The organism is Microbacterium luteum (genome assembly GCF_015277875.1).
In the GTDB taxonomy this organism is placed as follows: Bacteria; Actinomycetota; Actinomycetes; order Actinomycetales; family Microbacteriaceae; genus Microbacterium; species Microbacterium luteum.
Genome location: NZ_CP063814.1, coordinates 56,797 through 112,992, shown reverse-complemented (window position 1 = coordinate 112,992; position 56,196 = coordinate 56,797). Strand labels below are relative to the sequence as shown.

Annotated in this window: 56 protein-coding genes, 4 pseudogenes and 1 other annotated feature (1 of these 61 only partly in view); of the genes and pseudogenes, 22 read left to right on the top strand and 38 right to left on the bottom strand. The window is 67.9% G+C overall.

The genetic code is table 11. The features are described 5' to 3' along the window. Positions 1-200: 200 nt before the first annotated feature. Both IM777_RS00570 and IM777_RS00565 read left to right on the top strand, forming a co-directional pair. The gene (locus IM777_RS00570) at positions 201-1,583 is read left to right on the top strand and encodes an Nramp family divalent metal transporter (RefSeq protein ID WP_194385379.1); all 1,383 of its coding nucleotides are present in this window, start codon (positions 201-203) and stop codon (positions 1,581-1,583) included. A 25-nt stretch (positions 1,584-1,608) separates the two neighbouring features. Then, positions 1,609-2,265, top strand: a complete 657-nt coding sequence (locus IM777_RS00565; RefSeq protein ID WP_194384210.1) for a metal-dependent transcriptional regulator — start codon at positions 1,609-1,611, stop codon at positions 2,263-2,265. An 89-nt stretch (positions 2,266-2,354) separates the two neighbouring features. Here IM777_RS00565 and IM777_RS00560 read toward each other — a convergent pair whose 3' ends face one another. Beyond that, positions 2,355-4,388 carry a heavy metal translocating P-type ATPase gene (locus IM777_RS00560; RefSeq protein WP_194384209.1) on the bottom strand — a complete coding sequence of 678 codons (2,034 nt, stop codon included), beginning with the start codon at positions 4,386-4,388 and terminating at the stop codon, positions 2,355-2,357. Between the two features lie 78 nt (positions 4,389-4,466). Here IM777_RS00560 and IM777_RS00555 point away from each other — a divergent pair, with 78 nt between their 5' ends. The 6 genes and pseudogenes from IM777_RS00555 to IM777_RS17095 form a co-directional block, all read left to right on the top strand. After that, complete coding sequence (locus IM777_RS00555; RefSeq protein WP_228480879.1) at positions 4,467-4,799, top strand: ArsR/SmtB family transcription factor; 333 nt, start codon at positions 4,467-4,469, stop codon at positions 4,797-4,799. 68 nt (positions 4,800-4,867) lie between these two features. Beyond that, positions 4,868-5,227 (top strand): Cd(II)/Pb(II)-sensing metalloregulatory transcriptional regulator CmtR, encoded by a 360-nt coding sequence (gene cmtR, locus IM777_RS00550; protein WP_194384208.1) that lies wholly within the window; start codon positions 4,868-4,870, stop codon positions 5,225-5,227. Further along, the gene (locus IM777_RS00545) at positions 5,224-7,128 is read left to right on the top strand and encodes a heavy metal translocating P-type ATPase (protein WP_194384207.1); all 1,905 of its coding nucleotides are present in this window, start codon (positions 5,224-5,226) and stop codon (positions 7,126-7,128) included. The genes cmtR (IM777_RS00550) and IM777_RS00545 overlap by 4 nt, the downstream gene beginning before the upstream one ends. Next, positions 7,125-7,667: a signal peptidase II gene (lspA, locus tag IM777_RS00540; RefSeq protein ID WP_194384206.1), complete on the top strand. Its 543-nt coding sequence runs from the start codon at positions 7,125-7,127 to the stop codon at positions 7,665-7,667. The genes IM777_RS00545 and lspA overlap by 4 nt, the downstream gene beginning before the upstream one ends. Positions 7,668-7,684: 17 nt before the next feature. Then, positions 7,685-7,987: a hypothetical protein gene (locus tag IM777_RS00535; protein WP_194384205.1), complete on the top strand. Its 303-nt coding sequence runs from the start codon at positions 7,685-7,687 to the stop codon at positions 7,985-7,987. 113 nt (positions 7,988-8,100) lie between these two features. Continuing rightward, positions 8,101-8,428 (top strand): annotated as a pseudogene (locus IM777_RS17095) (heavy metal translocating P-type ATPase); the annotation flags it as partial. 112 nt (positions 8,429-8,540) lie between these two features. Here the strand turns inward: IM777_RS17095 and IM777_RS00525 are convergent. Next, positions 8,541-8,792: pseudogene (locus IM777_RS00525) on the bottom strand (ArsR/SmtB family transcription factor); the annotation flags it as partial. 682 nt (positions 8,793-9,474) lie between these two features. Then, entirely contained in the window at positions 9,475-9,816 is a 342-nt protein-coding gene (locus IM777_RS00520; protein WP_194384202.1) for an ArsR/SmtB family transcription factor, read from the bottom strand. 78 nt (positions 9,817-9,894) lie between these two features. On the opposite strand from IM777_RS00520, the gene IM777_RS00515 reads away from it, so the two are divergent. After that, positions 9,895-11,928, top strand: coding sequence for a heavy metal translocating P-type ATPase (locus IM777_RS00515; protein ID WP_194384201.1), 2,034 nt, complete (start codon positions 9,895-9,897; stop codon positions 11,926-11,928). Positions 11,929-11,974: 46 nt separating this feature from the next. Here IM777_RS00515 and IM777_RS00510 read toward each other — a convergent pair whose 3' ends face one another. From IM777_RS00510 to IM777_RS17090, 25 genes and pseudogenes are all read right to left on the bottom strand, one after another. After that, a complete protein-coding gene (locus IM777_RS00510; protein ID WP_194384200.1) occupies positions 11,975-12,370 on the bottom strand; it encodes a DUF4307 domain-containing protein in 396 nt (131 codons plus the stop codon). Positions 12,371-12,404: 34 nt separating this feature from the next. Then, positions 12,405-12,695, bottom strand: a pseudogene (locus IM777_RS00505) (cytochrome c oxidase assembly protein); the annotation flags it as partial. A gap of 36 nt (positions 12,696-12,731) precedes the next feature. Next, on the bottom strand, positions 12,732-13,739 hold the full coding sequence (ccsB, locus tag IM777_RS00500; RefSeq protein WP_194384199.1) for a c-type cytochrome biogenesis protein CcsB: 1,008 nt from the start codon (positions 13,737-13,739) through the stop codon (positions 12,732-12,734). 36 nt (positions 13,740-13,775) lie between these two features. Beyond that, positions 13,776-14,492, bottom strand: a complete 717-nt coding sequence (locus tag IM777_RS00495; protein ID WP_228481168.1) for a M23 family metallopeptidase — start codon at positions 14,490-14,492, stop codon at positions 13,776-13,778. A 171-nt stretch (positions 14,493-14,663) separates the two neighbouring features. Continuing rightward, entirely contained in the window at positions 14,664-15,935 is a 1,272-nt protein-coding gene (locus IM777_RS00490; RefSeq protein ID WP_194384197.1) for a M23 family metallopeptidase, read from the bottom strand. 98 nt (positions 15,936-16,033) lie between these two features. Beyond that, positions 16,034-17,647, bottom strand: a complete 1,614-nt coding sequence (lnt, locus tag IM777_RS00485) for an apolipoprotein N-acyltransferase (RefSeq protein WP_194384196.1) — start codon at positions 17,645-17,647, stop codon at positions 16,034-16,036. Next, the gene (locus IM777_RS00480; protein WP_228480878.1) at positions 17,647-18,588 is read right to left on the bottom strand and encodes a cytochrome c oxidase assembly protein; all 942 of its coding nucleotides are present in this window, start codon (positions 18,586-18,588) and stop codon (positions 17,647-17,649) included. The genes lnt and IM777_RS00480 overlap by 1 nt, the downstream gene beginning before the upstream one ends. 21 nt (positions 18,589-18,609) lie before the next feature. Next, entirely contained in the window at positions 18,610-18,870 is a 261-nt protein-coding gene (locus IM777_RS00475) for a TFIIB-type zinc ribbon-containing protein (protein WP_194384195.1), read from the bottom strand. Then, positions 18,867-20,558 carry a cytochrome c biogenesis protein ResB gene (gene resB, locus IM777_RS00470; RefSeq protein WP_194384194.1) on the bottom strand — a complete coding sequence of 564 codons (1,692 nt, stop codon included), beginning with the start codon at positions 20,556-20,558 and terminating at the stop codon, positions 18,867-18,869. The genes IM777_RS00475 and resB overlap by 4 nt, the downstream gene beginning before the upstream one ends. Beyond that, a complete protein-coding gene (locus tag IM777_RS00465) occupies positions 20,539-21,303 on the bottom strand; it encodes a cytochrome c biogenesis CcdA family protein (protein WP_194384193.1) in 765 nt (254 codons plus the stop codon). The genes resB and IM777_RS00465 overlap by 20 nt, the downstream gene beginning before the upstream one ends. After that, entirely contained in the window at positions 21,300-21,905 is a 606-nt protein-coding gene (locus tag IM777_RS00460) for a TlpA family protein disulfide reductase (RefSeq protein ID WP_194384192.1), read from the bottom strand. Before IM777_RS00460 ends, IM777_RS00465 begins: the two co-directional genes overlap by 4 nt. Then, entirely contained in the window at positions 21,902-22,237 is a 336-nt protein-coding gene (locus tag IM777_RS00455) for a DUF6804 family protein (RefSeq protein WP_194384191.1), read from the bottom strand. Before IM777_RS00455 ends, IM777_RS00460 begins: the two co-directional genes overlap by 4 nt. Next, positions 22,234-22,776, bottom strand: coding sequence for a signal peptidase II (locus tag IM777_RS00450; protein WP_194384190.1), 543 nt, complete (start codon positions 22,774-22,776; stop codon positions 22,234-22,236). The genes IM777_RS00455 and IM777_RS00450 overlap by 4 nt, the downstream gene beginning before the upstream one ends. After that, positions 22,766-23,494 carry a copper resistance CopC family protein gene (locus tag IM777_RS00445; protein WP_194384189.1) on the bottom strand — a complete coding sequence of 243 codons (729 nt, stop codon included), beginning with the start codon at positions 23,492-23,494 and terminating at the stop codon, positions 22,766-22,768. Before IM777_RS00445 ends, IM777_RS00450 begins: the two co-directional genes overlap by 11 nt. Before the next feature lie 10 nt (positions 23,495-23,504). After that, on the bottom strand, positions 23,505-24,497 hold the full coding sequence (locus IM777_RS00440) for a flavin-containing monooxygenase (protein WP_237673316.1): 993 nt from the start codon (positions 24,495-24,497) through the stop codon (positions 23,505-23,507). Between the two features lie 26 nt (positions 24,498-24,523). Continuing rightward, entirely contained in the window at positions 24,524-25,192 is a 669-nt protein-coding gene (locus IM777_RS00435) for a DsbA family protein (RefSeq protein ID WP_194384187.1), read from the bottom strand. Between the two features lie 91 nt (positions 25,193-25,283). Next, the gene (locus IM777_RS00430; protein WP_194384186.1) at positions 25,284-25,751 is read right to left on the bottom strand and encodes a hypothetical protein; all 468 of its coding nucleotides are present in this window, start codon (positions 25,749-25,751) and stop codon (positions 25,284-25,286) included. Positions 25,752-25,795: 44 nt separating this feature from the next. After that, on the bottom strand, positions 25,796-27,811 hold the full coding sequence (locus IM777_RS00425) for a heavy metal translocating P-type ATPase (protein ID WP_194385376.1): 2,016 nt from the start codon (positions 27,809-27,811) through the stop codon (positions 25,796-25,798). Positions 27,812-27,930: 119 nt separating this feature from the next. Next, on the bottom strand, positions 27,931-28,314 hold the full coding sequence (gene cmtR / locus IM777_RS00420) for a Cd(II)/Pb(II)-sensing metalloregulatory transcriptional regulator CmtR (RefSeq protein ID WP_194384185.1): 384 nt from the start codon (positions 28,312-28,314) through the stop codon (positions 27,931-27,933). Between the two features lie 414 nt (positions 28,315-28,728). Beyond that, positions 28,729-30,029, bottom strand: a protein-coding gene (locus IM777_RS00415) for an IS3 family transposase (protein ID WP_390178949.1) whose coding sequence is annotated in 2 segments (ribosomal slippage) — positions 28,729-29,750 and positions 29,750-30,029 — 1,302 coding nt in all. Because the reading frame shifts where the segments join, the coding sequence is not laid out codon by codon here. Then, positions 29,599-29,751: a sequence feature (AL1L pseudoknot), on the bottom strand. It overlaps the preceding gene by 153 nt. Then, positions 29,996-30,793 (bottom strand): class I SAM-dependent methyltransferase, encoded by a 798-nt coding sequence (locus IM777_RS00410; RefSeq protein ID WP_194384184.1) that lies wholly within the window; start codon positions 30,791-30,793, stop codon positions 29,996-29,998. The genes IM777_RS00415 and IM777_RS00410 overlap by 34 nt, the downstream gene beginning before the upstream one ends. Next, a protein-coding gene (locus IM777_RS00405; RefSeq protein ID WP_194384183.1) for an IS5 family transposase occupies positions 30,732-31,626 on the bottom strand; the annotation gives its coding sequence in 2 pieces (ribosomal slippage) (positions 30,732-31,274 and positions 31,276-31,626; 894 coding nt in all). Before IM777_RS00405 ends, IM777_RS00410 begins: the two co-directional genes overlap by 62 nt. Before the next feature lie 380 nt (positions 31,627-32,006). Then, positions 32,007-33,196 (bottom strand): annotated as a pseudogene (locus tag IM777_RS00400) (IS3 family transposase); the annotation flags it as partial. A gap of 339 nt (positions 33,197-33,535) precedes the next feature. Then, on the bottom strand, positions 33,536-34,210 hold the full coding sequence (locus tag IM777_RS00395; protein ID WP_194384182.1) for a hypothetical protein: 675 nt from the start codon (positions 34,208-34,210) through the stop codon (positions 33,536-33,538). A 345-nt stretch (positions 34,211-34,555) separates the two neighbouring features. Further along, positions 34,556-35,293 (bottom strand): 5-methylcytosine restriction system specificity protein McrC, encoded by a 738-nt coding sequence (locus tag IM777_RS17090; RefSeq protein WP_237673315.1) that lies wholly within the window; start codon positions 35,291-35,293, stop codon positions 34,556-34,558. Positions 35,294-35,311: 18 nt separating this feature from the next. Here IM777_RS17090 and IM777_RS17085 point away from each other — a divergent pair, with 18 nt between their 5' ends. After that, complete coding sequence (locus tag IM777_RS17085; protein WP_228481226.1) at positions 35,312-36,718, top strand: PD-(D/E)XK nuclease family protein; 1,407 nt, start codon at positions 35,312-35,314, stop codon at positions 36,716-36,718. A 345-nt stretch (positions 36,719-37,063) separates the two neighbouring features. Here the strand turns inward: IM777_RS17085 and IM777_RS00380 are convergent, their stop codons facing one another. Continuing rightward, a complete protein-coding gene (locus tag IM777_RS00380) occupies positions 37,064-37,558 on the bottom strand; it encodes a MarR family winged helix-turn-helix transcriptional regulator (RefSeq protein ID WP_194384179.1) in 495 nt (164 codons plus the stop codon). Positions 37,559-37,655: 97 nt separating this feature from the next. Between IM777_RS00380 and IM777_RS00375 the strand changes: the two genes are divergently transcribed. Both IM777_RS00375 and IM777_RS00370 read left to right on the top strand, forming a co-directional pair. After that, positions 37,656-38,645: an NAD-dependent epimerase/dehydratase family protein gene (locus IM777_RS00375; protein WP_194384178.1), complete on the top strand. Its 990-nt coding sequence runs from the start codon at positions 37,656-37,658 to the stop codon at positions 38,643-38,645. A 102-nt stretch (positions 38,646-38,747) separates the two neighbouring features. Further along, complete coding sequence (locus IM777_RS00370; RefSeq protein WP_194384177.1) at positions 38,748-39,470, top strand: SDR family oxidoreductase; 723 nt, start codon at positions 38,748-38,750, stop codon at positions 39,468-39,470. 33 nt (positions 39,471-39,503) lie between these two features. Here the strand turns inward: IM777_RS00370 and IM777_RS00365 are convergent, their stop codons facing one another. Genes IM777_RS00365 through IM777_RS00350 form a run of 4 tightly spaced genes read right to left on the bottom strand, consistent with a single transcriptional unit; the run spans position 39,504 to position 41,747 of the window. Next, positions 39,504-40,271 (bottom strand): ABC transporter permease, encoded by a 768-nt coding sequence (locus IM777_RS00365; RefSeq protein WP_194384176.1) that lies wholly within the window; start codon positions 40,269-40,271, stop codon positions 39,504-39,506. 2 nt (positions 40,272-40,273) lie between these two features. Next, positions 40,274-41,050, bottom strand: coding sequence for an ABC transporter ATP-binding protein (locus IM777_RS00360; protein WP_194384175.1), 777 nt, complete (start codon positions 41,048-41,050; stop codon positions 40,274-40,276). Next, the gene (locus tag IM777_RS00355) at positions 41,047-41,415 is read right to left on the bottom strand and encodes a DUF1048 domain-containing protein (RefSeq protein ID WP_194384174.1); all 369 of its coding nucleotides are present in this window, start codon (positions 41,413-41,415) and stop codon (positions 41,047-41,049) included. Before IM777_RS00355 ends, IM777_RS00360 begins: the two co-directional genes overlap by 4 nt. 2 nt (positions 41,416-41,417) lie before the next feature. Continuing rightward, positions 41,418-41,747 (bottom strand): PadR family transcriptional regulator, encoded by a 330-nt coding sequence (locus IM777_RS00350; RefSeq protein ID WP_194384173.1) that lies wholly within the window; start codon positions 41,745-41,747, stop codon positions 41,418-41,420. Positions 41,748-41,932: 185 nt separating this feature from the next. On the opposite strand from IM777_RS00350, the gene IM777_RS00345 reads away from it, so the two are divergent. From IM777_RS00345 to IM777_RS00330, 5 genes are all read left to right on the top strand, one after another. After that, a complete protein-coding gene (locus IM777_RS00345; protein ID WP_194384172.1) occupies positions 41,933-42,604 on the top strand; it encodes a GAP family protein in 672 nt (223 codons plus the stop codon). Between the two features lie 105 nt (positions 42,605-42,709). Further along, the gene (gene purL / locus IM777_RS00340) at positions 42,710-45,055 is read left to right on the top strand and encodes a phosphoribosylformylglycinamidine synthase subunit PurL (protein ID WP_194384171.1); all 2,346 of its coding nucleotides are present in this window, start codon (positions 42,710-42,712) and stop codon (positions 45,053-45,055) included. 8 nt (positions 45,056-45,063) lie between these two features. After that, positions 45,064-45,198, top strand: coding sequence for a hypothetical protein (locus tag IM777_RS17380; protein ID WP_272872942.1), 135 nt, complete (start codon positions 45,064-45,066; stop codon positions 45,196-45,198). 56 nt (positions 45,199-45,254) lie between these two features. Continuing rightward, positions 45,255-45,974 carry a hypothetical protein gene (locus IM777_RS00335; RefSeq protein ID WP_194384170.1) on the top strand — a complete coding sequence of 240 codons (720 nt, stop codon included), beginning with the start codon at positions 45,255-45,257 and terminating at the stop codon, positions 45,972-45,974. Positions 45,975-46,005: 31 nt separating this feature from the next. Next, a complete protein-coding gene (locus IM777_RS00330; protein WP_194384169.1) occupies positions 46,006-46,755 on the top strand; it encodes a hypothetical protein in 750 nt (249 codons plus the stop codon). Between the two features lie 91 nt (positions 46,756-46,846). On the opposite strand, the gene IM777_RS00325 is transcribed toward IM777_RS00330, so the two are convergent. From IM777_RS00325 to IM777_RS00315, 3 genes are all read right to left on the bottom strand, one after another. Then, positions 46,847-47,761 (bottom strand): glycine betaine ABC transporter substrate-binding protein, encoded by a 915-nt coding sequence (locus tag IM777_RS00325; RefSeq protein ID WP_194384168.1) that lies wholly within the window; start codon positions 47,759-47,761, stop codon positions 46,847-46,849. A 132-nt stretch (positions 47,762-47,893) separates the two neighbouring features. Then, positions 47,894-48,820 (bottom strand): ABC transporter permease, encoded by a 927-nt coding sequence (locus IM777_RS00320; protein WP_194384167.1) that lies wholly within the window; start codon positions 48,818-48,820, stop codon positions 47,894-47,896. Beyond that, a complete protein-coding gene (locus tag IM777_RS00315; protein WP_228480877.1) occupies positions 48,820-50,130 on the bottom strand; it encodes a quaternary amine ABC transporter ATP-binding protein in 1,311 nt (436 codons plus the stop codon). Before IM777_RS00315 ends, IM777_RS00320 begins: the two co-directional genes overlap by 1 nt. Before the next feature lie 352 nt (positions 50,131-50,482). Here IM777_RS00315 and IM777_RS00310 point away from each other — a divergent pair, with 352 nt between their 5' ends. The 3 genes from IM777_RS00310 to IM777_RS00300 are packed head-to-tail and all read left to right on the top strand — an operon-like array spanning position 50,483 to position 52,427. Further along, on the top strand, positions 50,483-50,893 hold the full coding sequence (locus tag IM777_RS00310) for a GntR family transcriptional regulator (protein WP_071044261.1): 411 nt from the start codon (positions 50,483-50,485) through the stop codon (positions 50,891-50,893). Then, positions 50,890-51,789 carry an ABC transporter ATP-binding protein gene (locus tag IM777_RS00305; RefSeq protein ID WP_194384166.1) on the top strand — a complete coding sequence of 300 codons (900 nt, stop codon included), beginning with the start codon at positions 50,890-50,892 and terminating at the stop codon, positions 51,787-51,789. Before IM777_RS00310 ends, IM777_RS00305 begins: the two co-directional genes overlap by 4 nt. After that, positions 51,786-52,427: a hypothetical protein gene (locus tag IM777_RS00300; protein WP_336510680.1), complete on the top strand. Its 642-nt coding sequence runs from the start codon at positions 51,786-51,788 to the stop codon at positions 52,425-52,427. The genes IM777_RS00305 and IM777_RS00300 overlap by 4 nt, the downstream gene beginning before the upstream one ends. Positions 52,428-52,519: 92 nt before the next feature. On the opposite strand, the gene IM777_RS00295 is transcribed toward IM777_RS00300, so the two are convergent. Both IM777_RS00295 and IM777_RS00290 read right to left on the bottom strand, forming a co-directional pair. Continuing rightward, positions 52,520-53,602, bottom strand: a complete 1,083-nt coding sequence (locus IM777_RS00295; protein WP_194384165.1) for an ATP-binding protein — start codon at positions 53,600-53,602, stop codon at positions 52,520-52,522. A 5-nt stretch (positions 53,603-53,607) separates the two neighbouring features. After that, positions 53,608-53,901, bottom strand: a complete 294-nt coding sequence (locus IM777_RS00290; RefSeq protein ID WP_071044258.1) for a chorismate mutase — start codon at positions 53,899-53,901, stop codon at positions 53,608-53,610. A 43-nt stretch (positions 53,902-53,944) separates the two neighbouring features. On the opposite strand from IM777_RS00290, the gene IM777_RS00285 reads away from it, so the two are divergent. Both IM777_RS00285 and IM777_RS00280 read left to right on the top strand, forming a co-directional pair. Further along, a complete protein-coding gene (locus IM777_RS00285; protein WP_194384164.1) occupies positions 53,945-55,069 on the top strand; it encodes an AI-2E family transporter in 1,125 nt (374 codons plus the stop codon). Between the two features lie 60 nt (positions 55,070-55,129). Continuing rightward, positions 55,130-56,196: the 5' portion of an alkyl/aryl-sulfatase gene (locus tag IM777_RS00280; protein ID WP_194384163.1), read on the top strand. The gene runs 808 nt beyond the window's last position; 1,067 of the gene's 1,875 nt are visible here — the first part of the coding sequence; it begins with the start codon at positions 55,130-55,132; its stop codon lies beyond the right edge, outside the window.

The window sequence follows — 56,196 nt, the reverse complement described above, 5'->3', positions numbered from 1 at the left end:
CAGCACAATTGCGTGTACTGACTTCGCGGCAGAGCTTGAGTCGGCAGCTCTCACGCGCCGCTTTGCGTAGTGGCTCCGTGGTGTGACTTCCAGTCCTACCGCCTCTTTCGGATTGCCGAAATCACTCATATTCTTTCGGTATGCCGAAATCTCTCGATGGTGGTCCAGGTCTTGTCGGCGCGGGAACCGCAGGCGCGATGATGACCGATGATGCCAGGCCCGCGACGGCCGCACCGGACCCCGCGACATTGGCGGCGAACCCCAAGCGCGCCGCATCGGTCGGACGCGTTGCCTGGTTGATCGGGCCTGCACTCGTCGCGGGCGTCGCCTATCTCGACCCCGGCAATGTCGCGAGCAACATGACGGCGGGCGCGAAATACGGGTACCTGCTGGTCTGGGTTGTGGTGCTCGGCAACGTCATGGCATGGCTCATCCAGTACCTCTCGGCGAAGCTGGGCATAGTCACCGGGCGGAGCCTGCCCGAGGTGCTCGGCGGTCGCATCCGGAACCGTTGGGGACGCCGCGCCTATTGGTTGCAGGCCGAGCTCGTGGCCATGGCGACTGACCTGGCCGAGGTCATCGGCGGCGCCGTCGCACTGAACCTGCTCTTCGGCGTGCCGCTCGTCTGGGGCGGCCTCATCACTGGCATCGTCTCGATCGTGCTGCTCGTACTGCAGTCGCGGCGAGGCCCGCGCACGTTCGAGTTCGTGATCATGGGGCTGCTCGTGATCATCGCGGTCGGGTTCACGGTCGGCGTCTTCGTCGCCCCGCCAGATCCGGCCGGCCTCCTCGCGGGCCTCGTCCCACGCTTCGCCGACGCCAACTCGGTGCTGCTGGCAGCGTCGATCCTCGGGGCGACGATCATGCCGCACGCCATCTACGCGCACTCGGCCCTCAGCCGGGATCGCTTCGCAACGCACCGGGGAGAACAGGGCGGCGGCGGCGAGGCGCGCGCATGGCACGGCTTCGGAATCAGGCGGGACGCGGATGCCGCACCAGAGCGCCTCCCCGGCACCGCGACGGCTGTGCCGGCCGACAGGCTCCTCCGCGCCACCCGCTGGGACGTGTCGATCGCGATGGCGATCGCGGGAACCGTCAACCTCTGCATCCTCCTGCTCGCGGCGGTGAACCTCGCGGGCGTCGAGGGCACCGATAGCCTCGAGGGCGCCTATGCCGCGCTCGGAGCAACACTCGGTCCTGTAATCGCGACGCTCTTCGCGGTCGGCCTCCTTGCATCGGGGCTTGCGTCGACCTCGGTGGGCGCCTACGCAGGCGCCGAGATCATGCACGGTCTGTTGCACGTACGCGTCCCACTCATCCTCCGCCGACTCGTCACGCTCATCCCGGCGCTTCTGAGCCTTTGGCTCGGCTTCGACCCGACGCTCTCCCTCGTGCTCAGCCAGGTTGTGCTCTCGTTCGGTATCCCGTTCGCACTCGTACCTCTTGTCGCACTCACGGCGAGGGTGAGCGTGCTCGGACGGTGGAAGAACCATTGGGCGACGACCGCCGCCGGCATCGGGGCATCGGTGTTTCTGATCACGCTGAACGGCGTGCTGCTCTGGCTCGTGTTCACCGGGGCGTGACGCCCCCGTGGGTATCCTGAGGCCGATGCCTGTCACGAGCCCTGCCATTGAGGACTACCTGAAGACGGTGTACGCACACACCGAGTGGCAGCCTGATGCCATCACGCCGTTGGTGCTCGCGACGAGGCTCGGCGTGGCACCGTCGACGGTCACCGAGATGGTCAAGAAGCTGGCCGCTCAGGGCCTCGTGACCCACATCCCCTACAAGGCGATCCGGCTGACGGATGTCGGGCACGCACGCGCGCTTGCAGTGGTGCGCCGGCACCGGCTGATCGAGACCTGGCTCGCACGCGAGATGGGATACGGGTGGGACGAGGTGCACGACGAAGCCGAGATCCTCGAGCACGCCATCTCCGACCGGCTTCTCGAGGCGATCGACGCGCGGCTCGGCAGGCCCGCGCGCGACCCCCACGGCGACGCGATCCCCACCGCCGACGGCACCGTCGAATCGGAACCCGCTGTGCGACTCGATGAGGCATTCACCGGGCAGCAGGGCCGCGTCATCCGGATCAGCGACCGTGATCCCGCCGTGCTGCGCGAGCTCGACCGGGCGCACATTCGCCCCGGCAGTGCACTTAGGGTCGCCGAGGTCGCGGGCGAGGCGTCCGTCGTCGTGACCCTCGCCGGAGAGCCGCATGCTCTCCCACGCGCGGCTGCGGCGGCGATCTGGATCTCCGCCTGAGTGATCCCCCACTACCCCGCTCGTGACCAGCTGCCGATGCCGCAACTAGAGAAGACGATCCTGGCGGGCGTTCGAGTGAGAGGAAAGTGTCACGGGGTGGGCTTGTCCTCATGATCGATACCGTGGTGCTCCTTGCCTCGCTCGAAGTTGAGCAGACGGAGTGCGTTGGCGACGACGATCAGGGTAGAGCCTTCGTGGATGAGAACAACGGCGCCGATATTCAGCCCCAGGAAAGTGGCAAGGATGAGGAATGCAACGATCGCGAGGCTGGCGATGAGGTTCTGTCGGATGATCCGGCTTGTCGCGCGGCTGAGCCGCACCGCGAACGGGACACGTCCGAGGTCGTCGCTCATCAGGGCGATGTCGCAGGTTTCCAGGGCGACGGTGGATCCGGCGGCGCCCATCGCGATGCCGACGTCAGCGCGGGCCATCGCGGGGGCGTCGTTGACGCCGTCGCCGACCATTGCGATGGGTCGGTGGGTTTCGGCGAGGCGGGTGATCTGGGCGACCTTGTCCTCGGGGAGTAGCTCGCCGATTGCCGTGTCGACGCCGACTTCCCGGCCGACTGCGTCGGCGACGCGCTGGTTGTCGCCGGAGATCATCACGAGTTGCCCCACGTTCGCAGCCCTGAGGGCGTTGAGTACTTGAGCGGATTCCGCGCGGGAGGCATCCATGACTCCCACGATGCCGAGGAATCGGTCACCGCGGCGGACGATCATCAGCGTTTGACCGGAGTCTCGCGCCTGCGCGTAGGCATCGGCCAGTGTGCCGGTAAGCGCGAGCTGCTGCTCGTCGAACATGCGAAGGTTGCCGACGTCGACGCGTTCCCCGTCGATCGTCGCCGTGACGCCGCGGCCGACGACCGCCTTCAGGTCTGTCGCTGTGAGGCGCTCGGTCTGGGGGACGCGGGGCTCGAGGTCGCGGACGATCGCCTCGGCAAGAGGGTGGTCGCTGAGCGCCTCGACTGCGACGAGAGTGCGGATCAGGTCGGACTCGGGACCGTCGCCAGCAGGCGTGACGGACGTCACCCGGGGGGCACCCCAGGTCAGGGTGCCGGTCTTGTCGAACGCCATCGCCCTGACCCGTCCAAGGGTCTCGAGCGGGGCGCCGCCCTTGACGAGCACGCCGGCCCGGGCGGCACGGGCCACGCCCGCGAGGACCGCGGCCGGGGTGGCGATCGCGAGAGCGCAGGGGCTGGCAGCGACGAGCACCGTCATGGCGAGGTAGAACGCGTCGGGGAACCGCTGCGCGAACGCCAGCCAGGAGATCAGGAGGGTGACGGTGACGCCGAGGATCACCGCGGGCACGTACCAACGCTGGAACCGGTCGATGAACTGCTGTGTGGGGGACGCGGCCTGGTCGGCGGTGCGGACCAGCTCGACGACCTTGCTGAGCGTCGAGTCCGCAGCGGTAGCGGTGACCTCGATCTCGAGCACTCCGGACCCGTTGACGGTGCCGGCGAAGACCCGGTTGGCGGCGGGGAGGGTGTCGACGGTGCGCATCGCCCGCTCCGGGTCGGCCACCGGCTCCTTCTCCACCGGGATCGACTCCCCGGTTACCGCGGACTGATCCACTGCGGACAGTCCCGAGATTACAAAGCCATCTGAGGGGATGCGGGAGTTCGGGCGGATGACCACGACGTCGCCGACCACGATCTCCTCGACCGGCACTTCCACCGGCTCGTCCCCGCTCCGGCGCACCAGGGCGTTACGGGGGGCGAGCTCGGCGAGGGATTCGATGGACTTGCTGGCGCGGCTGAGCGCGTACTCCTCGAGCGCGTGGCCGAGGCTGAACAGGAACAGCAGCACCGCGCCCTCCGCCCACCGGCCGATGAGGGCGGCGCCGATGGCGGCGATCAGCATGAGGAAGTCGACCTCGAACTTGCCGCGCAGCGTGGAGGCGATCGCGGTGCGGAACGTGAAGAACCCGCCGAAGAAGTAGGTGGCAAGGAAGAACACCAACGGCCACCCGACCATTGGCAGCCCCAACGCGAACTCGGCGATCATCCCGCCGGCATAGGTGACGCCCGCGGCGATCGCGAACCACAACTCCCACCGGGCGGAGCCGTGAGCATGGTCCTGCGCCTCAGCAGTGGGCGCGGCAGTCGTCGGGGAAGCAGTCATGCCATCAGAATACATCACAATATCATGATATGGTGTTCTTGTGAATGATTATCGTGATCGCGCGGCACAATGATGAGCATGGTCAGTGCTGAGATGCGTCGGGAAATGGGTCCTTTGTCCGTGGCAGAGGCCGAGCGGCTCGCCGAGATCATGCAGGCGCTGGCGTCGCCAGTGCGGCTGCGCATCCTGAGCGCGCTAAGCGCTCGACCGAGTACGGTGACCGAGCTCAGCGAGCAGTTGCAGATCGGCCAGACGACCGTGTCGAACCATCTGCGGCTGCTACGGCACCTCAGCCTCGTCACCGGTAGTCGCGCCGGCCGACACATTCACTATTCGCTCTTCGACGACCATGTCACCGAGCTCCTCGACGAGGCCATCGGACATCTCGAGCACCTGCCGCGCGGAGGATGAATCAATCCGCCGCAGAAGACAGGACGTGCGTCCAGAAGATTAGTCAGCCTTCAATGTATAGTCAGTGTGTGCTGACTCTTACTTCGCGTCTAGATGTCATGAACCGGCTCGGCCGGGCGATGGCGGACCCGACGCGCTCCCGGATCCTGATGACCTTGCTCGGTGGCCCGAGCTACCCGGCCGTGCTGTCGCGCGAGCTGGAGCTGACCCGCTCGAACGTCTCGAACCATCTGACCTGCCTGCGCGACTGCGGCATCGTGGTCGCCGAGCCCGAGGGGCGGCAGACGCGCTATGAGATCGCTGACCCGCACCTTACGGCGGCGCTCACCGCGCTCGTCGATGTGACGCTGGCGGTGAACGAGAACGCGCCGTGTGTGGACGCGTCCTGCACGGTACCGGGGTGCTGCGGAATCGGAGCCGACGCATGAGTGAAGTGACGAAGTCCCAAGTGGAGGGCGTCGAGCTGGACGATGATGATGACCACGACGGTCCCTGGTGGACCGATCGCGGGATCATGGTCCCAGTCTTCTCCGGCATCGCGTTCCTCACCGGTCTGATCCTCGAGTGGACGGGGGCGGAGATCCCGGCGCTGGTGCTGTTCTGGATCGGCCTGCTGCTGGGCGCGTCAACGTTCACCCCGGGCGCGATCCGGAAGCTGTTCAAGGGCAAGCTGAGTATCAGCCTGCTGATGACGATCAGCGCGATCGGCGCGGTGATCCTCGGCTACGTCGAGGAGGCTGCCGCGCTGGCGTTCCTCTACTCCATCGCGGAGGCGCTGGAGGACAAGGCGATGGACCGCGCCCGCGGTGGGCTGCGGGCGCTGCTGAAGCTCGTCCCGGAGACCGCGACCATCCGTCAGGGTGGCACCACGGTCGAGGTCGCGGCGAAGGACCTCGCCGTCGGCCAGCTCATGCTGGTGCGTCCGGGTGAGCGGATCGCAACCGACGGCATCGTCCGGACGGGACGCTCGAGCTTGGATACGTCCGCGATTACCGGGGAGTCGATCCCGGTCGAGGTCGAGCCCGGAGACGCGGTGTCGGCGGGTGCGATCAACACGGCTGGTGCGTTGGAGGTCGAGACGACCGCGGCGGGCACGGACAACTCACTGACCACGATCGTCGAGCTCGTGGAGCAGGCGCAGGCAGAGAAGGGCGACCGCGCCCGCCTCGCGGACCGGATTGCCCGCCCGCTCGTCCCCGGCGTGCTGATCCTCGCCGTCCTCGTCGCCGTGATCGGGTCGCTGTTCGGTGACCCGGAGTTGTGGATCACCCGCGCTCTTGTGGTGCTGGTGGCGGCGTCGCCGTGCGCGTTGGCGATCTCGGTGCCGCTGACGGTGGTGGCGGCGATCGGTTCGGCGAGCAAGTTCGGCGTGATCATCAAGTCCGGTGCCGTGTTCGAGCGGTTCGGCGTGATCCGTCACGTCGCCGTCGACAAGACCGGCACCCTCACCCGCAACCAACCCGCCGTCACCGCCGTCCTCACCGTCGATGGCGTGACCGAGCAGCAGGCGCTGGCCTGGGCGGCCACGCTGGAGCAGCACAGCACCCACCCGCTCGCCGCGGCGATCACGGCCGCAGCTCCCGGAGCCCCCGGAGCCGAGGGTGTGACCGAGCGGGCAGGTCACGGCATCGAAGGCACCCTCGACGGGGCACGGATCACCGTCGGCAGCCCCCGCTGGCTCGACGCCGGGACACTCGGCGACCGGGTCGCGGCCCTGGAAGAGAAGGGCATGACGGTCGTGATCGTGCACCGCGACAGTTCGCCGGTCGCGGCGATCGGTGTCCGGGACGAGCTGCGCCCCGAGGTTCCCGAGGTCGTCCGCACCCTCGTCGCCCAGGGCATCGGGGTCACGATGCTCACCGGCGATAACGCCCGCACAGCCCGTGCCCTGGCCGCGCAGGCCGGAATCGAGGACGTGCGCGCCGAGCTGCGCCCTGAGGACAAGGCAGCAGCGATCGGCGAACTCGGCAAGAACGGGTCGGTCGCGATGATCGGCGATGGCATCAACGACGCCCCCGCCCTCGCGGCGGCTGACATCGGGATCGCGATGGGCGCGACCGGCTCGGACGCCGCGATCGAGTCCGCCGACGTCGCCTTCACCGGCCACGACCTGCGGCTACTCCCGCGTGCGTTTGACCACGCCCGCCGCGGACGGCACATCATCAACCAGAACATCATCCTGTCGCTGCTGATCATCACCGCCCTGCTCCCGCTCGCCCTGTTCGGCGTCCTGGGTCTCGCGGCCGTGGTGCTCGTGCACGAGATCGCCGAGGTCGTCGTGATCCTCAACGGCCTGCGCGCCGCACGTACACGGAAGACCAGCGCGTGACCACGCAGGACGTCGCTGCCGCGATCGACGAAGAGAATGCGGGCGCGCGGCCGCAGGCGAGGAGAGCTCTCGGCGTCGTCCTGATTGTGGCCGTGCTCGCTGTAGCGCTCGACCAGGGCTCGAAGGCCCTCGCGGTGGCGCAGCTGACGCCGGGCGAACGGATACCGCTTCTCGGCGACCTGTTCGGCCTGTCCCTGGTCTACAACCCCGGAGCTGCGTTCTCTCTCGGCTCCGGGGCCACCTGGGTCCTCACTCTCGTCGGCGTGATCGCCGCCGCTGCGGTGGTCGTGTTCGCCGTGCGATTGCGCGGTGCCCGGTGGGGTCTCGCGTTGGGGCTTGTCCTCGGCGGCGCGGTGGGCAACCTGGTCGACCGGCTCCTGAGCCCGCCGTCATTAGGGCGAGGGCACGTCACCGATTTCCTCGCCTACGGCGACCTCTTCGTCGGGAACATCGCCGACGTCTTCGTCGTGGTCGGTGTCGGCCTGGTCAGCCTGAACCTCCTCACGCCGAGCCCGCGCGCGGCAACCAACAGCGAATAGCGAACGGAGCACGCCGCATGAAGGTCGAGCTTCTGCACATCGTCGACTGCCCGAACACGGCCGTTGCCGAAGAACACACGCGCGAAGCGCTGGACGCTCTCGGACTCGCCGACGTACCGGTGGAGCTGGTGGCGATCCGGACTGAGGCCGAGGCATCGAACACTCGATTCGGAGGGTCGCCAACGCTCCTCGTCGACGGCGTCGACCTGTTCCCGACGATGCCGGTTCGCTCGCTCGCGTGCCGCGTCTACGCGACAGAGAACGGCTACGCCGGAGCACCGACAACGTCACAAATCGTAGGGGCGCTGCCTGTGGCCTGACGGCCTCAATGCCAGAGGATCGGGAGGGGCGCGTTGATTCGTTCAATGACGGTGGCGGCATAGACCGTTGCTGTTCGCGCCGATCGCTTTGAACCAGGCGATCGCGGCAGCGACTTGAGTCCGCCGACGTCGCCTTCACGGACCACGACCTTCGCCTCATCTCTGCCGCTCTCGCCCACGCCCGCTGCGGTCGGCGCATCATGACCGCCAATATCAGTCTGGCCCTGACGATCATCATGCTGTTCCCGCTTGCCCTGTTCAGCGTCCCTCGGTCTCGCCGGCGTAGTCCTGGTACACGAGATCGCGGAGGTCATCGTCATCCTCAACGGCGTCAGGACCGCCCAGCGGGCGAAGTCGGTTCAGCAACTGACGCGCACATCGGTCATCACACCGGAGCCAGCCCGGGAACAGCAATCGCTGTCGCTCTCGCGCCACTCTTAAAGGGCGCTCGTAGAGTCTCATCTGAAGCGCGGGCATTGGGAAAGTGTCACGACAAAGTTCCTCCGACCGCGCGCAAGACGCCTGCGATACGTGACATCTAGTGTCATCTCACCGCGATACCGACAGGATCCGCGCGCACGAGGCGCTCGCGTCCCTCCGCGCGCTTGATGATGAGCTGCGCGGCTTCGAGCACGGCGACGTGCTTCTGCACCGCCGCGAACGACATGTCGTAGTCGCGCGCGAGGGCCGAGACGGAATGCTCTCCGGTGAGGGTGCGCCGCAGGATGTCGCGGCGGGTAGCCGCCGCGAGCGCCTGGAAGACGCGGTCGATCTCGTCATCGGTGAGCTCCGTTTGTGCAACCATTTGGTTGTACATTAGCGATCGAGATCTTCCGCGTCAAGGGTCGATTTGTCGGGAACGTGTTCCCGTTGCATTTTCGACCTTTTCGTTGCACTGGTCTCCGTTGTCGTTGCACTAAATGCAGCGGTTCGCGTTCGACGCGATGGGGTTGGTCGCGACCGATGAAGCGCTGCTGGCTTCGGGGCATCCGAGATCGAGCACTCCGGCAGAGTTCGGGCTCCAAGTCTGGGCATCATCCGCAGCGCCGACAAAGGCAAGGAGTGGGAGTCGGTGGCGTACCCCAGCATTTCATGCGAGCCGGCAGACTCCTCCCGGCGTACTCGCTCAGTAGGTTCAGGGGAAGTGGAACACCGCGGAGCCCCCGGCGTCTCTAAGTCTTGGGTTCGTGCCGCTCTCTCGTTCTCAGTCGCCTCGTCTGAAACCCTGACACGGCGCCGAGGACGAGGCACAGCACAGCGAGCGGCACTGCAACCCGCCACCAGGTGTTGCCGGTTAGCAGGTTGGAAAACAAGATCAGCAGGCACAGGCCATTCAGTCCCAAGGCCACGTAGGCGTACTCAGCAGACGTCCACCTCCGCCGATTGGATCGACGTGAACCGCTCGCGCTCACCGCGTTCCTTTCCATGTGGTCCCGCATATGGCTAGTCCTGGCCGTTGCCTATGCACAGATTTTGAACCTGGCCCGCTACCCCCGCTTGGATTCGGAGGCTAGGTGAGACAGATGCCCCACAGCCTCGTCCAGCAGTTCCGCGACATGCTCGTCGAACAATGCGTAGTGGACGTGGCGGCCGTCTCGACTGCCCACCACGAGGCTGGGGTGGCGCAGCAGTCGCAGGTGGTTGGACACGGTGGTCTGTCCCGACCCCAGCTCTTCGCTGAGCTCGGTGACGGTGCTCGGGCGGGCGCGCAGCACGCTCAGGATGCGCAAGCGCACGGGTGAGGCGAGAGCCTGCATGATCTCTGCAAGTCGCTCGGCCTCCGTTACGGACAGCACGCCCGCCGCCTCGCGCAGGGTCTCATGTGTCATGGACACTATTGTGCCCGCCGAACGCGATAATAATTCACATTTACAACATATCACAATACTGTGATGTACTGTGGGTGCATGATGAACACCTCTTCAACCACGGCATCTGCCACCGACGTGCAGCAGCATGCGCACGGCTCGGCTCGGTGGGAGCTGTGGTTCGCGATCGCGTCCGGCCTGACGTACGCGGCCGGGATGATCACGGAGTTCGTGCTGGGCATGCCATTGCTGGGGCTGCCCTTGGTGTTCTTTCTCGCCACCTACTTCTTCGGCGGGTTCTTCACTTTCCGCTCAGCGATCGCCTCGACGTTGCGGGGCAAGTTCGAGGTCGACTTCCTCATGCTCGTCGCGGCGATCGGTGCCGCCCTGATCGGGAAGTGGGCCGAGGGTGCGGTGCTGCTGTTCCTGTTCAGCCTGGGACACGCCCTGGAAGAGTACGCGCTGAGCAGGGCGAGCAAGTCCATTGAGGCGCTCGCGGAACTCGCTCCCCGCACGGCACTGGTCCGCCGTGACGGCGGCGAGCCGGTTGAGGTGCCGGTCGAGCAGATCGCGGTCGCGGACATTATCGTGATCCGTCCGAACTCGCGAATCCCTTCGGACGGGTTCGTGATCTCCGGGGTCTCTGCCGTGGACCAGTCGGCGGTCACCGGCGAGTCCATCCCTGTGGAGAAGGAACCTGTCACCGATCCAGAGCGTGCGATGCGCACCGTCGACACCCTGCCGGCCGCGAACCGCGTCTTCGCGGGCACGGTCAACGGCTCGGGGGTGCTCGAGGTCAAGGTCACCGCCACGGCGGCGGACTCGACGCTGAGCAAGGTGGTCGAGCTGGTCCGCACCGCCGACCAGGCCACGTCCCCGACCCAGCAGTTCATCGACCGGTTCCAGCGCTGGTACGTGCCCGCCGTCATCGTCGGCGTCGCGGCCACCCTGCTGGTGGCGATGTTCGGGTTCGGGCAGCAGTTCCCCGACGCGTTCTACCTCTCCATGACCGTGCTGGTCGCGGCAAGCCCCTGCGCTCTCGCGATCGCCACCCCCGCGGCCGTGCTCGCCGGGGTGGCCCGCGCCGCACGCGCCGGCGTGCTCGTCAAGGGTGGCGCACCACTGGAAACCCTCGGCCGGGTTAAGGCGATAGCGTTCGACAAGACCGGAACGCTCACCTGGGGCCTTCCCCGCGTCACCTCCGTCGCCCCGGTCGACGGCGACGACGGGGCGCTGCTGATCCCGACCCTGGTCGCGGTGGAGTCGCTCAGCGATCACCCCCTTGCCGCGGCGATCGTCCGCGACCTCACCGGCCGCATCTCCGACTCCGACCGGGTCGAAGCGACAGACCTGAACGCGGTCGTCGGCCGGGGTGTGCGCGCCACCATTGACGGTGAGACGGTGGAGGTCGGCAACCTCCGCATGTTCGACGAACAGCAGCTCACCCTCCCCGCTGCGCTCAACGCGGCGTACGAACAGGCCCGCGACTCCGGGCAGACGTTGATGATCGTGCGGCGCGGCGACCGGTTCCTCGGTCTCGTCGGCGTCATGGACGCCTCCCGCGCGGAATCCGTCCAGGTGCTCACCGCGCTTCGCGGAGCGAATGTCGGGCAGCTCGTGATGATCTCGGGAGACAACCAGCGCGTCGCCGACGCTGTCGGCCGTGAGGTCGGCGTCGACACCGCCATCGGAGAGCTGCTGCCCGAGGACAAGGTCGCCAAGATCACCCGGCTGGCCCAGAGCCACCGGCCGATCGCGATGGTCGGCGACGGGGTGAACGACGCGCCCGCGATGGCGCGGGCCGACATCGGCATTGCGATGGGCGCCGCCGGCTCCACCGTCGCGCTCGAGACCTGCGACATCGCCTTGATGAGCGACGACCTCGGCCGCGTCCCCTTCGCCGTCCGGCTCAGCCGCGCCACCAGCCGGATCATCCGCCAGAACCTGATCGCCAGTCTCGCCGTCGTCCTCTTCCTGATCATCGCCACCTTCGTCGGCCTGAACATCGGCGCCGTCGTTCTCATCCACGAAGGATCCACGCTCATCGTCGTCGGCAACGCTCTCCGGCTCCTCGCGTTCGAGCGCGGCAAGGAGCACCACGGCATCGACCACGAAGACAAGCCCACGGCGTGAGCTGCAGACTCGAGAACCGTTAGCACGGCGCAGGGCGGGACTCCGGCTAGGTCGCCCAGCAGGAGTGAACGGTGCCGGTGGTGGCCTGCGCGACGGTGGGGATCGTCTCGACGAATGTCCGGGTGATCGTCTCGGATGCGGGGTACTCGATGACACGCCAGCCGACGATGCCGAAGTCTTCATCGAGCGCTTGCAGCGCGCAGGCGAAGCTCATGCCAGCGGGCGGGGTCGCTTGAAATGACACCGTCACGGTGCGAGCGTCGACGAGATCGAAACCTGTCTCGTCGTATCCGACGTCATCGAGAGAATTGGAGATGGTCAGCCACGACAGTCCGGCAACGGACGCTACAGCGATGGTTCCGACGATGATCCAGAACGCGCGGCGGCGAGCGGGGCGGGGCCTGCGGCCATAGCGGTCGTCGAGCTGCTGCTTCGTGGTCACCAGATGCGCTTCTCTGTGGAGTCTCTCGGTGATCTCATCTGCGGCTGCGGGCGTCTCGGGCGGCAAGGTCGAGTAGGCGCGCGTTGTACTCGTCGAGCTCGGCATCTCCCGTCCGATCGGCGTGCCGGTCGCGGCGTTTCGTCTCGCGGTCGTCGCTGCGGCTCCATTGGATCGTGACCGTGATCGCGAGGATGAGGGTGGGGATCTCACCGATCGACCAGGCGATGCCGCCGCCGGTGTACTGGTCTTCCAGTGGTGTCGCCCCCCAGGTGCGCCCCATTGCCCCGAACCACTCGGCGACCATCAGCCCGGACTGCATCATGATGGTTTCAGTTTCAGTAGAACGTGGTTCTATTCGGGGTCAACTGAGGCCGGAGTAGGCGTGGAGTCCCTTGAAGAACATATTGACGATGGTGAAGTTGAACAGCACCGCGATGAAGCCGATGATGCACAGCCACGCGGAGCGGGTGCCTCGCCAGCCGCGTGTCGCGCGAGCGTGGATGTAACCGGCGTAGAGCACCCAGATCACGAAGGTCCAGACCTCCTTGGTATCGAACCCCCAGTACCTTCCCCAGGAGTCGTTGGCCCAGATCGCGCCGGCGATCAGCGTGAAGGTCCAGAACACGAACCCGACGATCACAAACCGGTATGCGAGGGACTCGAGCGCGTCCGCGGGCGGCAACGTGGCCAGGAACCGCGGGCCGCTGCGCGGTGCGCCATCCGCAGAGGCGGCTGCCGTGCGGCGTTCGCGGCGGGCCTGCAGGAGCTGGGTGACGGAGAGGCCGCATCCGATCGCGAACAGGGCAGTGGCCAGGGATGCGACGAATACGTGGATGACCAGCCACACGCTCTTGAGCGGATCCATCAGGGGAACGACGTCGACGTAGAAGGTGATGGTGGCGCCGCCCAGCAGCAGCACCACCATGCCGATCAGGAACGCGCCGAGGAAGCGGAGGTCGTAGCGGCGCAGGACGGCGAGGTAGACGGCGACGATCAGGACGGTGCCGGTCAGGGCGAACTCGTACATGTTCGCCCACGGCACCCGCCCGGCCGCGATCCCCCGCAGAACGGTGCCGGCCAGGTGGAACAGGAAACCGAGGATCGTCAGCGCCGTCCCGATCCGTGCCCACAGCAGCCGCGGCTGAGATGCTCGCGGCTCGGGGGCGCCGGGGTGCTGTTCCTGCCAGGCCTCCGTGACCGCGGGTGCCGTCGCCGCGCTGACCAGCGCCGGTTCACGCAGCGGCACGGCGGCGGGGACGGAGCGGCGGGCGAGGTCGATGGTGTAGGCGATGAATGCGAGCAGGTAGGTAGCGATCGCGGTCCAGACCAGCAGCAGCGAGATGCCGTCGAGTGTGAGTGATCCGGTCATGATGTAGGTGTCCTCTTCTTCAGGGTTATGCCGGTTTCAGCCGGCGTTTGCTTGGAGCCATACCAGTGAGTCGACGGCCGTGTCGTCGATGTACACCTCGAAGTGCAGATGGTTGGCGGTGGAGCGTCCGGTGCTGCCGACCAGCCCGACCGTCTGACCGGCGGTGACCGTCTGACCGACAGTGACCTGTCGGCTTCCGGTCTGCATGTGCGGGTAGACGGTGCGGACGCGCTGACCGTTCAGGACGGACTCGATCACGACGGTGACCCCATAGCCGCCATAGCTGTCCTGCGAGACGCTGACGGCGCCGTCGACGGACGCGTACACCGGGGTGCCGCCGGCGGCGACCATGTCGGTGCCCATGTGCGCACCGCCCCGGTCGCCGAACCGGTCCGTGACGGTGAACGGGCCGCCCACTGGCCAGCGCACCGTACCGCTGCCGGGGGCGACCATGCTGTAGTCGAACGGCACCGACGCCACGCGGGTCGAGGTGCGGGCGCGAGCAGCGGCCGCCTCTGCCTCCTTCTTCCGGTCGATCTCCTCCTGGGTGGTGGCCGCGTAGCTGTCCCGCGTGAGCTGTGTCTGCGTCGCGTCGGACGCCACGATGAGAGATTGGGCGTTGTCCGAGGCGATCTGCTGCAGGGTCAGCGGCTCGGGGGTTGTGGTCTGCCAGGCGCCGTATGCGGGCAACGCCACCGTCGCGATCAGGCCGCTGACGATGGCGAGGGCAGCCACGCTCCGCACCGGACGCATCGTCCGGGGTCCGCGCGCTGGCGCGGCGGCGGCGGCCTGTCGCCGGGTGGGGGCGACAATCTTGCGCGGCGGAGAGCCTTGTTGTCGGAGGCTGCGGCGGGTGGGGGGCGTCTGAGGCTGGTCAGCTTCGGGGGTGAGCTGTTCCGTCATGATGTCCTCCTTCGTTTCGGGTCAGATGGAGATGCCACGGGCGGCCAGGAAGTCGATGGGGTTGACGGGAGCGCCGTTCACGTAGGCCTCGAAGTGCAGGTTGCAGCCGAACGCGTTCCCGGTGTTGCCTTCGCTGCCGATCAGATCTCCGGCGTTCACGCGCTGGCCGTAGCCGACGAAGAACCCGCCGTTGCGGATGTGCGCGTATCCGGTTCCGATCCCGCCGCCGTGGTCGATCTTGATGTAGTTGCCGTAGCCGCCGTTGTATCCGGCGTAGACGACCGTGCCGGCAGCGGCCGCGTAGATTCCGGCGCTGCAGCCTCCGCTCAGGTCGACGCCGTAGTGGTAGCTGGTGGAGCAATACCCGTTGCCGCATTGCGAGCTGCGGGGGCCGAAGCCGGATGTCCGGGGTCCAGATGTGGGACGTGCCCACCCGGAGCTGGCGACACCGCCGCCAGCACTCCCCTCCGTGGCACGGCGTGCGGCTTCGGCGCGTTCGGCGGCCTTGCGCTGCTCTTCGGCGAGCCGGGCTGCTTCTACTCCGGCCTGATAGTCGGCAATCGTCCGCGCGGTGGTGTCTTGGAGGGCGGCGAGCTGCGCTTCGAGCTCGCCGAGGTGGAGGGTCTGCGCGTCCAGCGCCGTCTGAGCGGCGTCGGCGGCCTGCTGCGATTCGCGCATCTTCTGCTCGGCGAGCTGCTGCAGCCGGTCACGTTCGTCACGGGCCACGGCCGCCTGATCGCTCAACCCCTGCGCCGCGTTGCGCGCAGTGAGCGCGGCGGCATACACGCCCTGGTTGCGTTCGAGGAGCTTGTCCATCGTGCCCAGTCGTGCCAGCAGATCGTCAGCGTTCGCCGCGGACCCGGACAAGAACAGCTTCAGCGCGGTGTCGTCGCCGCCGGTGCGGTACAGCTGCGCGGCGAGCCGTCCCGCCCGGTCAGAGGCCTCAGCGGCGGCTTCGGCTTCGGCGTCTGCCTGGGATTGGAGCGCGTCAGCTCGTTGGACGGCGGCGAAGTAGTCCTGTTGTGCGGTGTAGAACGCATCGGCCGCCTGTTCGGCCACCGCGCGAGTACGTTGCACGTCGCTGGTGAGGCTCTGGATGAGACCTTGGATCCGGGTGATCTCGGCGGTCTTCGCCGTCTCGTTCGCCTTCGCCGCCTGCACGTCATCCCACGACGGGTAGTCGGCGGCGAAGGCGGGCAGCGGCCGCGCGGAGCCGACGATCGAGCTCCCGGCGACGAGACCGAGCAGCCCCGCCCTGAGCGCCCCACGGCGGGTCAGGGGGAGCCCCAGCATCCGCTGCTCGGCAGGCGATGAGCCGCAGCCCAACTCTGTGCTCGGCGGCCCTTCACCTGGCGGGTGGGACCGGGCATCCACGATGGGGTTTGTTGGTCTCATGCTCGTGTTGACCTCGTTGAATCGGCGTGTACACGAGGGGCTGCGGGCCGGGCGCGGTGGTGGATCCCGAGCGCGGTGAGGGCGACGAACGCGGCGACGGGGATCAGCAATGTCAGCCACGGGCCGATCACCACGGCCGCGGTGAGCCCGGTGCGCAACGGAATGGTGCTGATCTGCGCGGCCGCGGTGTCGACGCCGACGCTGTCGGTCGTGGCACCCTCGGGGGCGATGACCTGACTGGTGCCCACGGTGGAGACGTTGACCACGGCCCGGCCGGTCTCGATGGCGCGCATCCTTGCGAAGGCGAGTTGTTGCAGGTTCTCGTCGGTGCCGCGGAAGTCGGCGTTGTTGGTCTGGAAGACGTAGAGTTCCGCGCCGGCGCGGGCGCTGTCCCAGATCACCTGGTCGTAGATGACGTCGAAGCAGATCGCCAGCCCGACGTCGATGTCGTTGACGGTGACGATCGGCGGGTTGCTGCCGGGGGTGTACTCCCGTTGGATCAGCCCGACGAGGTCGGGGACGATACGTTCGTACAGCCACCGGTCGGGCACGTATTCGCCGAACGGGACCGGGTTGACCTTGTCGTGCCACTGGCGTGCGTCGGCATCAGCCGTCCACAGCAGCGACGTGTTGAACACGTCCTCACCGCGGGTGGTGGCCGCGTTCATCAGCAGCGGCGCACCCGCCCCCGCTACGACACGATCCAGCTGAGTCGCGACCGCGGGGGTTCGCAGCGGGTCGGCATCGACGCTGCCTTCCGGCCACACCAGCAGGTCCATCTGCTGGCCCAGCAGCGGCCGGGAGCCGGCGGTTTGCGCGGCGAGCATGTCGCCGGGCGCCTTGGGATCGAAGTAGCCGGCCGGGCCGTTGCCTTGCACCCACCCGACCCGCAGTGTCCCGGCGTCGGTGGTGGGGAATTGCGGTGTCACGACGAGGATCAATGTGAGGATCGCGGCGGGGATGATGCCGCGCAGGAACCGGAGGCCGCCCGCGCGGGCCCACTGCAGGATGCCCGCGCACAGCGCCACGACCAGCAGGCTCAGTCCGGTCACCCCGGTCCAGGACGCGGCCTGCGCCAACGGGCCCTCGACCTGTGTCATCCCAATCCGCACCCAAGGGAACCCGCCGTACGGCCACGCCCCCATCACGACCTCACGCGTAGCCCAGAGGACGCCGATCAGCAGCGGCACGGCGACCAGCTGCACGGTCCCGCGCGGTCGATACCGCCCGGTCCACCGGTAGGCGAGGGTGAGCGGGATGGCGCCGGCGCCGAAGAGGACAGCCTGCAGGCTGGCGAGAGCGACCCAGGGTATCGGGCCGAGGAATTGCCCGACCCAGGCCAGATGGGTGAAGAAGAACACGACGCCGAAGACCGTGCCGACGAGGAATGCGGTGAGGATGCTGCGGCCGATCAGACTGATCAGCGACATCGTGACCGCCACCAACGCCAGCGGCCACCAGCCGATCGCCGGGGTGGCCAGATCCAGCGCGAACCCGCCGGCGCCCGCCACCGCCATCGCGGCCCACAGCGGCAGCCGCGCCGTGCGATCCACGGGCGTCGCCGTGGTCGTGACCGGCCGAGCCGGAGTGACGAGAGTAGTCGTGGCCATCAGCGGCTGTCCTTTTGGCGGAGCTTTTCGAGGTAGGCGTTGTAGGCGTCCAGTTCGGGGTCTCCGTGAGTGTCGGCGTAGCGGGTGGCGGCGGCGTCGCGGGCGGTGTCGTCGCGGAACCAGCGGTGCATGACGAACATCAGCATCAGCAGAGTCGGTGCTTCTCCGTAGGACCAGGCCAGGCCGCCGGCGAGACGCTGGTCCTCGATCGGGTCGATGCCCAGCGCCAGCGTGGGCGCGGCGAACGCGTCGACAAGCAACGTGGTGGCCATCATCAGGAACACCCCGAAGAATGCGTGCAGGGCGGCTTCGGCGAACACGTCCAGCGCGCGGCCGCCGTGGCTGAGCCGCACCGGCAGCGGGTCGGCGGAGAGCACCGGGATGGTGAACAGGATCCCAGCGACCAGGAACCCGAACTCGAGGCCGACATGCCCGCCGGGTGCTTGCAGGATGCGGTCGGCGGCGTCGGCGAGGTAGAGCCCGTAGAACGCGAACAGGTACAGCGGGAGCGCGACCCAGGGGCTCAGCGCCCACCGCGCGACCCGGCTGCGCAGCCCCGCGTGAGCGGCCCGGAGCGCGAGCCGGCCGAGCCCGTGATGGGGGGTGGCTCGAAGCAGGAGCGTGCCCGGGGATCCCAACACCAGCAGCGGGGGGATGGCCATCATGAGGGTGAGCTGCTGGAACATGAACACCGAGAACAGCGCGTACCCGTACGCCTCGACGCCCAGGCCGGTGACCGCGGCCAGGGTGAGGCACCCGAGCAGGAAGCTGATCGTGCGCCACACCGGCCACCGCCGCCGGCTGGTCCACAGCCGGATCGCGCCGGCCAGGTAAGCGGCGGCGATCACTGCGGCGATCACCGGCAGCAGTGGGAACGGCAACGGTGCGGGGCTGAGGAAGCCGAGCAGAGTCGGCGGCGTCCCGGGGATCCAGTCGTTCACGGTGTCATGCCTGTCAGGGGATCAGAAGTCGAACAGCTCTCCCAGAAAGCCGTCGCGGCGGCGGCGCCCGTTCCGGCCGTGGTGGGAGTCGCTTCGGCCGTGGTGGGAGTCCCGGCTATCGGGTGCGGGATTGCTCGGGGCGCGGGTGTCGGTGGCACGGTCGAGGATCTTGTCCAGCTCGCCGCGGTCCAGCCAGACGCCACGGCACCCTGGGCAGTAGTCGATCTCGACGCCGGAACGCTCACTCACCAGGAGCTGAGTGTCATCAACGGGGCATTTCATCGGGTTCCTCCTTCGGGGTTCGCGCCGCGCGCGCGATCCAGGGCGGCGGCGTGGTCGTTCGCGATGTCGCGGACGGCCTTGTGGAGCGTGGGATCTTCGCCGCGGGCGAGTCCCGCGTATTCGACGTGCACGCCCTCGGGGGTGGTGCGAGCCTTGACCCAGATGCGTCGACGGGGCACGAACAGTCCGGCGAACAGTCCCACCGTGGCGAGGATCGCGAAGGCGAGCACCCATCCGCTGGTGGGGTCGTTCTGGATCTGCAGTGACGCGAACCGTTTCACCGGCTCCTGCTCGGACGCCGCCTCCCAGGTGATCGTTCCCCACCCGTTGGGCAGGTCCACGGTGGCGCCGGGGGTGAGCTCGAGGGAGTCCAGGCCGGTGTCGCCGCCGGTGTGCTGGGTGAGTCCGTCGACCTCGAGGGTGTACACCGACCTGGGTGTGCCGTCGTCGATGCCGAGGTCGCCGCTGAACACGTTGAGGGTGAGTACCGGGTTGACCACGTCCGGATAGACCGACGTGAACGCGCCGGAGGGCAGCACACCCTGGGTGGGATAGAAGAAGCCGACCAGGCCGAGCTGCTCGGGCAGCCCGTCGGGGATCTTGATGATCCCGAGCGAGGTCATGTTCGAGTCCTGCGGCAGGAACGGCTGCGATTCGCTCCACACGATCTCTCCTGCGGCATCACGGACGGTGAGGGTCGGGGCGTACCCGTTGCCGAGCAGGTAGATGCGGTCGCCGGCGACGGTGATCGGATAGTTCACGATCACGCTCTCCGCCCGGGCGTCCTCACCGGCGCTGCGGATGGTGACGTCGGCGGAGAAGTCACCCGCCTGCCCGGCCCCCGGGCTGCCGGGCAGCTGATAGGAGACTCGGAAGTCGTCGAGGGTGAGCGAGTACGGGGCCAAGCCGGCGCCGTCGACGAACCGGCCGGGGTTGAACGAGGAGTAGTCGCTGAGCGCGTTGACGAACGTGGTGCCCTCCACCACGACACGCTGCCCGGTGTAGGCGAACCCGCCGCCGATCGCGACCGAGGCGAGCACCCCGACCAGGGCGACGTGGAAGACCAGGTTGCCGGTCTCCCGCAGATACCCACGCTCGGCCGAGACCGACGCCCATCCCGGTCCGTCGTATCGGTGCACCCGGTAGCCGGCGCGGCGCAGCTGATGCTCCGCAAGCCGCACCGCCTCCTCCGCCGGATCCGGGGCGGCTTCATCGGCCGCGACCGTCGTGTCCTGGTAGTCGACTAGGCGGGACAGTCGTGCGGGGGTACGCGGCGGCAGGGACCGAAGCGCCTTGTAGTGGTGCTTGGCGCGGGGGATGACGCAGCCGATAAGGGACGCGAACAGCAGCAGGTAGATCGCGGAGAACCACGGCGAGGAATACACGTCGAACAGGCCGACCGCGTCCGCCAACGGGAACACGTCAGGGTTGTCGCGTTGCCACTGGGTGACCCCGTTCGGGTCGGCGGTGCGTTGCGGGAAAAGCGACCCGGGGACGGCGGCGATCGCGAGGAACAGCAGCAACACCAGGGCGGTACGCATGCTGGTCAGCTGCCGCCACGCCCACCGTGCCCAACCCACCATGCCGAGGGCAGGACCGGTGATCTCGGACGGGGCGTCGGAGTCGAGGTGATCGGCGGGGCGCAGTGGGTCGACGACCGTGTCGGTCTCAGAGCGGGGCGGGAACATTGATCACCACCTGCTGCAGAGCAGACATCAGCGTGGTCCACAGCCCGGTCACCATCAGCACTCCGAGCAGCACCAGCAGGGCGCCGCCGACGATGTTCAGGGCGCGGATGTGGCGGCGCAGGAACGACACCGAGCGGGACGCCCATCCCCAGCCCACGGCGAGCAGCAGGAACGGGATGCCCAACCCGAGCGAGTAGGCAAGACCGAGCAGGCCGGCGCGGGCGGGGTCGCCAAGGTTCCACGACATCGACAGGATCGCCGCGAGCGTCGGACCGATACAGGGGGTCCACCCCACTCCGAGCGCGAACCCGAGCAGCGGGGCGCCGATCAGGCCGGCGCGGCTCTGCACCCGGGGGCGCAGGGTGCGTTGGGCGATGCCGAAGAACCCGATGAACACCAGGCCGAGCACGATCACGACCGCCCCGAGGATCCGGGTGAGGATGTTGCCGTACTGCAGCAGCAGGAACCCGAACGTGCCGCCCAGGATCGTCACTGTGACGAACACCACCGTGAACCCGGCGATGAACAGGCCCACCCCCAGCAGCAGGCGGGTGCGTTCCGCTGTGACCGTCGACCCGGTCGCGGCGGCACCTGGGTTGCTGCCGGCGGCGCCGCCGAGGTAGCCGAGGTAACCGGGCACCAGAGGCAGCACGCAGGGGGAGAGGAATGAGACCAGGCCGGCGAGGGCCGCGATCGGGATCGCGATCCAGAGGGCGCCGTCGACGACCAGCTGCCCGGGGTTCATGACGGGTTCTCCTCGGCGAGGGTGTCGGCGACCAGGGTGGACAGGATGGAGGCGCTGGCCAGCTGCCCGATGACCCGGGCGGCGACTCTCCCGTTCCGATCGAGCACGAGGGTGGTGGGGGTGGCCTGGATCGGGGTGACTTGGGCGAACGCGAGCTTGACCTTGCCGTCGTTCACGTCGATCACGCTCGGGTAGGTGACGTTGTTGTCACGGGCGAACGACAGGGCGGTGGCGGGCTGGTCGTAGGTGTTCACGCCGAGGAACGAGACGCCCTGGTCCTGGTACTCCTGCCAGACCTCTTCCAGCAGCGGCGCCTCGACGATGCACGGTCCGCATGCGGCGTACCAGAAGTTCACCACCAGCACCCCGCCGCGGTAGTCGTCGCTGGACACGCGCTCGCCGGTTTCGGTGACCCCCTCGAACGCGACCGGTTCGCCGCGGTCGGGCTCCGGGATCTCCACCACTTGGAACTCGCCGGCGATGTAGCCCTTCTCGTTCCCGTCCCGGTACTGCTGGGCGAGCGAATCGCTGCTCGCGCACCCGGCCAGTACGACGACTGCCAGCAGCACCACGGCTGCGGCGAACACGCGGCCGCGGGTCACGAGCGGCGGACCTTGATCATCGCTCCGGCGACCAGGAAGACCACCGCGGCAGCCGGTTGCGCGGCCGTCCACACCGGCCCGGAGAACGGGAACGGGAACACCGGGTTCCACAGCACCGCGATCGCGGCGAACACCGGCAGCCACCACCACTGCCGAGCCTGCACGGCGAACCAGCCGACGATGACGGCGAGGATCGCGGCGACGAACAGCACCAGCAGGAACCAGTCTCCGCCCATCAGCACCGGGGCCAGGAACAGGACGACCGCCGCGAGCAATCCCGGGGCGAACGCATTGCGCTGATAGACGGACGGCACTCGTTGCTTGGCCATCATGGTCTCTGCCCCTCCGCGACGGGCTCCTGCCCGTCCTGCGTCGTGTCGGCGCGTTGCGCGGTGGCAGCTCGCCGCCGTGCCCACAGCACGCCGACGAGGACGATGACGCCCGCGCCGAGGGCGACGTCGGCGAGGTTACCGATGAACCAGGTGCCGTAGGCGAGGAAATCGGTGACGTGCCCGACACCGAACCCGGGCGGGGAGAACAGTCGGTCGATGAGATTCCCGATCGCGCCGCCCAGGATCAGCCCGAGCCCCACGGCCCACCACACGGTGCGAGCTCGGACGACGGCGATCACCAGCAGCACCACGGCAGCCACCCCGAGGAGGGTGAGCAGCCCGGTGAACCCGGCGCCGAGGGAGAGGATCGCACCGGGGTTGAACGCGAGCTGCAGCCCGAGCAGATCTCCCAGCAGCGGGATGCGCTGCTCCGTGCTCAGCCCGGACAGCGCGGCCGCCTTGGTGGCCTGGTCGATCAGCACCACCACCGCGGCGATCACGCAGGCGATCGCGAGTCGTGTGCCTCGGTTACGAGCCATCTGTCTTGCCACTCGTCGAGGAATCTGCCTGGGCCGCTGCTGCGGCGGCGCGGTCGCGGCGGCGCCGTTCCCTGGCCACCATGAGCACCACGACCAGTGCCCCGCCGACGATCATCACACCGCTGATGACAGCCAGAACGGGGAAGATCTCTCCCCCGCCGGAGGCCTGACCGCCGTAGCCGTCATCCGCGGATTCGGCGGTGGAGGATGTGGGAGATGGTTCGGGCGTGTGCTCTGTGGCGGTGGGCGCGGGAGTGGGGGTGTTGTCGGGGATCGCGGCGGATTCGAGGGTGTACGTGTACTCGTCGCTGATGGGGTGGCCGTCGCTGGAGACGACCCGCCACCGCACCGTGTAGAGACCGGGCTCCTGATCGCCGGTGAGAGCCTGAGTGACCGTCGTGCCGTCGATCTGCGGCTGTTCGGTCGCGAGGTTCTGACCGCCCGGGGTGATCACTTCGATGACGACGGCGCTGCCCACGGTGAGGATTTCGCCGCTGAACGTCAACGAGATCTCCTGCGGCACCACGCCGATGGTCGCGTCAGCCTCGGGGGTGGCCGAGACGATGCTGTCGTGAGCGGCCGCGGACGATGCGGTGGAGAGCACTATGCCGGCTGCCAGCAGCAGGCTTGCCAACAGGCCGAGGAACGCGGCCGGGCGGAACCTGTGCGGCATCCGCGCGATGCCCGGGCTGGTGTCGGTAGGTGAGGAGGGTGTCATGGCGTGGCTTTCAGGGACGGTTGATGATGTGGTGGGCGATGGTGGTGGCGTCTCGCCAGACCCCGGTGATCGTGTCTGCGCCGCGGCCGCTGTACTGCGGCATGCCGGCCACGAATAGTCCCGGGATCCCGGTCTGGGTGCGGGCTGCCCGATCGGTGCGCGCGGCATCGGGCAGCCAGTCGTCGCCCGGTTCGTAGCCGGTGGCGAAGATCACGGAGTCCGGTGCGAGCTCGCTGCCATCGGCGAGTGTCACCACGCCACCGTCTGCGGCGGTTGCGGCGGGGACGATGGTGACGCCGGCGCGTCGCAGCTGGTCGTAGCTGTCGCTGAAGATCGGTTCGGGATGCCGCCGGCGGGTAAGCCACGAGACGGCCGGTCCAGCAGCTGCCGGGTAGCTGCTGCTCGGCCGGTGTCGGCGGGGGCTGCGCACGGACATGGTGACCGTGTGAGACGCGGTCAGCTCACGGGCTAGCTGCACGCCGCTGTTGCCGCCTCCTACGACGAGCACCTTGCCCGGCGGGATCTGGTTCGGGTACAGGTAGTCGCTGCTGTGCAGCACGATGCCAGGGACGCTCACACGTGCGGCCCACTCCGGCATGCGCGGATACGCCGCGGCGGCGGTGGCGCACACGACGTTGCGGGTCTGCACCTCCCCTGCGGTGGTGGACAGCAGCAGTGTGGTTCCGGTGCCGGGACGCTCTACCCCGGTGGCGCGGACACCCCAGACCGTCTCGACGCGGAGGCCCGCCTCGACGAAGGTGAGATAGTCGACGATCTCGTCTACGCGGGGACGCCGGCGTTGATCCCCGGGGAGTCCGCGAGGCGGGAGCGCGCTATGCCGGGCGTCGCTGAGCAGCTCCATCGAATGCCATCGGGATGCCCAGCTGCGCTGCCCCTTGCCGGCGGCGTCGATCACGACGAAGTCCTGCTGCGGACGCAGACCCTCGGCGTTCAACGCCGCGGCAACGGCTAGTCCCGACTGCCCGGCTCCGACGATGATCACTCGCCGGTGTGACAGGCCCGTCCGCATCACTGACCACCGGAGACGGCAGCCGCGATGGCGTCTTCGAGGTCGTTCAGCGTCTGCAGATCGAGCTTCTCCCCGTCGAGGAAGAAGGTCGGCGTGCTGTCGACTCCGAGAGCGCGTCCCTCGTTGAAATCGAGCTCCACCCGTTCGGTGGTGGCGGGATCGGCGACGGCTGCGTCGTAGGCGGCCATGTCCAGTCCGAGCTCTTCGGCGAAGCCGCGGAACAGGTCGGCGCGGGATTCCTGCGCCTCGCCCCACTCCGCCTGTGTCTCGAACAGCCGGTGATACATGTCCTCGAATCGGTCCTGCTGTGCGGCCGCTTCCGCAGCGATCGCCGCGTTCTTCGAGTTGAAGTGACCGGGCAGGGGGAAGTACCGCACCACGTAGGTGATCTGACCGGCGTACGTCTCGCGCAGGTCTTCGACGATCGGGTAGAACGCCCCGCACGCCTCACACTCGAAGTCCAGGAACTCCACGACGGTCACCGCATCCGGTCCGCCGTCGTCCAGCACGTGCGAGCTCTCCCGCACCACGGAGGAGCCGCCGGTGCTGCTTCCTTCCTCCGGGGGTGGGGCGGGGCTTTGATTGGCCAGGGCGTAGATGATCGCGACCAGCACCAGCACGACGACAACGGCGACGGAGATCAACGTCGCTTTCACAGGGGTTTTCATTCGGGTACTCCAAACCAAGACACGGCGCATGACAGGACCCGGGCGTGAGCCCGGGGCGAAGCGCCGTCCAGAGAGGACGGCATGCCGAATGTCAGGTTCGGGAGATGCTCAGCTGCGTCAGTGAGAGGGTGCGCACCCGCGAAAATGTCGACGGGTGGGGAAAGAGCGACAGTATCCGCGGCCAGATCCCGCGTTCAGGAAGGACGCGGCGACGCCACAGCCGGTGAGTCAGCACTGCGAACACCAGCCCGCAGAGAACCCCGAGAACACATAGCGCTGCCCCCATCAGAGCGCTGGTCCCCGAGGATTCGCCAACCGCCGCTTGATGTTCGCCGGCGCCGCTCGGATCGGTAGCGTTGTCGCTCAGCGGCTCGACGTGCGGGTCCAAGAGTGCGGATATTCCCAGCGGCACAGGTGTGGTGCCATCGGTCTCGAGGTGTCCTGCAGCGGCGATGCCCAGCACGAGCAGGAGTGCCAACCCTAGACCAGTAATGATCCTCGTTATCAGAAGACGCTCGCTCAGCACAGTATTGTGCTGGGTTCGAGTCGTCGGGATCATCACCGAAAGCTTACCGTGGGTTTATTCCAGGTCTGTAAACAGGCTCAGACACTTACCAGGTGAGGCTCCTTCACAGACGCAGAATCGTGAGCGGCGGGGACCGAGCGGGGGCGACGAGCGGCGCGTACACCGTTGAGGATGACGATGACCTCGGCGACTTCATGCACCAGCACGACGCCCGCCAGTCCGAGCACACCGAACAGTGCAAGGGGGAAGAGTCCGATGATGATCGCCAGGGCGAGGCCGATGTTGACGGTCATGATCCGCCGACCTCGGCGGGCGTGTGCCAGCGCCCCGGGGATGAGACGCAGATCGTGGCCAGTGAAGGCGACATCGGCAGACTCGATGGCCGCGGCCGATCCCTTCAGGCCCATCGCAATCCCCACCGTCGCGGTCGCAAGCGCGGGCGCATCGTTGATGCCGTCGCCTACCATCGCAGTCGGGCGCGTCATCACGAGAGTCTCGATCGCTGCAGCCTTATCCGCGGGCAGCTGTTCCGCACGCACGTCGGTGATCCCCGCCTCCCCGGCGATCGCGCGGGCGGTGCGTTCGTTGTCGCCGGTGAGCATGACCGTCTCGATGCCCTGAGCCTGCAGCATCCGCACCGTCTCGGCCGATTCTGCGCGAAGCTCGTCCCGCACCCCGATGAGACCGGCGATTTGCCCCTCGGCCTCGACGACCACGACGGTCATACCTTTGGAGGCCATCTCTTCGGCCGCGTCCCGGAGCGCGGCGGGGTCGAGCCAGCGGGCGTTGCCCGCTCGCACGGCGCGCCCATCGACGCGTCCGGTCATGCCCCGCCCGGCCTCTTCGATCACATCGGCCGCAGTGGGGGTCGTGGGACTGGCGGCGACGATCGCCGCAGCCAGGGGGTGCGTGCTCGTCGCTTCTAGCGCGGCGGCCCAGCCGAGCAGCTCGTCCCGGTTGATGCCGGGAGCGGGGCGCACGTCGACGACGGTCGGCTCGTTGCGGGTGAGGGTTCCGGTCTTGTCGAGGGCGACGGTGCGGATCGTGCCGAGCTGCTCGAAGGCCTCCCCGGACTTGATCACCACCCCGAACTTCGATGCAGACCCGACCGCGCTGATTACCGTCACCGGCACCGCGATCGCCAATGCGCACGGGGATGCCGCAACCAGCACCACGAGCGCCCGCTCGATCCACGTCCACGGGTCGCCCACGACCAGACCGAACAGCGCGACGAGCGCGGCCGCGATCAGCACCGCCGGCACGAGCGGCCGCGCGATCCGGTCCGCCAGTCGTGCCCGCTCGCCCTTGCGAGCATGAGCCTGCTCTACAAGGGCGACGATCTGCGTGAGTGAGTTGTCGCGCCCATCCGCGGTCGCCTCCACCCGCAACGTCGCCGACCCGTTCACAGAGCCCGCGGCGACCGCGGCGCCGGGACCGACTTCCACCGGAATGGACTCACCGGTGATCACGGATGTGTCCAGGCTCGAGCGGCCCTCCACGATCACGCCGTCAGTGGCGATCCGCTCACCGGCGCCGACGACGAAGATGTCGAGCTCACGCACCTCCGCCGCAGGGATTATGACGTCTCCCGCGAGGCGCGAGACCCGAACGGTCTCGGGAATGAGGGATAGCAGTGCGCGCAGCCCCTCCTTCGCGCGATCCATTGCACGGTCCTCGAGTGCCTCGGCGAGCGAGAACAGGAACGCCAGTGTTGCCGCCTCCCCGACGTGACCCAGTAGCACCGCTCCGATCGCGGCGATCGTCATCAGCAGCCCCACGCCGAGCCTGCCCCGAAACAGGCGGCGGATCGCACTAGGCACGAACGTGTACGCCCCGGCCAGCAGGGTGACCCACTGCAGGATCAGCGCCGGGATCGGGATGCCGGTCCACGCGAAGATGTACCCGGCCAGCAGGGTGACCCCGGCGATCGCGGAGGGCAGCAGCGCGGTGTCCCGCCACCACGGCGGCCGCACCTCGAGTCCGTCGTCATCATCGTGGTCGTCGTGACCGGGCGCGTGCGTGGCGGTCTTCTCGTCGGGTCCGCAGCATGCGTCACCGGCATCGTGGTGTGCGCGACGTGCCTTGCCGGCCATGGCCGGCTCGTGGACCGGGCCGCAGCAGGCGTCGCCGGTGGCCAGCGGCTTGCTCAGCTGCAGCCGCTTCACGATCGTCGTGGTCTTGCGCGGCTCGTCTGGTCCGCAGCACTCATCGCTCACAGCGCTCCCTCCACCTGGTCGCCGATCGAGGCGGAGGGGCCGCAGCACAGCGGCACGTCACAGTTCTCGTTCGCGCACGCGGCGCCGTCGTCGTAGGCGAGGACCGTGTCGACCAGGATCGTGATCGCGCGGGTCAGGTGCGGGTCAGCGATCTCGTACCGTGTCTGCCGCCCCTCCGAGGTGGCCACCACAATCCCGCAGCCCCGCAGGCACGTCAGGTGGTTGGACACGTTCGTGCGGGTCAGCCCAAGGGACTCGGACAATCGGGCCGGGTAGCCTGGGCCGGACAGCAGCTCCAGCAGGATACGGGATCTGGTGGGGTCGGCCATCGCGCGACCGAGACGGTTCATCACATCAACTCGAGACGCAAGAGTCAGCATGCGATGACTATACATCCATTGCTGTAGTGTTGCGGTCGCGGCCCCGAGATGCTCGCGGACCTGCACCCAATACGTGCGGGCCCTCCGGTGTGTTTGGGCGGAGGGGTCGTAGCGGCTAGGGCGTGTCTGACAATGTCCGAGTCCAGGCATGCCGCCGTCGAGCGGCTGCTTTCTCTCCGTAGATCACAGAGTGTGACTCGGCCATGACGGTGTCCCCGCCGCCTTTTCCGACGAACCGCCAACGGCAAGATAGATCGCGCCGCCGAGGGCCTCGACGTACGTTGCTCGGGCTGCGCGCCGCGCAACGGATTCCCAGGGTCGGTGGTTGCGGTAGGCGTTCGATACCCCGAAAGGACGGTTCAGTGCCGATCCTAAACGCACGAGTGAAGCGCCCCGGGTTTCGTGGAGGCTCGGTTAGTTGGTTCCGGCCCCGGCGGGGACGTGTTCTTGAGCGTATTCGACCGCTGCCTGGGATGCCCAGTGGACGGCCTCTGCTTCGACGGGCGGGGTCATCCCGATCTCGCCGTGAAGGCGTCGGTGGTTGTACCAGTCGATGTACTCCGCGACGGCGATCTCGACATCGCGGATCGATGCCCAGCCGCCCTTCGGGCGCATGACCGGGTTGCGGATGCACTCGGCTTTGAACAGCGAGTTCAGCGCCTCGGCCATCGCGTTGTCGCACGAATCGCCCTTGGAGCCGACGCTGGCGACCGCGTCGGCTTCGGCGAGGCGTTCGGTGTAGCGGATGGCTCGATATTGAACTCCGCGGTCGGAGTGGTGGATCAGTCCGGACACGTCCTGGCCGGCGCGCTGCCGTTCCCACAAGCCCATGTCCAGTGCGTCGAGAGCGAGATCGGTGCGCATGCTCGTGGAGACCTGCCAGCCCACGACGCGGCGGCTGAACACGTCCAGGACGAACGCGGCGTAGACCCAGCCGGCGTGGGTGCGGATGTAGGTCAGATCTGCGACCCAGAGCTGGTTCGGCGCGGTCGCTTCGAAGCGCCGCTCCACCAGGTCCAGCGGCCGCTCCGTCTCCGCACCGTCGCCGAACGTCGTGCGGCGGGACTTGTCGCGCCGGATCCCTTGGATCCCTTCCTGCCGCATCAGCCGCTCGACCGTGCAGCGGGCCACTTCCACGCCCTGCCGATTCAGTTCGGCGTGGATCTTCCGCACCCCGTAGACGCCAAGGTTCGCCTTATGCGTGACCCGGATGTCGACGGTCAGTGCCGCGTCCCTGACCGCCCTCGCCGACGGCGGGCGGACCTTGGCGGCGTAGTAGGTGCTCGGGGCGATCTGCATACCCGCGTCACGCAGGACACGACAGATCGGCTCGACCCCGAACCGGTCGCGGTGCCCGTCGATGTACTCGACGAGCACCGCGGTGGGCACCTCGGCTACTTCAGCTTGCGGTCGAGCTCCGCCGCCGCGAAAAAAGCCGACGCGGTCTTGAGGATCTCGTTCGCGCGACGCAGCTCCCGCACCTCGCGCTCGAGGTCCGCGATCCGCTGCGCGTCCGCGGTCGTCGTGCCCGGCGCGATGCCGTCGTCGACCTCGGCCTGCCGCACCCAGGTCCGTAACGCTTCCGGATGGATCCCGAGCTGGTCCGCAATCCGCTTGATCGCGCCGACCCTCGACTCAGGATCTCGACGCGCGTCCAACGCCATCCGCATCGCCCGATCCTTCAGCTCCTCGCTGTACTTCCGTGGTGCTGCCATGACTCCCACCCTTCACAGGTTTGAGAGCCTCCATCACACCCGGGGCGCTTCACGAGCCATTCCGGCCACCGATCAGGATCGCGAAGACCGGTCACGGCGATGGAAGCCTCGGCAGGCAGCTCTCGTACGAGCCGGGCGATCACGGCGTCGTAGTCGGGCAGCATCTCGATCGCAAACGCGGCGAGCACTCCTCGGGTTCCGCGAGGAAGGTGGTAATCCGCGATGTCGGCGTGGACGAGATTGATGTTGTCGCGGCCCTTCACGCGGCGGCGGGCGCGCTCCAGCATGCCGAGGGAGATATCGACTCCGATCACGCGTCCGGACGGTCCGACCGCGTCGGCCAGCCGTGGCAGCGCCCAGCCGGTGCCGGTGCCGAGATCCACGACCGTGTCGCCCGGCCGCAACTCCAGATCGCGGATTCCCCGTCGGACAAGACGGCGACCGTCGATGAGCCGGTATGGACAGGACAGTACGTCGTAGACAGGAGCGACCCGGTCGTAGAGCCCGCGCACGGCTTCGGCGTCCAGCACTCCGCTGCCAGCACCGGAAGCTTCGCGCCGCCGCACCAAGAACGCGGCCGCAATGGCCAGCCCGAGACCTGCAACGGCAATCCAACGACGCCGTCGCCCGCGCCTTCCAAGGCGGGCGGTGCGCGACGGATTGAACCAGTTCCGCATCATGAGGCGAAAGACGATACCCGCATCAGCGTCTGCTGGACAGCGCCTTGGCCCAAGCAATGACAGCGTTGAGGACGACGGCCGCACGATAGATCACTGCATGCTTGTCGTAGCGGGTCGCGAGCCCGCGCCACTGCTTGATGTGGCAGTAGCGACGCTCGATCACGTTGCGGTTCTTGTAGTCGGCGGCATCGAGCGCGACGGGCCTGCCGCCGTGTGAACTACGCCGCCTGCGGTGCCCTTTCTGATCCGCTGGCTCCGGTATGACGGCCTTGATCCCGCGGGAGCGGAGGTGGCCGCGGATCGCGCGGGAAGAGTACGCCTTGTCGCCACGGATCGAGTCTGGGCGAGTCCGCGGCCGACCCACATCGCGCCCCACCTTCAGCTGCGCCATCAGCGGGAGGAACATCGGCGAGTCACCGGCCTGCCCCGCGGTCACAAGCGTGACCAGAGGCAACCCGTTGCCGTCGACGAGCTGGTGGATCTTCGTCGACAGTCCGCCGCGCGAGCGGCCGATGCCGTGGTCAGGCGGCTCGACGGCCGGATTCGTGTAATTCGATCCAGCCCCCTGTGAGCCGGGTCGTGTTCGTCGCGTGCTGATGCGCGCGGGCGATCGTGGAGTCCACCGACAACGACCAGTCGATCATCCCTTCCGCGTCTGCGACGGCGGTGAGCTTCGCGAGCACGCGATCCCAGGTGCCGTCCGTCGCGATCCGGTTATTCCACGTCCACACCGTCTGCCACGGGCCGAACACTTCTGGCAGATCCCTCCACGCGACTCCCGTCCGGTAGCGGTAGACGATGCCCTCGACCATCGTCCTCGCGTCAGAGAACTTCCGCCCCGGCCTGCCCGTCGGACGCGGCAGCATCCCCTCGATCAGCGACCACTGAGCATCCGAGAGCACTTGAAACCGCGACACGAAATCAGGCTCTCAGCCGACAGCCTCAGCCTTTGTCAGACACGCCCTAGGCTCGGGGCCAAGTGCCTGCCACGTTTCACCATCCCGGGTGAGTCCCATAGCGTGGTGTCACTTCCCGCGGGGTCCTCGTCGTCGTAGACGTTGATGGGCCATCGTGGGAGCCCAGCTGTTTCCGCCAAGAGACAAGAAGAGTGATCCCACGATGACCCAGAACCAGTCTGCCCTGACGACCCTGATCGGCGAAGTCCTCGCCGATCCCGACCTGGCCCATTCCGACGTGTTCCGTCGGATGCTGCAGGCCGGCTTGCAGGTGAATCGCCCTGGGTTTCGTTCCTATCGGTTCCCTGTCCGGCGATCACCGGCTGGGCTGATTCCAGGTCAGCGTAGTACGCGTCCTCGACCTCGACGGGTGGACGGTAGTCGAGCTCGCCGTGGAGGCGTTGGTTGTTCCACCACCACACGTACTCGAGCGTCGCGAGCTCGACCTGCTCGATGGTCCGCCACGGGCCCTGGCGGCGGATGAGCTCGGTCTTGTAGAGCCCGTTCACCGCCTCGGCGAGGGCATTGTCGAACGAGTCGCCCACGGTCCCGGTGGACGGCTTCGCTCCGAGCTCGACGATCCGATCGGTGTAGACGATCGAGAGGTAGTTCGAGCCGTGGTCGGCGTGATGGACGAGCTCGTCCAGCGCTCCCGTGGCGTTGAAAGCGGCCATGTTCAACGCCTGCAACGGCAGCACGTCGGCCTTCAATGTCGACGCGACGTTCCAGCCGACGATCATGCGAGAGAACACGTCGATCACGAACGCGACGTAGGCGAATCCCGCCCATGTTGCGACATAGGTGATGTCCGCGACCCAGAGTCTGCGAGGCGCGGGGGCGGTGAAGTTCCGCTTCACGAGGTCCTTCGGCTGCGGGATTGTCGGGTCCGGTTTCGTAGTGAACACCTTCTTCGACCGCTTCACCCCACGCACCCCGGCCAGCCGCATCAGGCGGGCGGTCTGGTCGCGGCCGACATCCCACCCCTGCCGGCGCAGCAGCGCATGCATCTTCCGTACCCCGTACACGCCGTAGTTCTCCGCGTGCAGCCGCCTGATCTCCCCGACCAGCAGCTCGTCCTTCAGCTGCCGCGCCGAGGCAGGGCGGCTCTTCGCGGCCCGGTAGCCGCGGGAGGTGAGGAACCCTCGCACCGCATCCTTGAGGACGCGGCAGATGAGCTCGACCCCGAACTGATCCCGGTGCATGTCGATGAACCGGATCATCTCGTCGAGGGGCGGTCGAGCTCCTTCGCGAAAAACACGCTCGCGGCCTTGAGGACCTCGTTCGCCTTCCGCAGCTCCGCGTTCTCGCGACGCAACTGCGCGTTCTCCGCCGCGACGTCCGTCGGCACACCGGGACGGACGCCGGCGTCGACCTCGCGACGCCGATGCCACACCCGCAATGTCTCCGGGCTCATCCCCAGCAGGCCCGCCACATGCCGCACCGCGGCCATCAGGTTCGGGTGGTCGGGCTTGGCCTCATCCAGCATCCGCAACGCGCGCTCGCGCATCTCCACCGAGTACTTCTGATTCATCGATTCCATCCTTGCTTGAAGAACGGAACGAAACCCAGGGCGATTCACATCGGTCGACTTATAGTCCACGCCACCGTGCGTGTCAGCGTGTACGAGCAGTACCCCGAGCGTGTCCTCGACGACCTGCTTTGCGACGAGTTCGTTTGGGCGTTCCTGATTCACCGCGGCCTCATTCTGTCGTGGGGACCTTGCCTTCGACACGTGGAGTACGCGGCAGGCTTAGCGCCAAGGTACCGCTGCCAACCACGAGTGCGGGAAACGGCGAAGCCGATCGCGGTCGCTTAGTTCCCGCGATGACGGGGGCGACTCCCGCGGATCCCGGACACGCCGCGCAACCAGCTACGTGGTGATGGACGCGGTTTCGGTTCCCGCATCACGCCCACCTGCGTAGGTAGAGATCGCGGAGATGGCATCCGAGCGCAACCTGACCACTTGGGCCTCCAGAGCACGAGATTGCTGGTAGTCAACCTCCTCGAACGCTCTCTCCTGGGCCTCCTCGCGTTGCCTCTGCTCATAGTGAGCATCCACAAACTTCAGCCAACCGTCATAGAACGATGCCACTGCGTCAAGAACAATTGACGAATCTGAGGCGCCGATGACCGCACGAGCAACTTGCCGGCGTTCACCAATTAGCTCCTCGAGATCATGCATTGCTTGGTCGTATGCCGACCCCCTAAGTCCAGGTGCCAGCGCCGCGAGGAAGTCGGCGTCATCCTGGCTGATTCGTTGTCGTGCTTCCTCGAGGAAGCGCGAAGGGCGGTCGGCAAAGTCTGAGGGACTATTCGTCACCTCCAGTGGAAGCGCAATGACTCCAACGGCGATGCCGATCAGAAAGGCGCCAACGGGGACGCCGAACTGGATCCAATGGACTGCACTCGCGATTGTTGGCGACGCGAGGGCGATCCCAATACCCAGCGCCAATGCGGTCGAAGCGACACCCCACTGCGCTTTGGATCGTCGCTTACGCGCCGTCAGCGTCGAATCCGAAACAGCTGCTCCACGGCGTCTGGTCATGGACTGAATGTACCCAGCGGAACGCGTCTGCCCAGGTTCAGGGAGTCCACCGCTCCTGCGGGGGCGCGACTGGGCCCGCAGCCTCACTCGTGGTCGCGAGCCGACGGTTTGCGTATCGGTCGTAGAACTCGAGCCATCTCGTGTGGACGTCGGTGTCCGTGAGGTGGCTACAGATGAGAACGCCACCGTGTCCCGAGTGGACGAGGATTCGCTCCCACCGGCCTCGTAGGGAGGCAGGCTGCACCTGCAATCGGCAGACTGGCAAGCGGCGCGCCGGGCGCCTCGGCCCGCGACGCCACCAAAGGCACCCAAGGTTGCCCGCGCACGATCTGGATCCGTCTCGGTTCATGATGCGACCGCCTCCGGCACGGGGTGGAGCCAGTCGAGCACCTCCTCGAGACGCGCGGCGATCGACGCCCACGGCTGGTTGAGGTCGAGCGTCTGCGCGCCGATCCGGTTGCCCTGGATGACGACGTCGAGGTCGGGCTGGGCGCCGGCATCCGTCCGCGCGTAGAGGAGGAGCCCGGCGACGGAACCGTCGTGCTCCGTGTCCTCGTTCTTCACGTACGCGAGCATCTGGTACAGGTTCCCCGAGTGGATCGTCTCCTTGCCGTACTGACTCTCCTGGAGGTTCTGCTTGTAGTACTTCGCATCGACAATGAGCGCGCGTCCGCCGCGTCGCAGGGTCACATCAGTCTGCATCGCGGGCAGCTGACCGCTGAAGAGACTCGGCGAATCGAGATCCCAGGCGATGGTCGGTGCTCCCGGAGACAGCTCGAGGTGATGAAACGCGTAGTACTGCCGGAGGAAACGCTCGTAGAGCCTGCTCATCGCATCGTCCGACATCCACTCCGACAGCCGGGCCGCACCGGTGTCCTCGGTGGGAAGGAGCCCCCGGACGATGAGCTCGCAGACCCCAATCAGCAGCCGATACGACGCGTTCGAGCGATGGTAGGTCAACGCATCCCACCGGATCGACCGCGGAGAGATGAGTGTCACCTCGTCGAGATACGGAAGCACGCGCCGGAGCGCGTCGCGGCGCGGCTCCTTCACCTCACCGTGGCGCAGGAGAAGGATGATCACCGACTTGAGCGCTTGATTGTGCGGGGTGTCGACTTCGTACTCGTCGAAGTCGCAGCTTCCACTCGTGAAAGGGCACGAATCGCACTCGGCATCGCGGGGAACGTCGTTCGCGGGGCATACCGAATCGACGACTGGCAGCCGGGCCGGGAGAGCGGACGGTGGCGCTTCAACGGAACGCCCGCACCCGAGTTGGACGCCGTCGGCAAGACCGTCGTCCACCTCGCCCCGCGGTCGGGTGCCGCGAACCCGGTCCGCCGGTTTCTCGACGGCGTACCGCAGAGCACACCGCCTGCGGGCGCGGCTTCGGAACCCACGCCGGAGCGCAACACCTCGGCGCCCCCATCCGCTAACCCCTCCGTCAACCCGGAGCCACGCGAGCGGGGCCCGATATCGCTCCTCGCGCACGAGCTGAACCGCGAGCCGCTCGCCCGCATCATGTACGGCCAGCGGGAGCTGTTCCACAGCAACTTCCTCGCCTGGTTCTTCGATGAGATCCCCGACCTCGCCGACGCCGTATTCCGCGACCTTACCGGTGACGGCAACGCGAGCGTGCGCCGGGTGGACCGGGAACAGGAGAACCTCGACCTGGTCATGCGGTGGCCGGGCGCAGCTCCGCTCGTCATCGAGAACAAGGTCTTCTCCCTTCCCGACCAAGATCAGCTCGATGCCTACCGCGCCAAGACCGCGCGGTGGAAGGGGTCGCCCGCGGAGCATGTGCTGCTGAGCATGAGCCCTCCGCGGACGCCACTCCCCGACTGGCGATACCTGAACTACCAGGAGCTCGCCGACCGCATCGACACTGCGCTCCCCGAGAACGACCACAGCTATGAGGTCGAGACCCTGCGCCGCTACTCGCGAGTCATCCGCCTGCTCGAGTCCCTCCTCGCGACCACGATGGTCCGCTCGCACGCCGAGTCCGCGTGGGTGGATGAGCGACAACTGTCGGAGATCGACTCACCCCAGACTCGCATCGGTCTGCGCAAGCTCCGTGCCCGCAGAGTGCAGGGCGCACTCGATGCGGCAGGACCAACCTCAGGATGGACCGAGTCCGCCATCAGTCACGGGCAGCCGCTCGTCGGCTGGCGCAGGGAGTTGAGGGTGGCCGGGCACGTCATCCAGGCGGGCTGGCAGTACCAAGAGGGCCAGTTCCGTCTCTGCGCGGTGCTCTCCCACCTGAATGGCCGTGGGGAATCCGCCAAAGCCGCGCGCGCCGTGTTCAGCGAGGCGCATCCGGCACTGTTCGACTTCGCGCCACTCGACGGCATTCTCCGCACCCCGGATGGCGTGGTGCGTCCCGTGGACCGCTTCGGGCATTTCGACCCCGACTTCATCTACCGCTACATCAAGGCACCCGACCAGACGGTCGAGCAGCTCATCGCGGCGAGCCACACCGTCCACGCGGGCCTGGACCGCATCGCCGATTAGACCGGGTCTGTCCGTGAGGTTGCAGCGCCTTCACCGCAGCCGAAGGCGCCGCAGGGCACTGCGAACCACTGACTCGAGCACTGACCACGCAACGCATGTTCGACTGCCTGGACAGTAAGCTCACGAGCTGATCGAGCTCGTCAGTGTCCGCTCGCCTCGTTTCCGCCGACCCGTCGCGGAGCAGAGGCACAAGGATGACGAAATATGTGCAGCGCAGGAAAGTGTCATCACAAAGTCGGATCGCCAGCGCGCGAGGCGCCCCAGCCACGTGACACTCGGTGTCATCTCACCGCGTTCCCGACAAAGGCTTCTCGCCCCGCACACGGCGCCACGGAAACCGCGCCTTCAGCCGTCGAGCGTCGATTCACCCTCTCCCTCGGCAGCCGGCATCTCGTGATCCGCTACAAGGACTCGAACGATGTCGAGCAGCTCCGGCCAGCGCGAACGCGGAAGGGGCGAGAACAGCTCCTCCGCCGCAGAGTCATACGCCCGCATCCACAGCTCCGCACGCTGCCGCCCCTCCGCGGTCGCGACGACGCGTGTCACACGTCGGTCGGCGGGATCCGTCGTGCGCGTGACCAGCCCCTCTCGGGTGAGGGCGTCCAGGAGAGCCGAGGCCGTGCCCTGCGAGATGCCCACCGCTTGGCTCACGCCGGTGACCCGGATCGGGCCGAGCCGCACGACCTCGACGAGAACACGCGCACGAGCGAATGACACCCCCGCCTCGCCGAGTCGGTCATCGAAGCGACGGGCGAGGATCTTCGCCGCGCGGCCGAAGCCGTCCGCGAGGTCGACCGCGCTCGGCTGCTCGACACTGTCCTCATCATCGACTGCACCCATCGTCGCCTCCTCCGTCGTTGACACCAACTTACATCTGTGTCAATCTATCGACATCAATACATTGGTATCGATGCATCTATGTGAGGAGATCCCGCCCATGCGCGTGTTCGTCACCGGAGGAAGCGGTTTCGTCGGTCAGCACCTGATCCGTCGGCTCCGCGAAGAAGGCCACACCCCCATCGCACTCGCTCGCTCCGAGCGCAGCGCAGACATCGTCCGGGGCGCAGGAGCGGATGCCGTGAGCGGCGACCTCGACGATCTCACCGCCACGGGCGACGTGACTCGGGACCCGGCCTGGGTCGGGGAACTGAGCACCGTCGACGCCGTTGTGCACGCTGCCGCCCGGATGGAGTTCTGGGGACCCGACGAGGGTTTCCGCACCGACAATCACGAGCCGACCATCGCCCTGCACGCGGCCGCCGCGAAGGCAGGAGTCTCGCGGTTCGTGCTGATCAGCGCGGCCGGGATATCCACGGGGACCCAGCGTGCGCGCGTCGTCGACGAGGGCACGGACGACGGCGTCTCGATGATCGCCTACGGCCGCGTGAAACTGGCGACCGAGAACGCGTTGCGAGACGCGCCGACCCCCGGCATGGCCCTCGTGATCCTGCGTCCGCCCTTCATCTGGGGCCCGGGACTCACGACCATGTCCGACGCCGTCGCCGCCGCCCGAAAGGGTCGGTGGGTGTGGATCGACCACGGCCGGCACACGATGGACTTCGTGCACGTCCTCAACCTCGCCGACGCGATCGTCGACTCGCTCACTCACGGTCGCGATGGCGCCCTCTACTACGTCACCGACGGCGCCCCGACGTCGGTGCGCGAGTTCTTCGGCGCCCTGTTCGCCACGCAGGGTGTCGATCTCTCGCGAGCCCGCAGCATCCCGCTGTGGGTCGCCTCTCCGGTCGCAGCGGCGCTCGATGGTGCAGCGCGTCTGCTGCGCCGACCCACGGCGCCCCCGCTCACGAACTGGCTGGTCGCCAACATGGGTCGCGACCGGGCCTACGACATCAGCGCGGCTCGCGCCGACCTCGGCTACCACCCGCGCCTCACCGTCGCAGAGGGGATGCGCGGCATGACCGCGTGAGGCGTCGCGCCTTCCTGGTCCCGCCACTCCCAGGACCCCGGGGGATCTTCCAGGTCGGTCGCGTCAGGATGAGGATGAATCCCACGACGACAGGAGATTGACGTGCAACTGCGGCAGGACACGATCCTCATCACGGGTGGAACCTCGGGCATCGGGCTCGAGATGGCGACCCAGCTGGCGGCTCGCGGGAACACCGTGATCGTCACGGGGCGTGATGAGGGGCGACTCGCCGACTTCCGGCGCACGCACCCGTCGCTCCACGCGTTCACCGTCGAGGTGACGGACCTCGCATCCATCGAGGAGCTGCACCTCCAGGTGACCGCGGCGTTCCCGCGCCTCAATGTCGTCATCAACAATGCCGGCCTGATGCAGGCCATCCGTTTTCCCGAAGCCGCTGCCGATCACGTCGCCGACGAGGTGGGGGTCAACCTCGCCGGTCCGGTCATGGTCACCCAGGTCTTCTTGCCGCATCTCCTCGCGCAGCCCGAGGCCGCGATTCTGAACGTCACGTCGGGCATCGCCTACATCCCCTTCGACAAGGCACCGCTCTACAGCGCCTCGAAGCTCGGTCTGCACTCCTACACGCAGTCTCTTCGCACGCAGCTCACCGGCACGTCGGTCAAGGTCTTCGAGCTTGCTCCGCCGAGGACCACGAAGCCGATGTTCAGCGGATCCGACGCGGACAACCAGCAGGTGGACCGCATCCCGATGATGCCGATCGCCGACGTGGTGACGCACATGATCCGGGGCGTGCAGAGGAACCGCTACGAGATCCGCCCGGGGATGAGCAAGCTGCTCCGGCTGATCGGCAAGGTTCGTCTCTGACCGCGCCTCTCGTCGCCGCGCGTCTCAGCCTCCTCAGCGGAACCGGCGCCGATACAGCGCGATCGCGCCGATGAACGCCGCGACGACGATCCCCGCGCACCAGGCCAGAGCGATCCAGAGGTCGGACGAGACCGGCTGCTGAGCAAGCAGGGCCCGGATGCTGTCGACGATCGGCGTCACCGGCTGATGCTCGGCGAACCAGGCCACGGGCGCCGGCATCGTCTCGGTGGGCACGAACGCGGAACTGAGGAACGGCAGGAAGATGAGCGGGTAGGAGAAGGCAGCCGCGCCGTCGGTCGAGTGTGCGGCAAGACCAGAGAGCACGGCGATCCACGTCAGGGCGAACGTGAACAGCAGAAGGATGCCGGCGACAGCCAGCCACGCGCCGACCCCGGCGCCGCTGCGGAATCCGAGCAGCAGGGCCGCCGCCACGACGATCGCCATCGACACCGAGTTCGCGACGAGCGAGGTCAGCACGTGCGCCCACAGCACGCTCGAGCGGGCGATGGGCATCGATCGGAAGCGCTCGACGATTCCGCCCTGCACATCCAGGAACAGCCGATACGACGTGTAGGCGACCCCCGAGGCGACCGTGATCAGCAGGATCCCCGGAAGCAGGTAGTCGATGTAGCTGCCCGTCGCGTCGCCGATCTCGATCGCTCCGCCGAAGACGAAGACGAACAGCAGCAGAATGGCGATCGGCATCACAGCGGTGGTGATGATGGTGTCGGGGCTGCGCAGGATGTGTCGCAGCGATCTGCCTGTGAGCGCGCCGGTGTCCGAGAGCACGTGAGTGGTCATGATCAGTTCTCCTCCAGTTCGGCGCCGCCGACGACGGCGAGGAAGATCTCCTCGAGCGTCGGCCGCTTCTCGACGTACTCGACGCGCGTCGGCGGCAACAGCCTGCCGAGCTCTTCGAGGGTGCCTTCGACGATGATCCGTCCGCCGTGCAGGATCGCGATGCGATCCGCGAGACGCTCGGCTTCCTCGAGGTACTGCGTGGTCAGCACGACGGTCGTCCCGCCTGCGGCGAGCTGTTCCACCGCGCGCCACACTTCGGCGCGCGCTTCGGGATCCAGCCCGGTGGTCGGCTCGTCGAGGAAGACGACGGATGGGGAACCGACCAGGCTCATCGCGATGTCGAGCCGCCGGCGCATGCCTCCGGAGTAGGTTCCCGCGCGCCGACTTCCCGCATCCGTGAGGGAGAATCGCGCGAGCAGGTCGTCGGCGATCCGCGAGGGATCGGGAAGGTGGCGGAGGCGGGCCACCAGCGCGAGGTTCTCGCGCCCGGTGAGAACGTCATCGACGGCGGTGAACTGGCCGGTGAGGCTGATCGCCTGACGCACCTGCTCCGCGTCGGTGACGACGTCGTAGCCGGCGACCGCGGCCGAGCCCCCGTCGGGCTCGGTCAGCGTCGCGAGGATGCGGATGGCGGTGGTCTTGCCGGCCCCGTTCGACCCCAGCAGGGCGTATACGCTGCCGGCCGGGATCTGCAGGTCGACGCCGCGCAGCACATCCACGGAGCCGAACGACTTCGTCAGATCCTCCACCAGGATCGCCGGGGCGGTGGCGGCGCTCATGACGACTCGCCCTCCGTTGCTGCAGCGATCGCCGAGCGCAACCGTGCGCGCTCCGCGTCGATCCACCCCTTGCCGCCGTACGCGAGGGCAAGCGTCTCGGCGAACTCCACCGGCTCGTCGCCGACGATCTGGTGCACGGTGGCCCCCGAGGCGACCGACCCCTCCCAGAGGTCTGCGAGATCGACGGCCATCTGCGCGACATGCTCCCCGTCGATCAGCCCGCCGTAGCGCAGCAGATACCGGTGCACGGCGCGAGCAGCCTCGCGGTGGGGTTCGGGCAGCGCGTCCAGTCGTGCGACCGCCTCGCGATACTGCTTCTTCTCCTCGAGGGACCCGGTGAGCACCTCGATCCATTTCGACGCCATGATCATTCCTTTCCGGTCCGGAGCGATTCGATGCGCTCTGCGAGGTCGCTCCATGTCTCCCAGAACTCGTCCAGCCGCGAACGTCCGGCCGCGTTGAGCGAGTAGACCTTGCGCGGCGGCCCCTTCTCCGAGGAGACCTTCTCGATGTCGACGAACCCGCGCTGCTCGATGCGCACGAGGAGCGCGTAGACGGTTCCCTCGGCGATATCGGCGAAACCGCGCTCGCGCAGAGTCGCCGTGATCTCGTATCCGTAGGCCGGGCGGTCCGCCAAGGTCGCGAGCACCACGCCCTCCAGCACGCCCTTGAGCATCTCGGTGTCGTGTCGTCCCATCGCCGCCCCTACTCAGTAACGTTGAATACCGGTACAAAGTAACACTGAGTAGTGGCGCCCGCAAGGACTCTTCCGCACCGCCGCGGGACGCCCTAGGCTCCGGAATAGAGCGGACGGGCGCTCGATCGCGCGATACGACGTGCGACCAGGTTCGGGCACGACGGAGCGAGAGCAAGGGATCGGGCATGAACGCGGTTGTCGGCGACATCCTCCCGCTCGCCCTGGGAGTCGCGATCAGTCCCATTCCGATCATCGCCGCGATCCTGATGCTGCTCTCCCCGCGGGCGCGGGTCACCAGCACCGGCTTCCTCCTCGGATGGGTCCTCGGCATCGTCGTCGCCGCGACGGTCTTCACGCTGCTCGCCGGCATCATTCCCGAAGACGACGCGGGGGCATCGCGCCCCGTGAGCGGAACGATCAAGCTGCTGCTGGGCGCCCTTCTGCTCCTGCTGGCGGTACGAAGCTGGCGGCAGCGTCCGAAGGCGGGCGAGGAAGCGGCTCTCCCGCCCTGGATGAAGGCGATCGATTCGTTCACCTTCGTCAAGGCCGTCGGGCTGGCGTTCCTGCTGTCAGGCGTCAACCCGAAGAACCTGCTGCTGGGCGCCGCAGCGGGGGTCGCGATCGGCGGCGCCGGCCTGGAGGTCGCTGCAGCGGCGGCCGCGATCGCGGTCTACACGGTGATCGCGGCGATCACCGTGATCGTCCCCGTCGTCGGATACCTCGTCGCCGCCGACCGACTTACCCCTGCCCTGACCGCCCTGCGGTCCTGGCTTCAGCGCGAGAACGCCGTCATCATGGCGATCCTCCTCCTTGTGCTGGGAGTCACGCTGATCGGCAAGGGCGTCGGCAGCTTCTGACCCGCCGCCCGCCGTGCCGGGCGATGACGTGCCCGGCACCAAGGGATCATCGCCGCCATCTAGGATGGGATCGTCCGGCGCCCGTGATTCCTGGAGCTCAGCCGCATGACCTCTCCTTCCGACACCTCCGCGTCGTCGCGCCCCGTCGCCGACACCGTCGAGAACGCCCAGTCGACGCCTGAGAAGGAGCAGCCCTACGGCGCGCTCGGACTCAAGCCCGACGAGTACGACCGCATCCGGGAGATCCTCGGCCGCCGCCCGACCTCGGGCGAGCTGGCGATGTACTCGGTGATGTGGAGCGAGCACTGCTCCTACAAGTCGAGCAAGATCTACCTGCGTCAGTTCGGCCAGAAGGTCAGCGACCAGATGCGCGAGAAGCTCATGGTCGGCATGGGCCAGAACGCCGGCGTCGTCGACATCGGCGAGGGGTGGGCCGTGACCTTCAAGGTCGAGTCGCACAATCACCCCAGCTACATCGAGCCGTTCCAGGGCGCTGCGACCGGCGTCGGCGGCATCGTGCGCGACATCATCTCGATGGGCGCACGCCCCGTGGCCGTCATGGACCAGCTGCGGTTCGGCGCGATCGACAACCCCGACACCGCCCGCGTCGTGCACGGCGTCACGTCGGGCATCTCCTTCTACGGCAACTGCCTCGGCCTTCCGAACATCGGCGGCGAGACGGTGTTCGACCCGGTGTACCAGGGCAACCCGCTCGTGAACGCGCTCGCGGTGGGCGTCATGCGCCACGAAGACGTCAAGCTCGCCAACGCCACCGGCGCCGGCAACAAGGTCGTGCTCTTCGGCGCCCGCACCGGCGGCGACGGCATCGGCGGCGCATCCATCCTCGCCTCCGACACCTTCGCCGATGGCGGCCCGACCAAGCGCCCCGCCGTGCAGGTCGGTGACCCGTTCGCCGAGAAGGTGCTCATCGAGTGCTGCCTGGAGCTCTACCAGGGCGAGCTCGTCGAGGCGATCCAGGACCTCGGCGCCGCCGGCATCTCGTGCGCGACGAGCGAGCTCGCCGCCAACGGCGGTTCGGGGATGCGCGTCGACCTCGAGAACGTGCTGTTGCGCGACCCGTCGCTCACGCCGGAGGAGATCCTCATGAGCGAGTCGCAGGAGCGCATGATGGCCATCGTCGCCCCGGAGAAGCTCGACGCGTTCCTCGCCGTCGTGGGCAAGTGGGATGTGGAGACCAGCGTGCTGGGCGAGGTCACCGGAGACGGCCGCCTGCAGATCTTCTGGCACGGCGAGCAGATCGTCGACGTCGACCCCTCGACCGTGGCCGTCGACGGCCCGGTCTACGAGCGTCCGGTCGCCTACCCGACATGGATCGACAGCCTGCGCGAGGAGTCGGCCGCGGCCCTCCCCCGCAGCATCGACCCGGAGGTGCTCCGCGAGCAGTTCCTGACGCTCGTCGCCAGCCCGAACCTCGCCGACACGTCGTGGATCACCAACCAATACGACTACTACGTGCTGGGGAACACCGCCCTGAGCTTCCCCGACGACGCCGGCATGATCCGCGTCGACGAGGAATCGGGCCTCGGCTTCGCGATCGCCACCGACTGCAACGGCCGCTACTGCCAGCTCGACCCCTACGAGGGCGCCAAGCTCGCGCTCGCGGAGGCATACCGCAACGTCGCCGTCACCGGCGCGGTGCCCGCCGCCGTCACCGACTGCCTGAACTTCGGCTCACCCGAGAACCCCGAGGTCATGTGGCAGTTCTCGCAGGCGGTCGCAGGCCTCGCCGACGGATGCCTCGAGCTCGGCATCCCCGTCACAGGCGGCAACGTCTCGTTCTACAACCAGACCGGCGACCAGCCGATCTTCCCGACCCCGGTCGTCGGCGTGATGGGCATCATCGACGACGTCGCCCGCCGGATCCCCTCGGGCTGGCAGGATGCGGGCGAGAACATCTATCTGCTCGGCGTCACCGCGACCGAGCTGAGCGGCTCGCAGTGGGCGGGAACGATCCACGGCCACCTCGGCGGCCTGCCGCCGGCGGTCGATCTGGCCGGCGAGAAGAAGCTCGCGGAGCTCATCCACGCGGCGTCGCAGCAGGGTCTCGTCTCGAGCGCCCACGACCTGTCTTCGGGCGGGCTCGCGCAGGCCCTGGCCGAGGCGACGATGCGGTTCGGTGTCGGCGCCCGCGTGTGGCTGCGTGAGATCAGCGAGCGCGACGGGGTGGATGCGGCGACCGCGCTGTTCGGCGAGTCGACCGGACGTGTGATCGTGTCGGTGCCGCGCGAGGAGGACGTGAAGTTCCGGGGGCTCTGCGAGGGCCGCGGCTACCCGGTGCTGCGCATCGGCGTGACCGACGTGCCGGCAGACGGCGAGGCCGCCCTCGAGGTGCAGGATGTCTTCACCGTCGCCGTGTCCGAGCTCCGCGAGCGCTCCGCCGCGACACTGCCCGCCGCGTTCGGCGCGACGATCGCCGAACCGACCGCGTAGGAGGAACCATGTCCGACGACGACGAATACGCCGGCTACGGCGAGGCCCGCCAGCGGCGCATGAAGATCGTCGCGTGGGTGACCATCGTGTCGCTGATCCTCGTGGCCGGCGGCTCCACCATCTTCACCCTGCTGTTCGCCTGAATCCGCGGCCGTCCAGCATCCGAGCGCCGCGCTCGCCCGCTGATTAGCATGGCAGTGTGGACCTCTGGTTCGAGCTGCTCGGCGCCTGGTGGTGGGTCGCACCCACCGCGATCGGTGCGGGCGCGGCCGGGTACGGCGTCGCCACGAGCGGTCGCCGGCGGGCGCGACGGCTCGAGCTCGACGCCGCGCGCCACGAGATGTCACGTGCGTATACGGCGCTGATGTCGGCTCGAGCCGACATGCGCACCGCCCGTGCCGCGCTGCAGACCGCCCGCGCCAACCCGGGCGCGCCGGGCGCGATCAGTGTGCCGGTCGCGCGTGACGAGCTCCAGCGCGCGAAGCACGCGCACCGCGTCGCGTGGATGACCCTGCGGGCCAAGCGCACCGGCGTCAAGGCCGCTCGTGCACAGCTGCGCGCGGTCTCCGCGTCGCCGGGCAAGAGTGACGACACCCGCCTCCCGCTCGCGCGGCTCATGGCCCGCCACGACATGCTGACCTCGCGCTGGATGCAGTACGAGACCGACGCCGCGCGCGCCATCGCCATCCCGCAGATGTCGGATGCCCGACACCCCGTCACGGCGGAGTTCGTCGCCGCGGAGCACCATGCCCGGGCGCTGCGCCCCGCCGACCCTCGTGCCAAGGTCGCCCCGGAGGACTTCGTCGCCTACCGGGAGGCCGTCGCCGCCGCCGAAGCCGCGTTCCGCGTGGCCGAGCAGGATGCGTGGCGCACCGCGCGCCGCGAAGGCCCGCCGCCGGTCGAGCCACCCCGCACCTAGCCGCACCGACCCCCGCGGATACGATGGCAGGGTGGAGCCGTTCTTCACCTTCCTCGGGAGCTACTGGTGGCTGGCGTTCCCGCTGTTCGGTGTGCTGGCCTCGGCCGGCAGCGCCTGGGAACGCGGCGCCCGTCGCCGCCACAAGCGACGGCTCGAGATCATCAAGGCGAAGGGCGAGGTGAAGGCCGCCACGCGCGCTGTGCCGATCGCGTCTGCGCCCGGCGCATCCGATGAGCCCGCAGCGGAGGAGTCGACCGCCAAGCAGCTCGAGAAGCTCTTCGCCGCCCACGACGACGTCACCCACCGGTGGCTCGAATACGAGCTGGATGTCGCGAAGCTCATCGCCTTCCCCGCGATGAGCGACGGGCGCCAGCCGCTGACGGCGGCCTTCCTCCGTGCCAAGCGCGTTGCCGACAACGCTCGGCCGGCAGCGGCATCCGCGAAGGTCAGCCGCGAGGAGCTCACCGAATACCGGGATGCGGTGACGGACTACGAGGTCGCGTTCGACCTCGCCGAACGCGACGCACGGCGACTCAAGGACTCGACGTTCTCGACGGCCGAGCGCAAGCGTCTCGACACGGCCCAGCAGCTGCTCGCGGTCGCGGTCGACCAGGCGGCGACACCGGCGGAGCGCCAGGTGGCGTACAAGCGGGTGCGGGAAGAGCTCGACGGCCTCATCTCGCTGTCCGACGACGCCGTCGACCGCCTCGAGAAGAAGGTGGCGCTGGAGATCACACCCGGCACGCCCCCGCCCACGAAACCCGACGCTTCGTCCCCCTGACCCGCGCAACCCGGCTCTTTCGTCCAGCGCACGAGAACGGGGCGCCCGGCCGAAGCCGGACGCCCCGCGGGGTCCTCGAGGAGGAACGGGATCAGGAGGTCAGCGAGTCGACCCACTCCTGGTTGTCCGCGATCCACTCTTCGACGATGGGACCGTAGTCGTCACCGTCGTACTCGTTGAACATGGCGTTCTCGAGCGAGTAGAGCGTTTCGCTGTCCATCTCGAAGTTCGAGATCCACTCGTGAACCTCGGGGAAGTCGTCGCCGAACGACGACGCGGCGACCGAGTGGATGCCCTCGGCGTCACCGAGCAGGCCCTCGGGGTCTTCGAGGTCCTTGATCGGGAAGGCGTCGTAGGCCCAGTGCGGACGCCACAGCGTCACGACGATGTTCTCGCCAGCGTCGGTGGCCGACTGCAGCTCGGCGAGCATGGCCGGGGTCGACGACTCGATGAGGTTCATGTCCTCGAGGCCGTAACCCGGAACGACCTCTTCGCTCGTGATGCGCATGAGGCCCGAGCCGGGCTCGATGCCGACGATCTCGTTGCCGAACGCATCGGCGTTCTCGGCGAGCTCGGTCAGCGAGTCGATCGGGGCGTCCTCGTTCACCGCGATGGTGAGGGCAGCCTCGTCGTTCCACGCGCCGAGGTCCTCGAGGTCGTCGCCGTACTCCTCCATGTAGTCGGCGTGGGTGACCGGCAGCCACGTGTCGAGCACGAGGTCGAAGTCGCCGCCGGCGAGACCGGCGTAGACCGGGGCCACGTCGGCATAGGTGAGCTCGACGTCGTAACCCTGCTCGGTGAGGATGGCCTCCCACAGGTACGACGCCGCGATGCCCTCATCCCAGCCGTTGAAGACGGCCAGCTCGATGGCGCGGTCGGCACCCGAGGTGTCGCCGCCCGCGTCGGAGCCGCTGTCGCCCGAGTCCGAGCTGCAGCCCGCGAGCACGAGGGCCGAGGCGCCCGCGAGGGCGATTCCGGTTGCGAGGTGCTTTCTCTTGGTCATCATGTTGACTCCCTCTCCATCCGCGTGCTGTTCGCGGACTGGTCGTGTTGTCAGGCGTCCGTGTCTCGGACGCCTCCGGCGGGCGATGAACCCGCCTGGTCTTGGGTCGCGGTCGCTGTGGCGCCCGCGAGTCGATCAGGCCTGCGCGCCGGCCGGCTGGGCGGTCTCGGCGGAAGCCTGGGTATCCTTTGTCGAGTTGTCGGGCGACGTCTTCTTGCGACGCTTCGCACGCGCCCCACCCGTGTCGGCGAGGGCCGATGTCATGCGGTCGAGCATCATCGCGAGGATGACGATCGCCACACCGGCTTCGAACCCGAGACCGACGTTGATGCGGCCGATGGCACGCGTGATCTCGCCGCCCAGGCCGCCGGCGCCGACGATGCCCGCGATGACGACCATCGACAGGCTGAGCATGATCACCTGGTTGACGCCGGCCATGATGCTCGGCAGAGCGAGGGGCAGCTGGATCTGGCGCAAGATGCGGCCTCTGGTCGCACCGAACGCCTGGCCCGCCTCGACGACTTCGGCGTCGACGCCACGGATGCCGAGCTCTGTCAGCCGCACGCCGGGAGCGAGGGCGAAGAGGATCGTCGCGATCATGCCGGGCACCACACCGACGCCGAAGAAGATGATGGCGGGGATGAGGTAGACGAACGCGGGCATCGTCTGCAGGAAGTCGAGCACCGGGCGCACGAGCCGGGAAACCGTGTCGTTGCGAGCGGCCCAGATGCCCGTCGGCACGCTGATGATGACCGCGATCGCGGAGGCGACCAGCACGAGGGCCAGGGTGTCCATCGCGTTGTCCCACTGGTCGACGAGCACGATGAACAGCAGTCCGAGGGCGGTGCCGACGGCGAGCTTCCATCCCTTGATCCACCACGCGAGCGCGGCGAAGACAAGGATGATCACCCAGAAGGGAGGGGTGATCAGCACCCAGTCGAGCGCCTCGTAGACCACGCCGAGAACCACGGAGATGGCGTCGAAGAGCCATCCGAAGACCACGCCGATGAAGTCGACGATCGCCTCGACCCACTCGCCGAAGGGAAGGCGGAAAGTGTCCATCACACGCCTCCTTCCGTCGGTGCGGACGCCGCCGGGGCAGCCTCCACGGTCGCGAGCGTGCTGTCGAGCTCGCTCGCGGGCACCGAGACCGGCACGTCGATGATCGGGTTCTCCCGCGTGACCGCGGGCACGTTCCCGAGGGCGGCGAGGAGGGTGACACGCGGGATGACACCCATGAGGCGGTTCTTGTCGTCGACGACCGCGATCGGGGCGGGGCTCTCGACGGCGCGCTCCACGATCTCGGCGAGCGGCTCGTCGGGGTGGACGACCGGCTGATCCTGGCGCAAGATGCCGCGCAGGTCGGTGTCGCCGTTCTTCACGGCGCGGATGACGTCGCGGTCGGTCACCGAGCCGATGAACTTGCTGCGGCTCTCCACGACCGACACGGCCCCGACCTGCAGGTCGCGCATGATGCGCAGTGCACCGCGGGCGCCGGCGTGCAGCGGCGTGACGGCGACCGGGGGCTCCATCACCGACGCCGCGGTGAGCACGCGCGTGCGGTCGACATCCTGCACGAACTGCGCGACGTAGTCGTTGGCCGGGTCGGTGAGGATCTCTTCTGGCGTGCCGTTCTGCACGATGCGACCGTCGCGCATCACCGCGATGCGGTCGCCGAGGAACATGGCCTCGTTGAGGTCGTGGGTGATGAAGACGATGGTGCGGCCGAGCTCCTGCTGCAGCTCGATGAGCTGCTCCTGCATCTCGCGGCGGATGAGCGGGTCGAGTGCCGAGAAGGCCTCGTCCATGAGCATGATGTCGGTGCCGGCGGTCAGGGCGCGGGCCAGCCCCACGCGCTGCTTCATGCCGCCGGAGAGCTCGTCGGGCATCGCCTCGGCGCGGTCGCCGAGGCCCACCTTCTCGAGGATCTCCTGCGCCTTCGCCCGGCGCTCATCGCGGCCGACGCCCTGGATCTCCAGCGCGTAGGCGGCGTTGTCGATGACCGTGCGGTGCGGCAGGAGAGCGAAGTGCTGGAAGACCATCGAGATCGAGCTGCGGCGGATCCGGCGCAGCTCGGCGTCGGAGGCCTTCGTCACGCTCTGCCCCTGCACGAGCACGTCTCCGGCGGTGGGCTCGAGGAGTCCGTTGAGCATGCGGATGATGGTCGACTTGCCCGAGCCGGAGAGGCCCATGATCACGAAGATCTCGCCGGGCCTCACGTCGAAGCCGGCGTCGATGACCGCGGCCGTCGCACCCTGCGCCGCGACCTCGGATCGACTCGCACCGTTCTTCAGTTTGTCCACTGCTCCGCGCGCGTTGCGCCCGAAGACTTTGAAGAGGCCTTTCGCCTCGATGGCTAGATCGGATGTCACGTTCGTACCTCAGCGACCGCGCGGTCGGTGCCCACGCATCGGCTTTCGGTTACGTCCGGGTGACGGTCATCGGCGCAGAGCGCAGTACAAGGAGCACCTGCGCAACCGGCGACTCACATCGGGTTCGTCACCAAGACCGTCGACCATACGCTCTGCGCGGGGATTCCCCAGGAATCGACCTGCGCCGACCGCGGACTGGTCGTCATCGGGGCACGAGGCCCGACAAACAGCCTAACCCCAGCCCCCGGGGTGGGGCAAAGTCGAACAGCAGAAGGTAACCCCATCGTTATTGACAGGTCACCTCAATCTGTTGCATGGTTAGTTAGTCAACTAATGAACCGAGGGGGCGCAAGTGATCGAAGAAGGCAGGGCGCTGTTCCTGCAGATCGCGGAGAGCGTCGAAGACTCCATCGTCGACGGCAGCCTTCCCGAAGAGGGGCGGGCGCCGTCGACGAACGAGCTCGCCGCCTTCTACCGCATCAATCCGGCCACCGCCGCGAAAGGAGTGAACATGCTCGTCGACAAAGGGGTGCTCCACAAGCGCCGCGGAATCGGCATGTTCGTCGCGCCCGGAGCCCGCGAACGGCTCCTCGACGAGCGCCGCACCGCCTTCGCGGACCGTTACGTCGAACCGCTCCTCGTCGAGGCGCGCAAGCTCGGCCTCGGGCCCGACGACCTCGGCCGGCTCGTGCGCGAGCGAGCCGCCGCATCCGACCAGACCATCGCGACCGACCGAACCGAAACAGGGGGAACCACACCATGACCGCCGTGATCGAGGTCAACGGCCTCACGAAGCGCTATCGCGACACCGTCGCGGTCGACGACGTGAGCTTCACCATCGAGAAGGACACCATCTACGGGCTCCTGGGCCGCAACGGCGCGGGAAAGACGACGGTGATGTCGATCCTCACCGCGCAGAACTTCGCCACGTCGGGTGACGTGACCGTGTTCGGCCAGCAGCCCTACGAGAATGCGCACGTGCTTCAGCGCATGTGCTTCGTGCGCGAGAGCCAGAAGTATCCCGACGACGCCACACCGCTGCACGCGTTCCGCGCCGCGAAGCTGTTCTTCCCGAACTGGAGCCAGGCGCTGGCGGACGAGCTCGTCGCCGCCTTCCGCCTGCCTCTCAAGCGACGCATCAAGAAGCTCTCCCGCGGCCAGCTCTCGGCGGTGGGCGTCATCATCGGTCTTGCCTCGCGCGCCGAGATCACGTTCTTCGACGAGCCCTACCTGGGGCTGGATGCGGTGGCGCGGCAGATCTTCTACGACCGGCTCGTCGCGGACTACAGCGAGCATCCGCGCACGGTCGTGCTCTCCAGTCACCTCATCGACGAGGTCTCCCATCTCATCGAGCGCGTTCTGGTCATCGACGAGGGCCGGATCCTGATGGACGAGAGCACCGACGACGTGCGGGATCGTGCCGCCAACATCGTCGGCGATGCTGCGGCCGTCGACGCCTTCGCGGCCGGCCGTGAGGTGATCCACCGGGAGAGCCTCGGCCGGGTCGCGAGCGTGACCGTGCTCGGCGCCCTCACCGACGACGACCGTCGGCGTCTCGCCGAGGCCGATCTCGAGGTCGCCTCGGTCTCGCTCCAGCAGCTGATCGTGCGTCTGACGCAGCACGCGTCGAGCACCGCATCCCCGGAGGTGTCGCGATGAACCGCACCCTGAATGTCATCCGTCTGCAGCTGGTGAATCGCCAGACCTACGTCTGGGTGCCTCTCATCGTGCTCACGGGCGCCTTCGTCGTGACCCTCGCGATCTACGCGCTGCTGAGCAGCTCGGGCCTTCCGGGACCGTTCTACGGCGGTGGCGCGCAGGCGCCGCTGTGGTACTTCCTGTTCGTCGGTATCCAGGCGCTGACGATGACCTTCCCGTTCTCCCAGGCCCTCAGCATCACGCGACGCGAGTTCTATCTCGGCACCCTCGCCACCGCGACGATCACCGCGAACCTGCTCGCGACGGTGTTCGTGATCGGCGGGTTCCTCGAAGACGCCACCGGCGGCTGGGGCATGAACGGATACTTCTTCCAGCTGACCTGGATCTGGGAAGCGGGATGGTGGGCCGCGTGGCTGTTCTACTTCGCCTTCACGGTGCTGGTGTTCACGATCGGCTTCGCCTCGGCAACGCTCTACAAGCGCTTCGGGCCCCTGTGGGTGGCGCTCGTCTACACGGCGCTGGCACTGCTGCTCGTCGGCGTGATGTGGGTCATCGGGCGCCTCGATGCCTGGGGCAGGTGTTCACCTGGTTCGCGGATCAGGGGGCGGTCGGAATCACCCTGTGGGGACTTCTGCTGACCGTGGTGCTCGCAGCGGGATCGTTCCTGACCCTTCGTCGCGCGACACCCTGAGGCCGTCCGCCACGATCCGTCCCTCTGCGCCGGCTCCGGTCAGCGCAGGGGGACGGCGACGTCGGAGCCGCCTTCCTCGGTCAGGCGCGCGCCCATCTGCACCAGCACGGGCGAATCGACGAACCCGCCCGCGAACAGGGCCTGCCCCTGCGCGAACGCCGACGAGCGCTCCAGCATCGACGCCGGCGCGTAGCCGAAGACGTCGGCGAGCTCGGCGAGGTCCTTCGGCGAGCTCATCCGCATGAGGGCGAGGTTGTCGCACTGCGACAGGGCGTTGATGTGCACCTTCGACGGGCGCTGCGTCGACAGCAGCAGCCACAGTCCGTACTTGCGGCCCTCGGCGGCGATCTGCACGATCCGTTCCGTGAGCAGCCGCTCGACGGGGGTCGACGGGTCGGGGCGGCAGAGGTTGTGCGCCTCGTCGATCACGATGAGCCGTCCGACGCGCTCCTCGCGGTGCTCCCACAGATGGTCGAGCACGGCGAGCGCGGCAGCCCGCGACTCCGCCGGTGTGGGGAACCCGCCGAGGTCCAGGACGGTCGCATCCGCACGCTCGTCGAGGTGGTCGCCGACGTTGCGTCCGCCCCACGCCCACAGATCCCACTCGCTGATCCCCAGGTTCTCGAGGCGATTGGCGAGCTTGTCGTGCACCGCCGACCCCTTGGCCCGGAGGTGGGCGACGAGGTCGCGGTCGTCGATCGAGTGCACCTCGTCTTCGAGGCGCAGCAGGTGGTTGTACTCGTCGGCGTCGAGGATCGGATCGATCTGGGCGACCGCGGCCTTGGACTTCAGCGGCAGGTTCGTGAACTGCACCCGAAGGTCGTGGTCGCCGTTCCTGCCGAGCACGCGCACGTCGCGCGAGCGCAGCTCGTCGGCGGATGCACGATCCGCGCCCGCCCGCATCTCCCCGAGACGCACGTAGTCCGAGTTCGGGTCGAGGATGACCAGGGGAAGCTCGGTCTCGAGCATCACCTGCTCGAGCAGCACGCCGAGCGCGTAGGTCTTGCCCGACCCGCTCTGGCCGCACCAGAACGTGTGGCGGTTGAGCTTGCGGGCGAGCACGTGCGCGTGGGCGCCGTCGCTCGATTCGAGCAGGGTCCCGATGGGGAGTTCGGCGGCCATCGTGGTCAGCGGGCGTCGGCGGCGGCCGTGTGGTGACGGATGACCTCGGCGACGACGAAGTTGAACCACTTCTCGGCGAAGGCCGGGTCGAGGTCGGCCTCTTCGGCGAGGCGTCGGAGGCGCGCGACCTGCTGCTCTTCGCGCGAGGGGTCGGATGCGGGCATCCCGTGATCGGCCTTCAACTCACCCACCTGCTTGGTCGCACGGAAGCGCTCGGCGAGCACGAAGATGAGCGCCGCATCGATGTTGTCGATCGTGGCGCGCAGCCGCAGCAGGGTCTGCTCGGGCGTCTCGGTCATGTCGTCCTCCTCGGCGCGGCGGGCTCAGCAATAGAGTGTGAGCATGACCGAGGTTACCGACTCGCCCGACGACGCCGCGACGCCACCCGCGGCGCCCCCGAAGGAGAGCGAACCGGCGCGCTGGTTCGGACTGCGCAATCCGTTCGCCGTCGGCTTCTACGCCGTGCTCGGCGGCCTCGTCGCGCTCGCGCTGGGCATCGCGGTGACCAACATCGTGACCGTCATCGTGTACATCGCGTTCGCCCTCTTCGTCGCGCTCGGCCTCGACCCGGTGGTGCGCGCGCTCGAGCGCAAGAACGTGTCGCGGGTGTGGAGCATCGTCATCGTCTACTTCGGGTTCGCCATCGTGCTCGCCGGCGTGCTCCTGCTGATCCTGCCCACGGTCGTCGAGCAGATCGCCCAGTTCATCACCGACATCCCCACCCTGATCAACAACTTCATGCAGAGCGACGTCTTCCTCTGGGCGGAGGACAACTTCGGCGACTCGCTCGGCGACATCCTCGGCGAGGTCGAGAGCTTCGTGACCAATCCGAGCAACATCGCCGCCATCGGCGGCGGCGTGCTCCAGGCCGGCATCACGCTAGCCACCGGCATCTCCGGCGCGATCATCGTGATCGTGCTGAGCCTGTACTTCCTCGCGTCGCTGCCGACCATGAAGCAGGCCTTCTACCGCCTGGCTCCGGCACGCAACCGCTCCGGGATCGCCGACCTCACCGAGCAGATCACCGACTCCGTCGGCGGCTACCTCATGGGAATGGTGATCCTGGCGTTCTTCAACGCGACGTTCACGTTCATCATGTACCTGATCCTCGGGCTGCCGTTCCCGGCCCTCCTCGCGGTCACGTCGTTCTGCATCACGATCATCCCGCTGGTCGGTCCGGTGCTGTTCTGGATCATCGGATCGACCGTCGCGCTGTTCGCCGACCCCCTCCTGGCCCTCATCTTCGCCGCGGCGTACCTCGTCTACATGCAGATCGAGGCCTACGTTCTCACCCCGCGCGTGATGAACCGCACGATCTCGATCCCCGGGTCGCTCGTGGTCATCGGCGCCCTCGTCGGCGGCACGCTGCTGGGCCTGCTGGGTGCCCTGGTCGCGATCCCGGTGACGGCCTCGATCCTGCTGATCATCAAGCAGGTGCTGATCCCCCGGCAGGACGCCAAGGTGTAGGTCGCGGAGGGCCTTTCGCCGCTCGCTCGATCGGGCCATGATCGAGGCGAAAGGAGCATCATGACCTCCACAGAGCCCTCGCCCACCATCGCTGCCGAGCACGCGCGGCTGACGAACACGCTTCCGTTCCACGACTCCCGCGACCACGAGCTCGCCGACCGAGGCTTCCTCGGCACGATCGATCCGATGATCATCCGCAACGAGGCGGGCGATGTCGTCTGGGACGGCCAGAGCTACGACTTCCTCGGCGGTGAAGCCCCGACCTCGGTGAACCCGAGCCTCTGGCGCCAGTCGACACTGGTCGCCAAGCACGGTCTCTATGAGGTCGTCGACGGCATCTACCAGGTGCGCGGATTCGACCTGTCGAACGTCACCTTCGTCGAGAGCGACTCCGGCGTGATCGTGATCGACCCGCTGATCTCGGCGGAGACCGCGGCCGCCGCGCTGGCGCTGTATCGGCAGCACCGCGGGCATCGTGAGGTGCGGGCGGTCATCTACACCCACAGTCACATCGATCACTTCGGCGGGGTGTTCGGCGTGACCACCGAGGAGGAGGTGGATGCCGGAGCCGTGGCCGTCATCGCGCCGGACGGATTCGTCGAGCACGCGGTGGAAGAGAACGTCTACGCCGGCACCGCCATGGGGCGTCGCGCCGGTTACATGTACGGCGCCGCCCTGGCCCGCGGACCCGAGGGCCAGGTGGGCGCGGGTCTGGGGCAGACCACGTCGCGCAACGGCACCGTCGGCCTCATCCCGCCGACCCTCACCATCACACGGACCGGCGAGAGTCACGTCATCGACGGCGTGCCGATCGAGTTCCAGATGGCGCCCGGAACCGAGGCCCCCGCTGAGATGCACTTCTTCTTCCCCGGCTACCGCGCCCTCTGCATGGCGGAGAACGCCACCCACAACCTGCACAACCTGCTCACGCTGCGCGGTGCGCTCGTGCGCGATCCGCACGTGTGGTCCCGCTATCTGACCGAGGCGATCGACGTGTTCGCCGACCGCGCCGATGTGGTCTTCGCGTCGCACCACTGGCCAACGTGGGGACACGATGAGATCGTGTCGTTCCTGTCGACCCAGCGCGACCTCTACGCCTACCTGCACGATCAGACGCTGCGGATGCT

Excerpts from the sequence above, each read along its gene's own strand:
- IM777_RS00570 (WP_194385379.1), top strand. The coding sequence starts at position 201 with ATGACCGATGATGCCAGGCCCGCGACGGCCGCACCGGACCCCGCGACA.
- IM777_RS00565 (WP_194384210.1), top strand. The coding sequence starts at position 1,609 with ATGCCTGTCACGAGCCCTGCCATTGAGGACTACCTGAAGACGGTGTAC.
- IM777_RS00560 (WP_194384209.1), bottom strand. The coding sequence starts at position 4,388 with ATGACTGCTTCCCCGACGACTGCCGCGCCCACTGCTGAGGCGCAGGAC.
- IM777_RS00555 (WP_228480879.1), top strand. The coding sequence starts at position 4,467 with ATGGTCAGTGCTGAGATGCGTCGGGAAATGGGTCCTTTGTCCGTGGCA.
- IM777_RS00545 (WP_194384207.1), top strand. The coding sequence starts at position 5,224 with ATGAGTGAAGTGACGAAGTCCCAAGTGGAGGGCGTCGAGCTGGACGAT.
- IM777_RS00535 (WP_194384205.1), top strand. The coding sequence starts at position 7,685 with ATGAAGGTCGAGCTTCTGCACATCGTCGACTGCCCGAACACGGCCGTT.
- IM777_RS00520 (WP_194384202.1), bottom strand. The coding sequence starts at position 9,816 with ATGACACATGAGACCCTGCGCGAGGCGGCGGGCGTGCTGTCCGTAACG.
- IM777_RS00515 (WP_194384201.1), top strand. The coding sequence starts at position 9,895 with ATGATGAACACCTCTTCAACCACGGCATCTGCCACCGACGTGCAGCAG.
- ccsB (WP_194384199.1), bottom strand. The coding sequence starts at position 13,739 with ATGACCGGATCACTCACACTCGACGGCATCTCGCTGCTGCTGGTCTGG.
- IM777_RS00495 (WP_228481168.1), bottom strand. The coding sequence starts at position 14,492 with ATGCGTCCGGTGCGGAGCGTGGCTGCCCTCGCCATCGTCAGCGGCCTG.
- IM777_RS00490 (WP_194384197.1), bottom strand. The coding sequence starts at position 15,935 with ATGCTGGGGCTCCCCCTGACCCGCCGTGGGGCGCTCAGGGCGGGGCTG.
- lnt (WP_194384196.1), bottom strand. The coding sequence starts at position 17,647 with ATGGCCACGACTACTCTCGTCACTCCGGCTCGGCCGGTCACGACCACG.
- IM777_RS00475 (WP_194384195.1), bottom strand. The coding sequence starts at position 18,870 with ATGAAATGCCCCGTTGATGACACTCAGCTCCTGGTGAGTGAGCGTTCC.
- resB (WP_194384194.1), bottom strand. The coding sequence starts at position 20,558 with ATGTTCCCGCCCCGCTCTGAGACCGACACGGTCGTCGACCCACTGCGC.
- IM777_RS00465 (WP_194384193.1), bottom strand. The coding sequence starts at position 21,303 with ATGAACCCCGGGCAGCTGGTCGTCGACGGCGCCCTCTGGATCGCGATC.
- IM777_RS00455 (WP_194384191.1), bottom strand. The coding sequence starts at position 22,237 with ATGATGGCCAAGCAACGAGTGCCGTCCGTCTATCAGCGCAATGCGTTC.
- IM777_RS00450 (WP_194384190.1), bottom strand. The coding sequence starts at position 22,776 with ATGGCTCGTAACCGAGGCACACGACTCGCGATCGCCTGCGTGATCGCC.
- IM777_RS00445 (WP_194384189.1), bottom strand. The coding sequence starts at position 23,494 with ATGACACCCTCCTCACCTACCGACACCAGCCCGGGCATCGCGCGGATG.
- IM777_RS00435 (WP_194384187.1), bottom strand. The coding sequence starts at position 25,192 with ATGAAAACCCCTGTGAAAGCGACGTTGATCTCCGTCGCCGTTGTCGTC.
- IM777_RS00430 (WP_194384186.1), bottom strand. The coding sequence starts at position 25,751 with ATGATCCCGACGACTCGAACCCAGCACAATACTGTGCTGAGCGAGCGT.
- IM777_RS00425 (WP_194385376.1), bottom strand. The coding sequence starts at position 27,811 with ATGGCCGGCAAGGCACGTCGCGCACACCACGATGCCGGTGACGCATGC.
- cmtR (WP_194384185.1), bottom strand. The coding sequence starts at position 28,314 with ATGCTGACTCTTGCGTCTCGAGTTGATGTGATGAACCGTCTCGGTCGC.
- IM777_RS00395 (WP_194384182.1), bottom strand. The coding sequence starts at position 34,210 with ATGACCAGACGCCGTGGAGCAGCTGTTTCGGATTCGACGCTGACGGCG.
- IM777_RS00380 (WP_194384179.1), bottom strand. The coding sequence starts at position 37,558 with ATGGGTGCAGTCGATGATGAGGACAGTGTCGAGCAGCCGAGCGCGGTC.
- IM777_RS00375 (WP_194384178.1), top strand. The coding sequence starts at position 37,656 with ATGCGCGTGTTCGTCACCGGAGGAAGCGGTTTCGTCGGTCAGCACCTG.
- IM777_RS00365 (WP_194384176.1), bottom strand. The coding sequence starts at position 40,271 with ATGACCACTCACGTGCTCTCGGACACCGGCGCGCTCACAGGCAGATCG.
- IM777_RS00360 (WP_194384175.1), bottom strand. The coding sequence starts at position 41,050 with ATGAGCGCCGCCACCGCCCCGGCGATCCTGGTGGAGGATCTGACGAAG.
- IM777_RS00355 (WP_194384174.1), bottom strand. The coding sequence starts at position 41,415 with ATGGCGTCGAAATGGATCGAGGTGCTCACCGGGTCCCTCGAGGAGAAG.
- IM777_RS00350 (WP_194384173.1), bottom strand. The coding sequence starts at position 41,747 with ATGGGACGACACGACACCGAGATGCTCAAGGGCGTGCTGGAGGGCGTG.
- IM777_RS00345 (WP_194384172.1), top strand. The coding sequence starts at position 41,933 with ATGAACGCGGTTGTCGGCGACATCCTCCCGCTCGCCCTGGGAGTCGCG.
- purL (WP_194384171.1), top strand. The coding sequence starts at position 42,710 with ATGACCTCTCCTTCCGACACCTCCGCGTCGTCGCGCCCCGTCGCCGAC.
- IM777_RS17380 (WP_272872942.1), top strand. The coding sequence starts at position 45,064 with ATGTCCGACGACGACGAATACGCCGGCTACGGCGAGGCCCGCCAGCGG.
- IM777_RS00325 (WP_194384168.1), bottom strand. The coding sequence starts at position 47,761 with ATGATGACCAAGAGAAAGCACCTCGCAACCGGAATCGCCCTCGCGGGC.
- IM777_RS00320 (WP_194384167.1), bottom strand. The coding sequence starts at position 48,820 with ATGGACACTTTCCGCCTTCCCTTCGGCGAGTGGGTCGAGGCGATCGTC.
- IM777_RS00305 (WP_194384166.1), top strand. The coding sequence starts at position 50,890 with ATGACCGCCGTGATCGAGGTCAACGGCCTCACGAAGCGCTATCGCGAC.
- IM777_RS00300 (WP_336510680.1), top strand. The coding sequence starts at position 51,786 with ATGAACCGCACCCTGAATGTCATCCGTCTGCAGCTGGTGAATCGCCAG.
- IM777_RS00295 (WP_194384165.1), bottom strand. The coding sequence starts at position 53,602 with ATGGCCGCCGAACTCCCCATCGGGACCCTGCTCGAATCGAGCGACGGC.
- IM777_RS00290 (WP_071044258.1), bottom strand. The coding sequence starts at position 53,901 with ATGACCGAGACGCCCGAGCAGACCCTGCTGCGGCTGCGCGCCACGATC.
- IM777_RS00285 (WP_194384164.1), top strand. The coding sequence starts at position 53,945 with ATGACCGAGGTTACCGACTCGCCCGACGACGCCGCGACGCCACCCGCG.